This window comes from Pantoea rwandensis, from assembly GCF_000759475.1.
Lineage (GTDB): Bacteria > Pseudomonadota > Gammaproteobacteria > Enterobacterales > Enterobacteriaceae > Pantoea > Pantoea rwandensis_B.
In genome coordinates, this window is record NZ_CP009454.1 from 461,371 (window position 1) to 517,987 (window position 56,617).

Sequence of the window (56,617 nt, forward strand, 5' to 3'; positions counted from 1 at the left end):
TTCATAAAGTGCAGGCATCTGGTTGCGGTTGAGATCGCAGGCGCTGAGCATGACATCGCTCCAGTCGCGCTTTGCCACGTCGAGCCACATTGTGCCCGCTGCATCGGACATGTCGCTGGCGAAGTCGCCGCTCATACACCAGCGCAGGTAATCCTTGGGCAGCAGGACTTTCGCCACCTTCCCGAACACCTCCGGTTCGTGTTGCTGCACCCATAGCAGCTTGGGTGCGGTAAAGCCCGGCATCATCAGGTTGCCGGTGATTTGACGAGAGTCCGGTACGCGCTGTTCCAGCTCATGACACTGCTCGCTGCTGCGCCCGTCGTTCCACAGGATGGCGGGACGCAACACCTGATTTTTGGCATCCAGCAAGGTGGCGCCGTGCATCTGGCCGCTCAGGCCAATCGCGTTCACCTCGCTGAGATCGTGCTGCTGTGCCAGTGCCTGCATCGCCCTATCCGTAGCCTTCCACCAGCTCTCGGGATCCTGCTCGCTCCACAACGGCTGCGGGCGCGACACCTGCAACGGCGACGTCTCCACCGCGATGACCTGACCTTGCGCATCCAGCAAAACCACTTTGACACCAGAGGTGCCTAAATCAATCCCGATAACCATGTTCAGCTCCTGATGCAGTGAGAAATCATAACTGTAGCTTTAGGTGAAGGATTACATCACCTCTGCACGGCGACGCGTCATACCAGAGCGTGAGAACGTGCTGTAGCGCACGAGTAAGATCAAGATTTTGCGATGGGTTGTGGCTATAATTGCGCGGCATCTTTAAAGGAAGATCGTCGTCTCCGGTGAGGCGGCCGGATTTCAAATCCGGTTGGGGCCGCCAGCGGTCCCGGGCAGGTTCGACTCCTGTGATCTTCCGCCACTAGTTCCCCCATCTCACACCAATGCATAAAAAGTGACTTAGGCAACCTGTAAGTCTTCATTACAAGTTGGAAAGATTAAGCCAAAAGCGGCACAGCAAGGCTGGCACTTTACTTCTGCACGGTTCTCCGCCACTTTGCACTAAGATAAATTTTCGGAACCCCCCATGCTCATCCATCCCACCGACAACCTCACCTTCTCCGGCGATCCGCGTGCAGATGAGCTGCGCAAAAAACTGCTGCAACCCAATGCCCCCAAAGTGATCGCGGCGGCGTTGTCCAAGCAGTTGGATCGCGAAAGCCGCACTCACAGCCATGCCGCCGGGCAACTTTATTGCCTGAAGCAGGGCATGATGACGGTCAACACGCCGTCGGGCATCTTCGCCAATCCACCGCGCCTGGTGGGTTGGATTCCGCCACACTTCGAACACGCGATTATCGGGCCAGGCCGTGTACTTGGCTGGACGGTGTTAGTGGATGAAGCACTCAGCGCCCCCTTGCCTAAACATCCCGTACTGCTCTCCTGCCCTTCGGTGCTGGAACCGCTGGCTGAGCGGCTGGCAAGTTTGTCGCCGGATAGCTGGGGCAGCGATCGCTACAACCGATTATGCGATGTTTTTCTTGATGAGTTATATGAGTCGACCGAGCATGCCCTGACATTGCCGCTCCCCGAAGAGCCGCGTCTGCGGCAGATTGCGCGCCTGCTGATGGACAATCCGGCGGACACGCGCACCGCACCCGAACTGGCACAGTGGGCGGGACTCAGTCCACGCAGTCTAAGCCGTCATTGGGCCAGCGCAGTGGGCATGAGCTTGTCGCGCTATCGCCAGGTCTCGCGACTGTTGAAATCACTGGAAGGACTGGCCGACGGCAAAAGTGTGCAGCAGGTGGCGTGGCAGGTCGGCTTTGATAGCGTGAGCAGTTACATCAGCGCGTTTCGCAGCGCCTTTGGTTCCACGCCCGGCAAATATTTTACGCCGCCTGACGCGTCTGCGGTTGCAGTATCAGAAGGCTCGTAGGCCCATCGATCGCTGGCAGGCTGTGATGATATTTGCGACGAAACGCCCCGGGCGGCAGATCGTACATGCGACGGAAGGTGCGGCACCATGTCTGTTGAGACTCAAAGCCATACTTAATCGCGATCTCCATCAGCGGCATATGGCCGTTCATCAAGGCAATCGCCGACGCCGTGAGTTTTCGTTCACGAATATAACTGCCCAGCGCAATACCAGTATGGTGGCGGAACATACGTTGCAGATGCCACTGCGAGTAACCAGCCCGACGCGCCACGGTCTCCAGCGTCAGTCGCTGTTCTATGTTGTCTTCGATCCAGAGCATCAGTTGATGCATACAGGCTGCCTGAATATCCATCTTTCCTCCTGATGGCGGATTAAAAATCATCAGCATTATAAAAAAGCCTCAGCTGGCCATGTTTAGCGTTAAAGCCAATAAATAACGATATCTCGCCAAACTTGCGCACGTATCATTCGAGCTCAGCGCTTGCAGCTGGAACTATCATGTAATATTGTAAGTTACATGATAAATGCCTGACAGGAGAATGTATGAATAGTTGGATCACTTCAGACGTGGGAACTTGTGTCGCGATAGCCCTGGCAGCGGCCAGTATCGCGATGACCCTCACCCAAACCGAGTTGTTTGCCGGCCTGCGCGCATGGACCGCCAAAAAGCACGCGCTACTCGGCCATCTGTTCCACTGCTTTTACTGCATGAGCCATTGGACGGTGCTCGCGGGCATGGTGATTTATCGCCCTGCGCTATTGCACAGCGATATGGCACTCGTTGATTGGGTGATGACGGCGTTCATTACCTTAACCCTGACCACCTTTATCAACGGTCTGATGTTCAAGGTGTTCCAGGCAGCAGTCACCACGCATGTGATGAAGCACAATGCGCAGATCACTTTGCAGAAGCAGGATTGAGGTTATTCACTGCACAGCGGATGGGGCTCAGATTCCAGCCCCAGTTTTGCCATTTTCTTGAGGTAATCATCGGCAATATCAGCCACGGTGATGTGGCTAAAACGTTGAAGCAGCAGCACTTCCGCTTCATTGAGCGCCTGATCCAGACGCTCATCGACCGCATGTTCAACTAAACACGGCGAAGGATCGGCAGCAGGCCCGATGCTGAACAGCGCAGGCGACCCAATCGCCTGATACACATCCAGTAGCGTAATCGCGCTGAGTTCCACCCGCAGCTCCCAACCGCCGCCGTGCCCCTTCTCCGACACCACATAGCCTTTTTCGCGCAGGCCGGACATCATGCGGCGTACCACCACCGGATTGGTGCCCAACATCTTCGCCATCGCTTCCGAGGTGGCGCGTTTAACGTGCCGATCAAGATGAATTAAAGCGTGCAGTGAGCGGGACATTCGGTTGTCGCGGGGCATGGATCATTCCTCTAAAGTTCACGACACTTTAGCAAAGCCACCCGGTAGCAACAATTTATCCTGTCTGAATGATCCCTTAGATAGTCGCTCCCATCGAGAGTCGATAATGCAGATTGACCTGTTCGATAGTCGGCTGCTGGTTAATCTTCTTCAGCACAATCTCGGTGGCGACTTTACCCATCTCAAAACGTGGCGTGATCACGCTGGCTAAACGCGGCGTGGTGGCCTGACCAATCTCCAGCCCGTGAAAACCGGCAATCGCCATCGTCTGTGGCACGGCAATCCCGGCGGCCTGACACTCCTGCAATACGCCGACAGCTAAATCATCATTGGTGCAGAGAATCGCGTCCATTTCCGGATAGAGCTGGCGTGCCAGCGTCATCATGCCCGTACCAATCGAGACTGAAGAGACCTTGTTCGGCACAATTCTTCCCGCCGGGAAGCCCGCCGCTTCCACCGCATCACGATAACCCGCAAAGCGCTGCTCATCGCGGCGATCGGACATCGAACCAAAATAGATCACGCGCTGTTTGCCGCTGGCCAGCAGCATCGAGGTCATATCGTAACCGGCGCGATAGTTGTCAAAACCGACGTTGATCCGCCCGCTGGCCTCCGTCAGCCCCATCACTTCCGCCACCGGAATATTGGCGGCATTGAGGTATTTCTCGGCGCGCACCGTGTGCACCGATTCGGTGAGGATCAGCCCTTTGATGTTAAACGCCAGCACCGTGGCGATCTGCTCCTCTTCACGCTGGGCATTGTAGTCGTAGTTGACCACCAGCGTCTGATAGCCGTGTGCGCTGGTGACTGACTCAATGCCCGCCAGCAGATCGGCAAAAATTTGGTTATTAAACGAGGGCACCAGCACGCCGATGCGCGGCGGGTTTTGTTTGGTTGAGCTGGAGTTGTCGCTATCGGGGACGTAGCCGATTTCAGCCATGACGCTGGCGATTTTCTCCGCCGTTTCCGTTTTAACCTTTTCCGGAGTACGTAAATAACGGCTCACCGTCATTTTGGTGACGCCCGCCAGGGTAGCAATATCGTCCAGAGTGATGCGCTGCGTTTTCATTGCGACGTCCGCAAAGATGGCCTGTCAATCAACGTATTATGCCCGTTGCCCGACAAAAAATGAAACCCACGCTTAACCGCTCTCAGAAAGAGAAATCAGGGTTGCATTACAGAATAAAAATTTCACACCGTTGCAAGAAAAAACAAGAAACGTCATGTGGCGCCAATCATGCCTGATAAAAAACCTATCATTTCAGCCAAATATGGCCCTGCCGTGAATATTGCCATCAGCAATTTTCGCAACACCCTTCACACTTCCTGGAAAAAATGATCCAAAAACCATCATTTAGAACATATATTCCAAAGCGATGACCTTGAGTGAACAACGCTGAACATCGATAACCTACACCACTCCTCTTTCTGAACACGTAACGTTCAGGCCGTAGAGACAAGGGGCTATAACAATGGATACCAGGCAAAAACGCTACAACATGAAGTATGTCATTCTCTGCTGTACCGTCGCGGCATTTGGCGGACTGCTGATGGGCTATGACTCTTCTATTATCTCCGGTGCAATCGAACCTTTAAGTGAATATTTCCAGTTAACCCCGGCTGAAACCGGCTGGGCCGTTTCCAACATTCTGCTGGGTAGCTTAGTGGGATGCTTTATCGCCCCCCGCCTGAGCGACAAACTCGGACGCAAAAAATCGCTCGCCATTACCGCGCTGCTGTTCACCGTTTCGGTGATCGGAACGGCGATCGCCCACAACTTCACGGTATTTGTGCTGTTCCGTATCATTGGTGGACTGGCGATTGGCCTTGCCTCGGTGATTTCGCCGATTTACCTCGCGGAACTGTCGCCGTCGAAGTTTCGCGGCCGTACCACTGCACTCTATGCGGTATGCTGTGTCGGTGGACAATCGGTGGTGTTACTGACCAACTACTTCATCACCAAATCGACGCTGCCCGAGGTGATGATCAACATGGGCTGGCGTTACATTCTGGCTACGGCACTGGTGCCCTGTGCGCTGTTCATCTTCTTCATCGCCTTTATCCCGGAATCTCCGCGCTGGAACGTGCTCAAGGGCAAATACGATGAAGCGCTGGATACGCTGACCAAAATTTCCAATCGCGAGCATGCCGAGAGCGTGTTCAATGAAATCAAACACTCGTTCTCAGACAAAACTGCACACCAACATAAATCGCGCCTGCGTCTGGATAAAACCACCATTCCGCTGCTGGTGATCGGTATCGGTCTGGCGGTCGGTAACCAAATCAGCGGCATTAACGTGATTCAATACTTCGGCCCGACATTGCTGAAGAACGTGGCGGGCAGCACCGATTCAGCATTGCTACAGACCTTCTGGCTGTCGATTTGTCAGTTTATTGGCGTGCTGGCGGGCATGATGGTGATTGATAAAATTGGCCGTCGTAAGCTGCTGCTGCTGGGGGCCATCACCTCCTGCATCTGCCTCGCTTACTCGTTCATCGCCTTCTATTATCACCTGCCGGGTATGCTGGCGGTGGTGGGTCTGTTTGCCTATATGATTTTCTTCGGCATGACCTGGGGCCAGATCGTCTGGACCGTGCTGGGCGAAATCTTCCCTACCGAAATTCGTTCGATTTGCGTCGGGATTTCCATCTGTGCCATGTCGCTGGCGAACTTTGTGATCAGCAGTACCTTCCCGATCATGAACAGCAGCCCGATGCTGCTGGATCTGTTCCACGGTGGCTTCCCTCTGCTGCTGTTCGCGATTTTCTCTCTGGGAATGTACTTCTTTACCTTCCGCTACCTGCCAGAGACCGCGGGCGTGTCGCTGGAGAAAATTCATGGGCTGGTGCTGGAGAAGTTTAACGTCGAAGCGGAACTGCCGCAGAGCACCTCGTCGGCCAAGTCCAGCGAGTCGTTTGATATTTCACGGCATTAAGAGGGTGTGATGAGCGCGCGCCTAAGAGATGGCGCGCTCATATTGCTCAATCACCGCCAGCGCCAAACCGTTGGCAGGATCAATACGCTGCGGCAGGAAATGCAGCTGCGTGTGGGAGAAGGTAAAGGCCAGCGTGCTGGCCTGCGCCGTTTCTTCAACCGCCTGGATAAAGGCAGGATGCGTATTCCACGGCCCATCAATAATGATGCTCGCCGGGTTCACCAGCTGCATCACATGGCTCAGGGCGTGGCCCAAATGTTGACCGGTTAACGCCATCACCTCACTCGCGATCTGCGGTTCACTGGCGGCGTTCTGCCAGCGCAGACCTGTTTTTCGCTGCCCCAACTGCTGTTGAATCGCGGGCTGACTGATCAGCGTTTCCAGGCAGCCTGAACGTCCACAGCTACAACGCAACCCTTTGGGTTGCACCTGCAAATGACCAATCTCCCCGGCGGTCCAGCTGCTGCCGACAAACACTTCGCCCTGCTCTACCAGCGAGCCGCCAACCCCTTCACCGATACGCAGATAAAAATGGCTCTGTGCTCTATCCAGATCGAGTTGCTCCACCGAGAGCAGCGCAGCGGCTTTGACGTTATGCATAATGCGCAGCGGCAAACGGCAGGCGCTGACCAGCGGCGCCAAAACATCGACATCCTGCCAGCCAAGATGGGCGGAAAAGTGCACCCGGCCACGCTGTGGATCGATGATACCGGGAAAGCCCACGGCGATGCCCAGCAGTTCAGGATGCGCGGCGTGCAAGGTCTGGCACACTTCCTCCAGCTCATGCAGCAGCTGCTCAGGATCGGAGGTCGCCGTTTGCCAGGTTTGTTCCGCAATCACCTGCGAGAAATAATCACAGACGCGCCAGTGAATGGCATTGCGCTCCACCATGATGCCGGCGCTTTTTAGCTTTTCCGCGCGTAGCGAAATTTCGATTTTTGGGCGTCCGGCCGCTGCCACGCTCACCGGGCCGAGTTCGTGAATCAGGCCCTGCGCCAGCAGATCATCCACAATCAGGGAAACGGTGTTTTTACTCAGCTGCAGCGCCAGCGCGATATCCTGGCGGGAAGTAATACGCGTGCTACGCAGTTGCGTCATCACGCGCTTAAGGTTGTTTAATCGAAGTAATGCGGGGCCTTTACCGGCTACTTTCATCGCGCGCCCACCTGACTCAATACTCATCACCGCGTACACGGCTGCGATAGCTTTCCCAATCGAAGCGCACCCATAAACTGGTGCCGAGACGCATACGATCCATCACGCGCTCACCTAATAAGCCGTTCATTCCCGCCGGGTCCAGATTCGACAACATGCCGGTTGGGCGTTTTGACGATGAGCGACGATCGACAATCTGGTTGATGATCACTTTTTCGTAGCGGGATTCGCTCTGCATGCCGATCTCATCGATCACCAGCAGATCCACATGGCTGAGATCCTGCAGCAAGCGCTCTTCAGTGATGTCGCTACCACCGCTGAAGGTGCCTTTCATGCTCGACATCAAATCGGCCACGGTGACAATCAATACGCTTTTGCCACGCAGAATGAGGTCGTTACCAATGGCGGCGGCCAGATGGTTTTTTCCGGTGCCAGGGCGGCCAGAAAACACGAAGCTGGCGATGCTGTTGTCGAACCCGGCGGCATACTCCCGCGCCAGCGCGAGTGCTTTGCGCTGACCATCATTCTCGACACGATAGTTATCAAACGAGCAGTTCATGTGCAGCTCACGGATACCAGAACGCCCCATGATGCGCTGCATTTTCATGGCGCGGTTTTCGCGCACGATGGCTTCAGAGCGCAGACGGCCCTGCTCCTGATTCCACGCCAGCAGCTCTTCACCGTTTTTAAATTTCGGCTGCACATCCGCAGGCATAAATTTTTTCAGGCGACTGAAAAGATCGTTCGGCGTTTTCATCACTCACCTCGGAATCCATCGGGAATATCATATTGAGTATTGCTGATCTGGGTGATATCGCGCTTGGGCTGACCACCGTTGGCAGCGCGGTTCATTTGTACGCTGCGCGCCAGTTTCTGCTGCCACTGCACATGATGGAACAGTCGGCCTTCGGCCTGCCAGTAAGCCACAAAGGTGGCCAATTCGGCCGCCGTTACCGGTTCACTCAGCGCCACACCCCAGATGGCGGCCTGTCGCTGAAAATCATGATCCGGCTGCCAGCCCGCGTACATGGCAAACTTGCCCACCGGTGTGGCAATCGGTGCCGCATCGGTATGGAACAGGCTGTCATCCAGCGTGACATCATTTGGCTGCTGCGCTGCGGCTTCCAGCGCCAGCAACTGTGCCAGACGCTGCGGTGTCAGCGCATAAAAAGCGGGCGCATTGTTGTACAGCACCGCCAGCACGCCGTTATCGGCCTGCTGCAACACGGCAAGCGGATCCTTGCAAAAGCCATCCAGCCCCACCAGCGTTGAAGATAAGATTTTAACTGACATGAAGAAACCTGACGTTGACCAACCCGGAGCGCCTATAGGTTTAGCGCTAAGCGGTCAGTGTACCTGTTTTAACGCGATGGATCGCGCAGGATTTAGAAGCTGGCGCTGACGCCAAGGCTGTAAATAAACTGTTCACCGCTGATCACCGCACCGGTTTGCGAGAAGGAGGCGAAAGCCGCCATATTTTGCCCAAACGGCACATTGGCCCCCACGCTGACATCGACCCAGTTGCTTTCATGGCCGATCTCCTCGGGGCGATCGCGCAGCGATGACGCATTTTCATCACTCAATTGATGGCTGTAGCTAACCTGTGCCCAGGGTGAAATCCAGTCAAGGGTGGAATCAACGCGCCAGCCCAGTGAGGCAATATGCCCGGCGTGATCACCATCGACAAATTCACACTTCGGGCAGCTCACTCGCGAATCATCCACCGCGAATTGCGCCACCGGACCGGTGCGCAGCGTCGCACTCATCGGCATCTGCCAGCCTGCCGAATAGCGGTTAGCAAATGGGGCATTCCCCACGCTGGCTTTTTCACTGTGCAACACCATGGCGCTCTCATCCGGTGAATTCAGCGCGGCATCCATCAGGCTGATGTCACGATCTTCTGTCAACATCAGGTGATTACTGGAAATCTTTTCAGCAAGTATCGCATTGTAATCCGGCACATAATCCGCGCCCGATTCATCCCAGGCGTAAGCCGGCACCGCCGTAAATAACAGCCACACACTGCCAAAAGCCAGCATGAGATTGTGCTGGCCTGTCCGCTGACTTTTCTGCAACATGAAAGACTCCTGACGAGCCAGAAAGGAAACGGGCGTTAAGATTCAGGTTTATTGATTATCGGCACCCATTGATTAACTATTAATCGATTCTGTAATACGTCAAGGGATTAACTGTATTTTCCTCATGCTTAGGGAGAGTAATATGCAACGTTGTGGCTGGGTAACACAGGATCCGCTCTATCTGGCGTACCACGATAATGAGTGGGGCGTGCCGCAAACTGATAAGCGAGCCTTATTTGAAATGATCTGCCTTGAGGGGCAACAGGCGGGTTTATCGTGGATCACCGTGCTCAAAAAACGTGAGAACTATCGTCGCGCGTTCCACGAATTTGATCCTCAGGCCGTGGCGTTGATGGATGAGGCAGACATGCTGCGCTTGCTGCAGGACAGCGGATTAATCCGTCATCGCGGCAAGCTGGAGGCGATCATCAATAACGCCAAAGCCATGCTGGCGCTGGAAGCGGAAGGCGAAGACTTTTCACGCTTTGTCTGGTCATTTGTCGATAATCAGCCGATTTTGCACCGTTTCGCCGATTACAAGCTGGCGCCCACCACCTCCGAGCCTGCCATTGCGCTCTCTAAAGCGTTAAAGAAGCGTGGTTTTAAATTTGTCGGTCCGACAACCTGCCATTCATTTTTGCAGGCGTGCGGGCTGATTAACGATCATCAAACCAGCTGTTTCTGCCATCCCGATAATCTTTAAAGCAAATCTTTACACTTTAAGACTGACCCTCACGCATTTCCCCATTATTGAACGGCATAATAGTGCCGTTTTGGGGCATTTTCCCCGTGTGACTTTGTGAGGGATTTTCAATGAAAAAGCGTAGTTTGACGCTGGCCTTGTTACTTAGCGGCAGCGTTGTGCTGTCAGGTTGTACCACCAATCCTTATACCGGCGAATCGCAGGCAGGGAAATCCGGCATCGGCGCGGGCTTAGGTGCCGTGCTGGGTGCAGGCGTTGGCGTGTTGTCATCATCGAAGAAAGATCGCGGCAAAGGTGCGTTGATTGGTGCCGCGTCAGGGGCTGCCGTTGGCGGTGGCGTCGGGTATTACATGGATGTGCAGGAAGCGAAGCTGCGCGATAAAATGCGCGGTACCGGCGTTAGCGTGACGCGTCAGGGCGATAACATCGTGCTGAATATGCCGAATAACGTCACCTTTGACTCCAACAGCAGCAACCTGAAACCGGCAGGCGCCAATACGTTAACAGGTGTCGCGATGGTGCTGAAAGAGTATCCTAAAACTGCTGTCAATGTGGTGGGCTTCACCGACAGCACCGGTACACGCGCGCTGAATATGCGTCTGTCGCAACAACGTGCGGATAGCGTGGCCAGCGGCCTGATTCTGCAAGGCGTAGCCCAGAACCGTCTGCGCACGCAGGGCATGGGCCCGGATAATCCAGTGGCCAGCAACAGCACCGAAGCGGGTAAAGCACAAAACCGCCGCGTCGAGATCACGCTGAGTCCACAGGGTTAATCCCGCTCGCCGATCTGTTTCTGCAGATCGGCTTTTCCGCACGTTTTTACACCGCAATTGACGCTTTTTGTATCAGATAACGCTCTATAATCGTCAACCAATAGAGGCGTGAAATACTTTATGCTAGCGTGATCAAAATTTGATCAGTGGAAAACGTCATCATGTCGCTCAAAGCCATTGCCGCTGCCCTCGGCCTCTCTGTTACCACCGTGAGTCGTGCGCTAAATGGCTATGACGATGTTGCGGCCGCCACGCGTAAACGAATTGAAGAAGAAGCCACTTCACGCGGCTATCGTCCGAATGATGCCGCACGCCGTCTGAAAACCGGCCGCGCCAATGCCGTCGGGCTGGTTTTCCCGGTCAGCACCGCCTCTTTGAATGATAGTTACTACAGTGAAATGCTGTTGACGCTGGATCAGCGCCTTGCTCAGCATGACATTGATCTGATGATTCTGCCGGATAAACCGCAGGATAAGCACCGCACGCTGATGCGCTTGCTGCGCAGTGGCGCGCTGGATGCGCTGATTCTCACCCATACCCAACCGCATGATATCCGTCTGCAGCGTTTGCAGCAGAAAGGCTATCGCTTTCTCACGCTGGGCCGCAGCCAGCTGCCGCAACCTTATGCCTGGTTTGATTACGATAATCATGCAGGTACCTTGCTGGCCGCTGAACACTGCCTGCAACAAGGGCTGACGCGGCTTGCCTATCTTGGCGGCAACGAGCCCTGCACGTATATCCTCGATCGTCGCCACGGCTTTATCGATGCCCTCACACAGCATCAACCGCCTATCGCGCCGACGATGCTGGCCGCGCTACCGATGACGCGTCGTGCCGGTTATCAGCAAACGCAGCGCTGGCTGGCGCAGGATATCGCGCCTCAAGCCATCATCACGGATTGTGCGCCGCTGGGTGAAGGCGCGGCCATCGCGCTGCAGCAGGCCGACCGTTTAAGCGGTGCGCGGGCGATCCCACTGTACGTCTATGATGGCTTGCCGCATGACTCCATTATCGATCAGCCGGTGAACGCGATTCTGCAACTATCGCAGCAGCGCATTGGCGAACGCGTGGCCGAGATGGTGCTGCAACTGCTGGAAGGTGCACCGCTCGAGGAACTCCAGACGCTGTGGCAACCGATGTTGCGCCTCACTTCTGATGCACAATGATTGCGTGTGCGCCGTGCTGTGGTAGTCTTCGCCTGATTTTATTATTCAGGTGTACGCAATGAAAACCAGGCCGCCACGAGCCACAATCAGTGACGTTGCCCGTACGGCAAAAACCGGTAAAACCAGCGTTTCCCGCTATCTCAATGGCGAAGTGAATCTGCTTTCGCCCGATCTCAAAGCCCGTATTGAACAGGCGATTGCCGATCTTGATTATCGTCCCAGCCAGATGGCGCGCGGACTGAAGCGTGGCCGCACGCGGCTGATTGGCCTGATTATCGCGGATATTACCAATCCCTATTCAGTGGATGTTCTGAGCGGCATTGAAGCGGCCTGTCGCGCGCAGGGTTTTACGCTGCTGATGTGTAACACCAATAACGAAGTCGATCGTGAACAGTATTATCTGCAATTGCTCAGCAGTTATCAGGTCGAGGGGATCGTGGTCAATGCGGTGGGGATGCACGAAGAGGTGTTGAAACGCCTGCAGCAGTCGATGTTGCCGATGGTGTTGATCGACCGCAAAATTCCTGACTTCGCCTGCGATGTGGTTGGCCTGAATAATCCCGAAGCCGCGCAAATTGCCACCCAGCACCTGCTGGATAATGGTTACGATGCGCTGCTGTTCCTCAGCGAACCGTTGGGCAGCGTCAACACCCGCCGTGAACGCCTTGGCGCCTTCTATGACACCAGCAAAGCCCATGCCGGGGTGATGGCGGAAAACGCCGAAGTGCCCTTGCACCAGCCAGAGCAGCTGGAGCAGGTACTGCGGGCATTCCAGCAACGCCACAGTGACAAACGCTGCGCGGTGATGGCCGCCAACGGTGCCCTGACCTTGCAGGTGGCGCGCGCCTTGCAGCGGCTCGAACAGCGCTGGGGGGAAACCATCGGCCTGCTCGGTTTTGATGAGCTGGAGTGGGCCGCACTGGCAGGCGTGGGCATCACCACCCTGAAACAGCCCACCTGGCAAATTGGTTATGCGGCGCTGGAACAGGTGATCGCGCGCATTGACGGCAACGAACAGCCGATTAGCGAGCAGGTTTTCCCCGGCGAGTTGATTGTGCGCGGCTCAAGCCAGCCGCTGCGCTAATTCCCCTTTCTCTGGCTCACTTCGTGAGCAGGATCATAATTCCACACTCTCTTCCTTTCATTTGGAACCGGTTCCATTTAGGTTTTTTTTAAGACATCGATTTTAAGACAACGGGCGGCTCTGACCGCATCCTTCCCAGTTCAATGGAGAGACAACATGGCACATCCCGAAATCATCGTGGTCACCGCCGCCTACGGCACGCACAAAGTCGCTGAGTTAGGTGGCCAGACTGCGCTGCTGCCGCTGATCAAAGCCGCTGGCGCGGATGGTGTGGAAATCCGTCGTGAGCTATTCAGTGAAGACGACCTGCTGCAGTTGCATTCGCTGAATAAAGCCATTGCTCAACAGCAACTCAGCGCCAGCTATTCGGTACCAGAAGCCCTGTGGCTAGAGGACGGCTCGCTCAACCCTCGTTTGGGACAGTTCCTGCTGGAAGCGGAGCAGATGGGCGCTAAGCGCTTGAAAATCGCCCTCGGTCACTTTGTCGATCTCAGCGACGCTTCGCTGGTTGAGGTATTGGCCGCATCGCCAGTGACCGTGGTGGTGGAAAATGATCAAACGCCAGACAGCAAACTGGCCCCGATGCAAACCTTCTTCCATCGTACCTGTGATGCCGCCTTGCCGCTGGATATGACCTTCGACATGGGTAACTGGCAGTGGACCGGTGAAGACGCCATGCAGGCCGCAGCTCAGCTCAGTCGTTACGTCAGCTACATTCACGTTAAAGCCGCAGTGCCGCATGGCGAGAGCTTCCGTGCAGTAGCACTGGACGAAACCGACGGCAGCTGGCGCGTATTGCTTCAAGCACTGCCTGCTGATGCGCCGCGCGGCATCGAGTTCCCGCTCGAAGGTGAAGACCTGCTGGCCGTGACACGCCATTACGTTGATCTGCTGCGTGCAGTATAAGGAGCCGATGATGAAGCAACTGGATGTGGTCACGATTGGCGAAGCGATGGCGATGTTTATCGCTCAGCAAAGTGGGGATCTCGCCGCCGCAGAGGGCTTCGTCAAACGTATTGCCGGTGCCGAACTGAATGTGGCCATCGGACTGGCGCGTCTCGGTTTGCAGGTCGGTTGGGTCAGCCGTGTCGGCGATGACAGTTTCGGCCGTTTTACCCTGCAACAGCTGGAGAAAGAGAAGGTCGATCACCACTGTGTGACCACGGATAGCCGCTATCGCACCGGTTTTCAGCTCAAGTCGCGCGTTGATGACGGTTCCGATCCTGAAGTGGAATATTTCCGCGCAGGCTCCGCTGCCAGCCATCTCTCGCCGCAGGATTTTGATGCGGATTACTTCGGCGGCGCGCGTCACCTGCACCTGAGCGGCGTGGCCGCCGCTATCTCCGACAGCTCGCTTGAGTTGACCAAACATGCGGCCAAAGAGATGCGTTCGCGCGGCAAAACCATCTCCTTCGATCCGAATTTGCGCCCGGTGTTATGGCGCAGCGAGGAGGAGATGCGTAAGCAGCTGAATCTGCTGGCAGAGTACGCAGACTGGGTGCTGCCGGGTGAGAAAGAGGGGTTCATTCTGACCGGCTATCGTCAGCCAGAAGCCATCGCCGATTTCTATCTGGATAAAGGTGCACGGGCGGTGGTGATCAAAACCGGCTGCGACGGCGCCTGGTACAAAACCGCCGACGGTGAAAAGGGCAATGTCGCTCCGATTCTCGTCGATAACGTGGTGGATACCGTGGGCGCGGGCGATGGTTTTGCCGTGGGCCTGATCAGCGCACTGCTGGAAGGCAAATCGCTGCCGCAGGCGATTCTGCGCGGTAACAAGATTGGTTCGCTGGCGATTCAGGTCGCGGGCGACAGTGAAGGGCTGCCGACGCGCGCAGCGCTGGGCGATTTTTAATCAAGCGGTTGCCTTCATTGGCAACCCAGCAGTTAGGGTACGCATTGATGTGTACCTGGTGAAACAGTCTGTCTCTACACAACCCGAATATTTCGAGGCGCATCCATTGAATGTGCCCGCCTCAAAACAGAGGAGTCACCCATGAAATCGCAGACAATCGCGCCAAAACGCTGGTGGTTTATCATGCCCATCGTGTTTATCACCTACAGTCTGGCGTATCTGGACCGGGCGAACTTTAGCTTCGCCTCTGCCGCAGGGATTAATGACGATCTCGGCATCACCAAAGGCATGTCATCGCTGCTGGGTGCCCTGTTCTTCCTTGGCTATTTCTTCTTCCAGATCCCCGGCGCGGTGTATGCCGAACGCCGCAGCGTGAAGAAGCTGATTTTCTGGTGCCTGATTTTGTGGGGCGGCTGTGCCTCGTTAACCGGCGTGGTGAGCAACATTCCAATGCTGGCCGCGATTCGTTTTGTGCTCGGCGTGGTGGAAGCAGCGGTGATGCCGGCAATGCTGATTTACATCAGCAACTGGTTCACCAAATCGGAACGCTCGCGCGCCAACACCTTCTTGATCCTCGGCAATCCGGTCACGGTACTGTGGATGTCGGTGGTTTCCGGCTATCTGATTAATGCCTTCGGCTGGCGTGAAATGTTTATCTTCGAAGGTATCCCGGCGGTGATCTGGGCCGTGGCCTGGTGGTTCCTGGTGCAGGACAAGCCAGCACAGGCCAAATGGATGAGCGACGAAGAGAAATCTGCCCTGCAGGCGCAGTTGCAGAAAGAGCAGGAAGGCATCAAAGCGGTGCGCAACTATGGCGAAGCCTTCCGTAATCGCAACGTGATCATTCTGTGCATGCAATATTTTGCCTGGAGCATTGGCGTGTACGGTTTCGTACTGTGGCTGCCTTCGATTCTGCGCAACGGCACGCAGATGGGCATGGTAGAAGCGGGCTGGCTGTCGGCGGTGCCTTATCTGGTGGCGACCATTGCGATGGTCGTGGTGTCGTGGGCATCTGACAAAATGCAGAACCGTAAGCGGTTTGTCTGGCCACTGCTGCTGATTGGGGCGCTGGCGTTCCTTGGCTCCTATCTGGTCGGCTCCAGCCACTTCTGGCTGTCGTATGCCTTGCTGGTGATTGCCGGTGGTGCCATGTATGCCCCTTACGGCCCGTTCTTCGCCCTGATTACTGAAATGCTGCCACGCAATGTTGCCGGCGGTGCCATGGCACTGATTAACAGCATGGGCGCACTCGGTTCCTTCATCGGATCGTGGATTGTAGGCTATCTTAATGGCGCGACCGGCAGTCCTGCCGCCTCTTACATCTTTATGGGTGCCGCGCTGCTGGTGTCGGTGTGGCTGACGTTAATCGTCAAACCCGCCGAGAACAAGACAGCACCGATTCATGGGGCGAAGCACGCCTGAAAGCGTAAGAAATGACTTTTCCGGGCGACTCAGGTCGCCCGTCACACGTTCTACAGGGAGCAAATGATGAAACCTGCTGTGATTCTTTATAAGAGCCTGCCAGACGATCTGCGCGCTAAACTGGATGCCCATTTTACCGTCACCGAAGTGCATGACGTTTCCCCCGAAACCGTGCAACAGCATGCCGCACAGTTTGCGCAAGCCGAGGGTTTGCTCGGCTCAGGCGGTAAAGTCAATGGTGATCTGCTGGCAAAGATGCCCGCATTGCGCGCCTGCTCTACCGTTTCCGTGGGCTATGACAATTTCGATGTTGAAGCACTGAACCAGTGCAATGTACTGCTGATGCACACGCCAACGGTTCTGACCGAAACCGTGGCCGATACCATGATGGCACTGGTGCTGAGCACCGCCCGTCGCGTCACCGAATTGGATCAATGGGTTAAAGGGGGTGAGTGGAAGAAAAGCATCGGGCCAGAGCATTTTGGTATCGATGTGCATCACAAAACGCTGGGTATTCTCGGCATGGGACGTATCGGCCTGGCGCTGGCGCAGCGTGCGCACTTCGGCTTCGGCATGAATATTCTTTACAACGCACGACGTCAGCATGAAGAGGCGGAAACCCGCTTCGGTGCACGCGCCTGCGATCTTGAAACGCTGCTGAAAGAGAGTGATTTTGTTTGCATCAGCCTGCCGCTGACTGAGCAGACACATCATATGATTGGCGCTGCGCAGCTCAAGATGATGAAATCCAGCGCCATCCTGATTAATGCCGGTCGTGGTCCCGTGGTAGATCAAGAGGCGCTGACCGCCGCACTGAAAGACGGCACGATTCACGCTGCCGGTCTGGATGTGTTTGAAGTGGAGCCGGTGCCCGCTGATGCGGAGATCCTCAAGCTGCCGAACGTTGTGGCGCTGCCGCACATCGGTTCAGCCACTCATGAAACGCGTTACGGCATGGCGCGTGATGCGGTGGACAATCTGATTGCTGCGCTGAGCGGCAAAGTCGAGAAAAACTGCGTTAACCCGCAAATCCAGGCCTAAGCTTGCTGCTTTAGCCATTGCGCCTGCCCGTGGCGGGCGCTATGGTGGTTGCCCATTCCCGATTACAATGTTTTAACTTCCTATGTCCTTTTCTCAGTTCGGCGACAAATTTACTCAACATTCCGGCATCTCACGTCTGATGGAAGACATGGGTGAAGGCCTGCGCACGCCTGGCACCATTATGCTCGGCGGCGGCAACCCGGCGCAGATCCCGGCCATCAATGACTACTTCAATCAGTTACTGCTACAGATGCATCAGGATGGCAAACTGAGCGAAGCACTGTGCAACTACGATGGTCCGCGCGGCAAAACGCTGCTGCTGGATGCGCTGGCGAACATGCTGCGTGAAGAGCTGGGCTGGCCGATCACCGCGCAAAATATTGCGCTGACGAATGGCAGCCAGAGCGCGTTCTTCTATCTGTTCAACCTGTTTGCTGGCCGTCGCGCTGACGGCAGTAAAAAGCGCGTGCTGTTCCCGCTGGCGCCGGAATATCTCGGTTACGCCGATGCCGGACTGGAAGAAGATCTGTTTGTTTCCGCCAGGCCAAACATTGAGCTGCTGCCCGAGGGCCAGTTCAAGTATCACGTTGATTTCGACCATCTGCCGCTGAATGAGGACGTGGGCCTGATTTGCGTGTCGCGCCCGACCAACCCAACCGGCAACGTGATCACCGATGACGAGCTGATGCAGTTGGATGCGCTGGCACAGCAGCATGGCGTGCCTCTCCTGATCGATAACGCCTACGGAGTGCCCTTCCCCGGCATTATCTTCAGCGAAGCCCGTCCGCTGTGGAACCCAAATACCATTCTGTGTATGAGCCTGTCGAAACTTGGCCTGCCGGGTGCACGTTGCGGCATTATCGTTGCCGATGAAAGCACGATTAGCGCGATTGGTAACATGAACGGCATCATCAGCTTAGCGCCAGGCAGCATCGGCCCGGCGATTGCCACTGAAATGATTGTGCGCGGTGATTTGCTGCGTCTGTCGGAAGAGGTGATCAAGCCGTTTTATCAGGCCAAGGTAAGCGAGACGATTGCCATTCTGCGCCGCTATCTGCCGGAAGATCGCTGCCTGATCCACAAACCCGAAGGCGCGATTTTCCTTTGGTTGTGGTTCCGCGATCTGCCGATCAGCACCGAAGCGTTGTATCAGCGCCTGAAAGCGCGCGGCGTGCTGATGGTGCCGGGCCACTTCTTCTTCCCCGGTCTGGAACAGGAATGGCCGCATACGCATCAGTGCATGCGCATGAACTATGTGCCGGACGCGGAGAAAATTGAACGCGCGGTGCAGATTCTGGCGGAAGAGCTGGAAATGATAGCTAACGAGGCTTAATCCGCCGTTAATGACAGCTGGCACCACTCTGCCAGCTGTTTGATCGCCTGCTCCACTTCCGCATTCCAGCCAAAACCGGCATTCAGCCGGAAACAGTGATCGTAGCGATGATCGGTGGCAAAGATGTGCCCTGGCGCGATGCCGATGCCCGCGTTACGCGCCTTCAGAAACAGTGCGCGCACGTTTAACGACTGAATTGGCATTTCCACCCACAACACATAGCCGCCTTCCGGATCCGATACACGCGTACCCGCAGGGAAATAACGCAACACTGCCTGGCGCATATGGTGGATTTGATTCTTCAGCTCACGACGCAATTTGCGCAGATGCGCATCGTAGCCGCCGCTGCGCAGCAGTTCGGCAATCGCCGCTTGTGACAGCACCGAGGTGCCCATGCTGGTGGTGTATTTCAGCGAGGCGATTTTGCGCATGTAATTACTGCTGTGCACCCAGCCAATGCGGATACCGGGCGCCACCGTTTTCGAGAAGCCGCTGCACAGAATGGCATTCGGGCTGAAGGCGCGCATCGGGAACGGACGGCGATCGCCAAAGGCCGTATCACCAAAGATATCGTCCTCAATAATCACCACATCATTCTCATCGGCCTGACGCGCAATATAAGCCTTCTGCTCGTTGGGAATGCTTTTCCCCAGCGGATTATTGATGTTGTTGATGGTGAGATAGGCCTGCACCGCTTTACGCTGAAACAGCGCGGTGAGCTTGCTGACGTTAACATAACCTTCCGGCCCGGCTTCCACTTCAATCACGCGCAGATTGAGGTTATGCAGCATCTGCAACAGCACGAAGTAGCACGGCGATTCCACTGCCACGATATCACCGGGGCGGGTCGTGGCGCGCAGAGCCAGTGAGATAGCTTCGATGCAGCCGTTGGTGATCAGGATGTCATCAGCGCTGATATTGCAGCCATAATCCACCGCGCGGCGTGCAATCTCGGCTTTGAGCGGCGCATAGCCGGTGCCTTTCACCGTGTTTCCGAGCAGCGCCGGTTTGCTGTAGCCCATCTGGCGCATCAGCAATCCAATTTTCTTGACCGGATAGAGCGAGATATCGCCATTGGCCAGATCCAGCCGCACACGACAATCGGAGCCCAGCATCGCCAGATGCAGCTCGGTTTGCTCATCCAGCGGGGCGACTTCACGCGGCTGTTCGCTGTGGATGGCTGCGGGTAACGCCCTGGGAACCTGACGGGGTGCAACAAAAAAGCCGGACTTGGGACGCGCCACCGCATAGTGTTCATCCTCCAGCGTCCGTAATGTTTTCAGGGCGGTGGTCATGCTGACGCTGTACTGTGTCGCTAGTGTACGTACCGACGGTAAACGGCTATCGGGCGGCAACGATCCGCTGTGAATCGCCTGCTTTATCTGCTCTGCAATCTGACGGTAACGACTACTCTGACTCTCCTGTTCACCCGTTCCATCCGCCATCTGTTCCACCCTATATCGTGCTGATCTGTGCGTATCCATCAGATTACATTCAAAGTACTTTAGGCTGCATCTGTTTATTCAGCCTCAGACATTCATTCCGTTGCAACTTCGTGGCCCCTTTTCCTGCACGTTGCCGCCAGCACGGTAACGGCGATTTTATTAGCCAAAGGATGAAGTGAAAAATGAATAATCTGTCCACCATGATGAGAGAAATTGAAGGTTATCTCACGCCCGCGATCATCGATTCTGCTCAACGCTGTTCTCAACGCTTACTTGCCGCCCTGCCCGATAGCAAAAATCCCGCGAACAATCGCGTGCTGCTCGCCTATGGCGGCGGGAAAGACAGCAGCTATATGGTGGCGTATGTGCGCTACATTCAGGGGTTGATCTGGCAGCAGCAGGGCAGCACCTTCCAGCTGCGCATCAGCACCAATCGTCACGCGGCGATGAACGACAGCGTGATGGAGAATATCGACCGGGTATATCGTGCACTGCACATTCCGGGGGATGACTTTACCGAATGCCTGGTGACCGATGGCCTGCAAATCCGCCACTTCGAACGCCATTTGCCAATGCCCGATAGCGTGCGTCAGCAGAATCGCAACGATGTGCTGATGAATGGCCATCGCTTCCGTGCCGATGCGCGTTCCACTTTCTGTAACGCCTGCAACCTCAGCATGGTGAACTCGTTTGGCCTTGCCGCGCATTACGAGGGCGGCGTGGATGTGATCATCACCGGTGATTCGCCGCAGGAGCAAACCGCTTACCTCGCCTGGGCTCGTCATCTTTCACGCCTGTTTGATGCGCCCGTTGCCGACAAATCACGCGGCTTTAGCGGCTTCCTGCAAACCCTCGATGGCGTGGCAGAACGCTATTTCGCCGACATTTACGGCGCCGATCAGGTTACCCCGGCCCATCGCATCACCTGGCAGCTGGCGCGCGATCCGCTGTTCTTCAACATCTATCAGGACACCGCCTATGAAGCCGGTGCGCACTGGTCACTGCTCACTGAATTTATGCACTTCCGCTTTGATGAGCTGATGTTCAGCTTCTCTGAATCGGACTGCGGCAACCCGACGTTAATGGCACATATTCGCGGTCTGCGAGCGGAGACGCTGATGCAGCGTAGCTACGCCGAAGGCATTCGCGAATATGTGCGCTTTGCGCTCGGCCTGATGGAGAAGAAAGATTTCCCGCCGCAACTGATTGCGGAAATGGCGGCGCGTTATCAGGACGATGCGGCGATTGAACGTGCTCGCCAGCGTGCAGCACAGTTTGCCGAACAGGCCTTTGGCCTCAACGAAACCCAGCTGGTGTGCATGATCTATTCGCCGTTTATCGCGCAGGGCCACCAGCTCAACGTCTGGCTGCAACAGCTCAACCAGGCACCCAATGAGCAGGCGGTGCGGGCGCTGCTGTGTGGCGATAGCGATGACCTGCTGCTGACTCAGCAGCTTGAGCACCTCTCCGGCCTGACCATTGCGCAGATGCGCCAGTGCTGGCGCAGTGCGCAGGTTAATACATTGCTGGATGGTACGCGCGGCGATGCGCTCTCACGCGTGCTGCGTTTCGATCCGCACAAAGCAGTGATTCAGGTCAACAACGGTGCCTTGCAAGACATCGTTACTGAAGTGATCTCCGGGCGATAACCCGGTAAGGCGACGCGATGAGAAAGATTTTCCTGCAGATTGGTGCCACGCGTGACGGGCAAAATCCGTACTGTGCGGTGGCAAAACGCGAGGGCTATTTTACCGTGCTGGCGGAGATGGGCGACTTTGTCGACTATCAAAGCTTAAGCATTCAGCTGCCGTTCGATCTGATTGTGCGTCTCGATCGCCCGGAAAATCCGTGGGATGTGTTACAAGCCTGCCTGCGAGCGGGCTTACTGGAACATCCTCAGGTGGTACTGGCGGGCTTTGAAGCCTACAACACCAGCGCCGGTCGCGTGCGTGAACTGCTGGCCGGGCCGGATGCCGGCCCGAGCTTTATTCCGCCGGATAAGTACGCGCAGCGCATGGCTCTGCGTAAAGCCTGGCCGCGCTTCCCACAGCCGGAGTTTCGCTTCTTTGCCTCACCACTGAGCATTCGTGACGCGCGTGATGCGCTGCTGTTTCCCTGCGTGATCAAACCGGTGGATGGCGGCGGCGGATTAGGGATCTGGCTGGTGGAAGAGGCCAGCCAGCTCGATGCGGTAATCGGCAAGCTGGTGGAGACCATGAACTACGGCGGACGCGGCTTCAGCGGTTTTATCGTCGAAAGCTGGCTACCGGGCGACGAATATTCACTACAAGGTGTGGTGGATAACGGACACGCGGTGGCGCTGACCTGCTGCCAGAAGGTGATCGAGCACCACATAGATGCCGAAGGCTGTATCAGCTTTTACGAATCCGGCCATGTGGCGATGGCCGCGCAACAGCTGCCTGCGGCCTTTGCCAGTTTGATGAGCTTTTGCTGTGAGACCTTTGGCTATCGCCAGGGTGCCTTCCACATCGATTTCATTATGGTGAACGGTGAACCGCACTTCCTGGAAATGGGTTTCCGTTTGTCGGGCATGGGCGTGGTGAATCTGGTCGAGGAAGTCACCGGTATCAACTGGGCAGAGGTGGCGTTTCAGATTGAAGCCGGGCGCGGTTTGCCTGTGCTGCACTTCCCGGAGCAACCCCAGGCTATTGGCCGCCTGCGCCTGCGTCAGCGCCTGCAATTCGACGCTGCGGAGCGCTGGATCGCTGAACATCAGCGCGGTCAGCTACTGCCACCGCTCAATCTGCCCGCGCTTGCCGTCTCGCCGCGATCCTCGTTGTATGCCGATCTCACTCGCCATGCCGGTATTCTCGCCACCTTCCGTCTCGCGGCAGACAGCCGGGACGATGTGCTGGCCGTTTTCCAGCAGATTCTCGACGTTCCGTCTTTAGCCACCCGGAGAGATCTTCTATGTGCAGAATGATTCTGGCATATGGCCAGTTTGATGCAGCCGCGGTACTGGACGCCGCTCGCGCGATGAGCTGCGGCGAAACCGCGACCCATGAGGGCCCGATTAAACAGCACCCGAATGGCTGGGGCTGTTTGTGGCTGGATCAGGGAAAGATGCGCACCCTGCATGGCACAGGCACTTTTGCGGATGCGCTGCCCGGCATTGATGTGGATGCTCTGCGTCATAGCCGTTTTCTGGCGGTGCATGTGCGCCACGCCACGCTGAGCAAAAATCATGGCATCGAGTTTTCTCATCCGCTGTGGCGTACCAGCGGTGCTACACAGTGGTACATGATGCACAACGGCTTTTTACCCACGGTTTATGCGCAACTGGGCATGGCGGAATCGCGCTTTGACTCCGCCGAATACCTGGAATACATCGTCGATCAGGTGACGCCTGCCGATTTTACCCGTGACTACCTGCGCAGCAAGATGGCGCGCGTGGCACCGGGCGGCAGTGCGGCTAATGCGATTTTTGTCACCCGGGATAAAGCCTGGGCGTGGCAGTGGCATCCCGATGACACCCCTTATCCTGACTATTTCACGTTGCACCATTATCAAAACAACAGCACCACTTTTATCTCTTCTGAACCTATTGCTGCACTGGGCACGGCGTCTGACTGGCGTCGCATGAACAACCATGAACTTCATGAATTTCCACTTGGGGAGTGATCAGCATGGCCATTTTCAATCAGATACGCGTTATCCATCCAAAAATGTTCGTCGAAAGCACCTGGCTGGATGACATCGTGACCGCGCGCGTGCCGCTGTTGGTGCTGCGCAATTTCCTGACGCCTGAAGTGCGTGAAGCGGTGGTGGACGATCTGCAACAGTGCCGCGATCACGTGCGCGTCTCGCGCTATCCGAATGGCGCACTGACCACGCTCGGCCCCTATCTGGCTAAACACACTCGCGCACCAGAAAATTACTTCACCGAGCTGCGCGACATCCAGCCTGCTCTGCCACCGTCACTGCACTGCCTGCGCGATCAGGTTTACAACTGGGTGAAGCACTCATTGCGTCTGGAGAGTCTGCACACTGCCCGCGAGCCGGAGTTGGGCGATTATGCGGGTTCGATTGTGCGCTTTCATGCCAACGGCGTCGCCAATCCACTGCATAACGACAACATCGTACGCGATGCCGCGGGCAGTGGTTTGGCCGTCACCAACATCCTGCACCAACTGAGCTGTGTGGTCTGTTTGCAGGAGTGTCACGCGGGCGGGGAACTGCGGATATTCAACAAGAAGTGGCATCCGGTGGATGAGCGCTTCAAAACGCCAGGTGAACTCGGCTATCAGACTGGCGTCATTGAGCAAAGCGAGGCGTGTGAGTTCTCCCCACGCAGCGGCGATATCTATCTGTTTAATCCTGCGTTTTATCACGAGATTGATCGCGTGGAAGGCGACACGCGCATCACCATGGGCTTTTTCTTTGGCCTGACCGACAAAAAAATGAAGCACGCCATTGCCTGGAGTTAATGCCGGGCCTTCGACGAGGAGAGGAAGATGAATACCTTTGAAAAAATCACCGCCCTGCTTGATCAACACCACGCGGACTATCGCGTGGTGGAGCATGAGGCCATCGGCCAGACCGATGTGATCAGCAGCATTCGCGGCAACGATCTCAATCAGGCGGCCAAAGCGATGGTGCTGGAAGTCACGATGCCGGACGGCGCCGATGCGCGCTACCTGCTGGCGATTGTACCAGGTGATTGCAAGATCAACTTCAAAAGTGCCGCGCGCGCCATTGGCGGCAAGAAGTCGAGCTTTGCCGCGCCAGAGAAAGCGCAGGATCTGACGCAGTGTGTGATGGGCGCGGTGCCGCCCTTTAGTTTTGATGACCGACTGGCGTTGCGCGTCGATACGCGCCTGCGTGATGTCGGCACGCTGTGGTTTAACGCCGGTGCGCTGGAACGTTCCGTGGCGCTGAATGTGGATGATTTTTTTCGTGTTGTCGGCGATGACTGTTGTGCAGACATTGCCACTCCGATGACGGCGACTGCCTGAAACGGCTGCAGTAAGGAACGAGTATGTCAGTAAAAGATATGATGTTAGCCCTGTGCGTGGTGGTGGTGTGGGGCGTGAATTTCGTGGTGATCAAACTGGGCCTGCACGATATGCCGCCGTTTCTGCTGGCGGGATTGCGTTTTGCGTTAGTGGCGTTTCCGGCGATCTTCTTTGTGAAGCGGCCGCAGATCCCTTTGCGCTGGCTGATTGTGTACGGCATGACCATCAGCTTTGGTCAGTTCGCTTTCTTGTTTCTGGCGATCAAACTCGGCATGCCAGCAGGACTGGCCTCTCTGGTGTTACAGGCGCAGGCGTTCTTTACGCTGCTGCTGGGGGCTTTATTGCTGGCGGAAAAACTGCGCTGGAACCACATCGCCGGGATTTTGGTGGCGACACTTGGCATGTTTATGCTGGCAACAGCGGGCATGGAGGGGCAAACCACTGCTGGGATTACGCTGACCACCATGATGCTGACGCTGGCGGCGGCGCTGTCGTGGGGACTGGGCAATATCACCAACAAGATCATATTGCGTAACCGTAAGGTGCCGGTAATGTCGCTGGTGGTGTGGAGTGCACTGGTGCCGATCGTGCCCTTTTTCGCCTGCTCATGGTGGTTCGATGGCGAGGCAGCGATCGTCACCAGTCTGCTGCATATCTCGTTGCAGACTCTACTGGCGCTGATTTATCTCGCGTTTATTGCCACCATTGTCGGCTATGCGATCTGGGGCAATCTGCTCGGTCGCTATGAGACCTGGCGTGTTGCGCCGCTGTCACTGCTGGTGCCAGTGGTGGGCATCCTCAGTGCCGCGCTGGTGCTCGACGAGACCTTGTCAGCGCAGGAGATTCTCGGCGCATCGGTGATTATACTCGGCCTGCTGGTAAACGTGTTTGGCGGGATGGTAAGCCAGCGATTATGGGTGCGCACCTGATCGACAGAAACAAAAACGCCGCATTTCTGCGTAATGCTTGTCAGTTAAGATCTTAATGGAGGCCGCAACGGATAACGTTGCGGCTTCTTTTTTACCGCCCTTGGGTAATGCCGCACTCTTCTTTCTGGCAGCACCAGCCCTGGCGCCATCGCCATTACCTCTTCCATTATCCGCGGTATTTTTCCCGGTGAGATGCCCGGTAGCAGGCTCAGATGACTTCTCAGATACAGTGCGGACTGCTTAAAACTCATCTGATAAGGTTCCACGCCTTTCAGGCTGTACGCCATCTGCGCCATCATGAACCTCAGAAGGTTATAGGCTAGGACCACGCCCCACAGCTCCTGACGCACAAGTTCTGGCTTTTTGCTTCTCAGCGTCAGCTCATTATTCAGCAGGTGTTGTTTCATCTCGCGGAACCCATGCTCTATTTCCCAGCGATGGCCGTATAAATCCACGACATCTGCTTTGGGATACCTCAGGGGATCGCACATGGATGTCAGGATTTGAACCGTTTTTCCGTTGAGTTCTTTGCTGATAAGCCTTGCCGTCAGCGTGTCCGCAGCTCCCTGCCATTTTTTCTTCGCCTGCGGCGACAGCTTTAATTCCACCAACGCCTGCCCGGCCCCTAAGCTACGGACTATACGGTACTGTGCTCCTTTGCGCAGCGGCAGCATCCAGTGTCTTTCCGTTCCCGCTGACTGCCAGGCGTGCAGCAGACCCAGCGCGTAAAAACCTTTATCAAAGAGGGTCAGAGAGTGGTCGGGGGTCTGTGGGATAAGCTGAGCGGCAAGATCGGCTTCGCCGGCAGCTGAGACGCTGTCGAACGCTGCTGCTGACAGCAGGTGACTGGTGACTTCCATCTGACAGACCATTCGCACCTGCGGCCACTCAGAGCACTTATTAATATTGGCCGTTCGCCCGAAGGCGGCATCATTCTCTGGTGTGTCAGGGGTACGCCATACGGTGCCATCCACCGCCATCAGAGTCAGTCCGTTCCAGTGCGACAGCGGTGTCTTTTCAAACCACAGGCGCTGCGTTTTCTCAAACATTAACCGGATAACATCTTCTCCAAATCGCTGCCGGGCCTGCACAACCGCGCTGGGCGCAACAAAGGGCCTTTTCCCCGGCAGAAGGATATCCAGGTGTGAGACGAGCTGAGTCATCGAATGGGAGCGAAAAAGTGCCATGCCCGTCACTGCCCAGACCATCATTTCCATCGACAACCTGCGCTTACGTAACGTTACTGTCCCGGTATCCGCGAGACACTCGTCAATAAGTTCAGGAGAAAGGAGATCAGAAAGCGTCGAGAACTCCTGAGGAGTAAAGTTATGAACAATATCGAGAGCCTGACTGAGAAGCATAAAAAAATCCGTAATCCCTGAGAGATTACGGATTCTTGCAGAACTGTTGGATCGTTCAACCGATCATTTTTGTCTTAACTGATCGGCATTACGCATTTCTGCGGCGTTTTCTTCTCAACACAATATCCTTAATTCAGGATTTCAATGCGACGCGGTTTCGCCTCTTCTGGAACGATGCGCTCCAGATCGATGCTCAGCAGGCCCAGTTCGAGACGCGCATCACGCACCACGATGTGATCGGCCAGTTGGAATTTGCGCTCAAAGTTACGTTCGGCGATACCCTGATACAGGTATTTGCGCTCCGGTTGCTCTTCGGGGTGCGCACCGCGAATAATCAGCACATTGTCGTGTGAGGTGATATCTAACTCGCTCTGGGCAAAGCCCGCAACGGCAATGGTGATGCGATAGTGGTTTTCATCCACCAGCTCAACATTGTAAGGAGGATAGCCACCATTGGCCTGGTTCTGATTGGACTCAAGCAGACTAAACAGACGGTCGAAACCAATAGCAGAACGATAAAGCGGAGTAAGATCAAAGTTACGCATAAAAAGACTCCTGAAAATCAGCAAGTTTTGGCAACCTTCCACCATGGACAGGTTGTGCGGCCCGCTGCTGTCCCTGTCGGCGACAGCAAGGCGACCCTGTAGTAAAAATGGGTGCACTTTGATCGCTTTCAAGGGCATTCCGCATTTTCTTGCGGCAATTTTGACGAAATAGCATACACTCAGAAATTCTTCGCCTGCATCGCATGACATCGCCACAGAGCTTTGCTGCAGCAGGAGACACACTCCAGCCAGAAGTGATGGCTGTAGGGATGATGAAATGAAAATGATGAAAAGCTTTCCGCTCACCGGCCTGCTGGTCTGTAGCGTCTTGACTACTTCGGGTTGCTCCAGCGTCATGTCTCACACTGGCGCCAGCCAGGGCTATTATCCCGGCACACGCGCCAGCGCAGATATGATTGCCGATGAAAATACCAGCTGGGCGATTAAGCCGCTGGCGGTGATCGATCTGCCCTTCTCCGCCGTACTGGATACGATTCTGTTGCCGTGGGATTACTTCCGCACTGACAAAGATTCGGCGCATGACCGTGTGCTGCAAAGCGAAAAATTGGCTGGCACTGACGCCAGCCTGGCAACCGCAGCGGCTATGCCACCGACGTCGCATTGACGCGGAACAGCTGACGCCAGCCATCCACATCTCGCATATAGGCTACCTGCTTGCCGTCCGGTGACCATACCACCGCATCACCGGAAGGCGGCTGCTCGCTGCGTTTTGTTAAGCGTGTACAGTGCCCGGTCGCTACCTCACAACGCATCACGCTGTTATCGCAAATAAAGGCGATCGCCTCGCCTGAGGGTTGCCAGCTGAATGCCGACTGAATACTGCTGCTGAGCTGCGTAATCTGGCGCGCTTCGCCCCCGTTGGGCGACACACTCCACAGCTGCACAACACCCTGTTGATCCGCCATCAGGAAGGCGATGGCGCTACCATCCGGCGATGCGCGCAACCAGTGGCGGGGCTGCAATGCTAATCCTTTACTGTGAGTGATGCGGCGCTGCTGCACGCCGGCAGGCGGTGCAGGCAGTTTTTCCGTCGTGCCCTGCAAGGGTATTGCGCCGGGTTTAGCGTAATCACTCAGCGCCTCGGGCAAATCCACCACAAACACTTCCGGCACTTTCTCGCCGTTGGCAGCACGTGTATCGCCGATAAATGCTAGCGACCAGCGCTGCCAGCTGCCATCGGTTTTCTGATAGCCACGATCGCCGATCCAGCCCTCTTCATAAGCGCGGTCAATCTGATCGCTGCCCGGCTGCGGATCGCGCGTGGTCTGGCTCACCAGCACGCAGTAATGGCTGCCATCGTATTCACGCGGATGCTGTTTAGGCGGACACACCGGATGCAGCGGTACGGCCACGCCGACATTACGCAAATCCTCACGCGCATCTTTCTCATGCATCACATGGTCGTTATAGGTAAAGCTGAGACGCGATCCGTCTGGACTGAATACATGGACATGCGAGCCGCCACGCAATGCGCCGGGCGTATAAGGTGCGGTGATGTCGCAGGCATCGAGATTTTCCGCATTACCCTGCTGCACGATGACGCCGCGACGATGATGGAAATCGTAATGCCAGTGCGCATCGGGATGCTCCGGGCCATGAATACACACATAGCGCGGCGGCAGATCCGGGCTGACGGTGACCACGCCGACATGCGCGCCGTCGCGTGCCTGATAGAGCACCTCCACCACACCGCTTTCGACGTTGACACGTTCGATGGTCAGACTGGTAAAGGACGCGCCCGACGGACGGACATCAAACGCCAGCCACTGGCTGTCAGCGGTCCAGACGTTGATATTGGTGAGCTGATGATGACGCTGTGCAAAGGTGAGTTGTTTTTCTGACATGAGGCAACCTTACATCCAACAGTTGCCGAACAAAGTACGCGATTATCGGGTGAGGTGCAGCAGGCGTGGCGCAATAATTTGCGAGCGGTTGGCGCGATGCAATACGCATCGATGCGTTAGAAATGAGTGACAGATTGCAGAATAAAGCACTAACGGATTGCGCGACTAAACGCGGGCAGACGCGCCATAAATGATGCCGCTACGCATCATGTATGTCCGTAGCGGCAGGTTTTATCGCGCGTTATCGATCACCCTACGCGCTTCACATCCCCGACCAGCAGGATGTACGACAGCGCACCGACCAACGCCACGGCAGAGATATACACAAGCGCCGGGGCAAAGCCGTAGTCCTGCGCCAGGTAGCCCACTACCAGCGGCACCGTGATGCCACCTAATCCACCGATAAAGTTGAACATCCCACCGGTCAAACCAATCAGGCGAACCGGCGCCAGCGACGACACCAGCGACCAGGTAATAGAGGCGAAGCCGTTGCCGAAGAACGCGATGGCCATCAGCGTCATGATCCACACCGGATCGTTGGTGTAGTTAGCCCCCATGATGCAGGTAGAGATCAGCAATCCGCAGATAATCGGCGTTTTACGCGCAAAACCAAGGGAACGCCCGCTGCGCACCAGACGATCGGCCACGATGCCAGAAAGAATCACACCAAAGAAGGCGGCCAGGAACGGCACGGTCGTCATAAAACCGGCCGTGAGCGCAGAGATGTGTTTTTCCTGCGTCAGATAGTTCGGGAACCAGGTCAGGAAGAACCACAGCGTAGATGTCACCGCGAACTGGCCAAGATACACGCCGCACAGTTTGCGATGGAACACCAGCTTCCAGTCGGCAGCGGTGAGTTTGGTGCGCGTTTTTTTCGCCGCGGGTGCATCGCCGTCCACCATCGCCCCCCCTTCACGGATATAGTCCAGTTCCGCCTGGTTGATGCCTTTGCTCTGGCTTGGGGCTTGATAGAACTTGATCCACACCAGCGACCAGATGATGCCGATAGCGCCTGTGATGATGAACACCCAGTGCCAGCTCAACAGTTCCTGAATCCAGATCAGCAACGGTGTAAGAAAGGCGAGACCGACAAACTGACCGGAGGTATAAAAGCCCACGGCAGAGGCGCGCTCCTGCTCCGGGAACCAGCTGGTGACCAGGCGATTGTTGGTCGGGAACGCGGGCGCTTCAAAGATGCCGGTAATGGCACGCAAGCCAATCAGCGATAATAATCCGCTGGCAAAACCCTGGAATAACGTGGCGACCGACCAGCCGAAGATGGCAATAAAATAGGTCAGGCGGGAACCGACGCGATCGAGGAACCAGCCGCCGGGGATCTGGCACAGCGTATATAACCAGGCAAAGGCAGAGAAGACATATCCCATCTCCGCTTTACTGATGCCGAACTCTTCCTGAATATGCGCAGAGGCCACCGCTAAATTAGCGCGGTCGACATAGCAAATCACCACCGTAATAAAAATCATCAGCAGCGTAATATAACGGCGCCGGGTTGGTTTGGCCTGAACAGCAGAGAGATCCATGGTGTGTCTCCGTAATCATATTTGTAGTTCAGGCGTGACGATGCCCGCCGCTACAAATGCAGGGTAAGGATAGTGAAGGTAAAACCGCACAGGCGGTAAATGTCATCTGCCGGGATAAGGCTGAGCGAGGCCCTATGCCTTATTTCACCGGCATATCTTTATCTAAAAGATGTTATAAATTCTTATACCCTAAATAATTCGACGTGCAGAAAGGTGGCAAGGGAATATATTCCCAGCAGCTTACTTAAGGTGAGTAAGCACAGCCAACGCATCTGTAGCTTAAATTATGACGGGTATTACCACTCAGCGACCGATCCGTCTGGGAAACGCCATAATGGATTGCGCCAGTCCGGTGCATTTTTACTTCTTTCAATCACCAGCTCTTCGTTAATTTCCACACCGAGACCCGGTTTATTCAGTGGATAGAAGTGACCATCATCCATTTTGAAATCATCTTTATTGATGACGTAATCCAGCAGTTCAGCACCCTGATTATAGTGAATGCCCATGCTCTGCTCCTGGAACACCGCGTTGCGTGACACGAAATCGACGTGCAGGCAGGCAGCCAGCGCGATGGGGCCGAGCGGGCAGTGTGGTGCCAGCGCCACATCGTAAGACTCTGCCATCGCGGCAATTTTGTAGCATTCGGTGATACCGCCCGCATGCGACAGATCCGGTTGCAGAATCGCCAGGCCACCCGCTTCCAGCACACGCTTGAACTCGAAGCGCGAGAACATACGTTCGCCTGCGGCAATCGGAATATGGGTTTGCGCCGCCAGGCGCGGATAATATTCCGCCTGTTCCGCCAGCACCGGTTCTTCAATAAACAGCGGACGATACGGCTCCAGCTCTTTGATCAGCACTTTCGCCATTGGCGCACTGACGCGGCCGTGGAAATCGAGACCGAACTCAATCTCTTTGCCAAAGGCTTCGCGAATCTGTGCCACGGTATTCACCGCTGCATCCACTTTGCGCGAGTTGTCGATAATGCCCATCTCTTCGCAGCCATTCAGCTTGAAGGTGTCGAAGCCAATCTTGCGCAGTTTCTTGATGCCATCGACGACTTCTTCCGGGCGATCGCCGCCTACCCAGCTATACGCCTTGATGCTGTCACGCACCAGACCACCAAGCAACTGATACACTGGCACACCCAGCGCTTTGCCTTTGATATCCCACAATGCCTGGTCGATACCGGCGATGGCGCTCATCAAAATCGGACCGCCGCGATAGAATCCACCGCGATACATCACCTGCCACAAATCGTTGATGCGTGCCGGGTCCTGACCAATCAGATATTCCGACAGCTCATGCACGGCCGCTTCGACGCTGCGTGCGCGCCCTTCAATCACCGGTTCGCCCCAGCCAACGATGCCTTCATCGGTTTCGATTTTCAGGAACATCCAGCGCGGCGGCAGGCGATAAGTGGTCAGTTTGGTAATTTTCATCGTACAGCATCCTTATAAGCAGCAATAAATGCGCGAGCTTTTTCCACAGTGCGCGACAGCGGCTGGCCGGCGCGATAGAGATCGCTGCCCAAACCTGCGCCAATGCAGCCTGCGGCCAAAAATTCATGCAGGTTTTCTGGCGTCACGCCGCCCACCGCAAACACCGGCACTTCCGGCGGCAGCACCGCTTTCAAAGCCTTGATGTAGCCCGGACCAAACGCCGACGATGGGAAGATTTTCAGCGCCTGGGCACCCGCCTGCAGTGCGGTGAAGGCTTCGGTAGCAGTGGCGCAACCTGCAGCAACAATCATCCCTTGCGCCACGGCCTGACGGATCACGGCCGCATCGGTATTCGGCGTCACTACCAGCTTACTGTTAAGCGTGGCCAGCTCATCGACCTGCGCCGGATGCAACACGGTGCCCGCACCGATCAACGCTTTATCGCCGAAAGTCTGCACCATCGCGCCGATGCTTTTGGCCCATTCCGGTGAATTCAGCGGGATCTCGATGGCATCGAAACCCGCTTCAATCAGGGCACCCACGTGCGCTTCGGCCTCGTCTGGCGTGATGCCACGCAGGATGGCGATCAATGGCAATTTAGTGTGCCAGGTCATATGCAATACTCCTTATTCCATGCTGGAACGCGCGGTCGCCTTCCAGGGTAACTGAATCCATGCCGATAAATTGCAGCGCCTGCTGATAACGCTGCGCCAGCGCATTTCCAGCAATAATGATGATCGGTTGGCTGCGATCCGCGTGTTGCGCCATCAACGCCACTTCATGACCAATCAGCAGGCCGGATAGGAAATCGCTGATATGGCGGCGATCGCGTGCGCCCAATACATGAGAAGCACGCACTTCGAACAGCCGGGAAAGGATCGATGCGTCGTGGCTGCCGACCGCTAAGCCCTCACGGAAAGCGGCCGGATTCTCTTCCTGCTCGGGTAAACCCGCACCAATCAGCGACTGTTTCAGCAGCAGATGATGCAGTTCACCCGTCATCACCGTGCGAAAGTCCTGCACACACTGCTGCTCCACCTGCACCCATTTGGCATGCGTGCCAGGCATCACATACTGCGTGGCGGGTTGCAGCGCTAAGGCGCCTAGCAATTGCGTTTCTTCACCGCGCATCACGTTGTAGTTGTCAGCACGTTCGACACTCAATCCCGGCACGACCCATGCTTTGTCTTCAACGCGGGTCAGGCGGCTGCTGAGTTGGTCCAACGCCACCGGACAGGCCAGATAAGGCACTGCAAGCCAGCCTGCATTGCTACCGACCATGCCCGCCATCACCACCGGCACGTCATTCACTGGCCAGCCATCTGTCACACTGGCAAATACCTCCGCGGGCGTGCGTCCGCCAAGACGCGTGACGCCCGCTTCTGACCGGCGCTCATCAACGCAGTTGCCCTGCTGATAATGCCAGGCACGCAGATTAGTTGAGCCCCAATCAATCGCGATATAGCTGGTCACATAATCTCCTTGAGTCGGGCAGTGGAGCTGGCGATCATCGCTTTCGCCGCCTGCTCCGCCGCATCGCCATCCTGGTGTCGGATAGCATCAAATAGCGCTTTGTGTTCGGCTAAGGTGCGCGGCATGTTGCCGGAATCCGCCATGTAGGTTTTCGCAAACACCGCTTTCTGTAACTGGCTGATCGCCACGTTAAGCTGCTGCAATACCGGATTGTGCACCGAAGCTAGCACCGCTTCGTGGTAGCGGATATCCGCCTCATTGAATGCTTCCCGATCGAGATGATGAGCAACCATGTCGTTATAAGCCTGCTCAATCGCCGCCAAATCGTTGGAGGTCGCGCGTTCCGCCGACCAGCGCGCAATCTGCGGCTCCACCAGCACGCGCACTTCACTCATGGCGGCAATCAGTCTGGGATCTTGATCGTGCGCCAGTGCCCATTGCAGGACATCGCTGTCGAGGTAATTCCACTGATTGCGCGGCGTCACAAAGGCGCCACGGTAACGCTTCATCTCCATCAACCGCTTTGCCATCAGCGAGCGAAATACTTCGCGGATGATGTTGCGCGAGGTGCCAAACCGTTCACACAACTCGGCTTCGGCTGGCAACGCAGCGCCCGGCACATACTTCCCTGCTACAATTTCTTCACCCAGCGTCAGGATGATGCGCTCGGTTTTGCTTAATTGTTCTTGCGTCATGATGTTCCATTCAGTGAAAGACGGTAGCCCATCAGATTACTGCTTTCGTGTGGTGAAACCCAACTGACACCTTAATCTGCGATGCCGATTGTAGTACTAAAAATATTGGTTGTACTACAATCTGGATCACATAATAGACAATCCATGGGCGCATAATTGAGCTCCGACGCAATCGAGCTGCGCATGGGTTGGGGCCTTGCCTATAAAGGATCAGTGCGTACTCGGCAGAAACTGAGAAGCTCGCTCGTTGGGTGATCATTCATGGTGTAGCAATGCGTACTGTGCGGAAACTGGACTGACCGTTCGCTGGTTCATCATTTGTGGAGTATGCATACACGTAAACCGGAACGATCATTCGTTGTGTCGGCATTGATGGTGACCGATGGGCATTTGCAGGATGAGTTCAGAGAGGCGGACAGCTGCGCGCTGCCCGCAAAAGAATGGATTACAGCACCAGCTCTTCAATGGCATGCGCGACGCCATCTTCCATATTGGTTTTGGTCACGAATTGCGCAATGTTTTTGACTGAATCAATGGCATTACCCATCGCGACGCCAGTTCCCGCGTACTCAATCATCGCCAGGTCGTTTTCCTGATCGCCAATCGCCATCACTTCCGACTGATGCAGGCCGAGTTTGTCCGCCAGCATTTTCACGCCGTAGCCTTTATTGACCAGTGGATTGAGAATTTCGAGGTAGTACGGTGCACTTTTCAGGATGGTGTAGCTGTCACGCGCACGCGCAGGCAGGCCAGCAATCGCTTTATCCAGCAAATGTGGCTTGTCGATCATCATCAGTTTCGGGAAGCGTGTGGCCGGGTCCATCTCTTCCACCGCGCGGTAGCGTACCGGAATGCCGGTCAGGCTGGCTTCATGGATGGTGTATTCGCTGATGTCTTTATTTGGCGTGTAGAGGAAAGATTTGTCGAACGCCTGGAAATGCACACCGAGGTCGCGCGCCAGCTGCTCAAGGTAGAGATAGTCATCAAAACTGAGCGTCTGTTCAGCCACCACGTCGCCGCTGTCCGCGCTGTGCACCAGCGCACCATTGTTACTGATGCAATACTGGCCGGGCTGCTGCATATCCAGTTCCATCAGGTAGCGCTCGACACCCACAAATGGACGGCCAGTCGCCAGCACGATAGAGACACCTTTATCGCGTGCACGACCAATGGCCGATTTCACCGCCGCCGTCACTTCGTGCTGCGGGTTAAGCAGCGTGCCGTCCATATCGATCGCAATCAATTTTATCGCCATAACATCCTCGGTTAAGTCAGAGTTTGTTTAATGCTAGCGCGATTCAGCTCACATTGACCAGTTAATCGGCAACGGAGGGGGAGGTTAGTTTGTGTTGTCGCTTCCACGTCAGCACTTAGACCTTTTACAATCGGGAGGCGACTTGACTATATAAGCTATTGCTTATAAATTTGTATAAGCAATCACTTATATGGAGATTGCGTAATGTGGCAGGTCCAATTAACCGAACCGTTTGAGGAGTGGTTGCTCCAGCAAGATAGCGGCTTAAGAAAACGCGTCGCGGCAGCATTATTAAACCTTCAGCATTATGGCCCATTGCTCCCCCGCCCCTACGCTGACACGGTGAGCGGATCGCGCTTTCACAATATGAAAGAGCTCAGGGTGCAATATGCGGGTCACCCTATTCGCGCGTTTTATGCGTTCGATATTCAGCGTAAAGCTATCGTGTTGTGTGCTGGAGATAAAACGGGTGATAAGCATTTTTATCAGCGCATGATTGAATCTGCCGATGAAATTTTTTCCTGCCACCTGGCTGATCTGGAGGGTAAAGCAAATGACTGACCTTAAAGACTTTTTGAATGACGCCTTTTCTGCCTCTGAACGTGCTGACATTCAGCAAATGGCTGATGAGCTGATCCTGGAAACCGGATTGCAGCTATTGCGCGAGGAGTTGGAGCTGTCACAAAAAACAGTGGCTGAAGCGATGGGGGTGAAGCAACCTCGTATCACACAGATTGAACAAGCGGGAGCCGATCAGCGCCTGATTACTATTAAACGTTATATTGAGGCGATGGGTGGAAAACTCAGCTTGTTGATTGAAATGCCGGACGGATCCGTAGGCAGGACGATTCGGGTTTAAACAGCTAAAAAAAACCCTTCCAGGTATGGAAGGGTTTTTTTGTTCACATCAGATATCGATGTTAGCGGCTTTCAGCGCGTTCTCTTCGATGAAGGCGCGGCGCGGTTCAACCGCATCGCCCATCAGCGTGGTGAACAGCTGGTCAGCCGCGATGGCGTCTTTGATGGTGACGCGCAGCATGCGGCGGCTATCTGGATCCATGGTGGTTTCCCACAGCTGCTCTGGGTTCATTTCGCCCAGACCTTTATAGCGCTGGACTGACAGACCACGGCGTGACTCTTTCACCAGCCACTCAATTGCCTGCTCAAAGCTGGTCACTGGCTGACGGCGATCGCCACGTTCGATAAACGCATCTTCTTCAATCAGACCGCGCAGTTGCTCGCCCAGACCACAGATTTTACGGTATTCCGGTCCATCAATGAACTCGCTGTCCATCGGATAGTCGGTATCAACGCCGTGCGTACGCACACGCAATACCGGTTCGAACACGTTCAGTTCGCTGTTGGTGCGTACGTGCGCCATATAGCTGCTGCCGTGCGCTTCGCGCTCGGTCAGGTATGCGACTAAACCTTCAATCCAGCCTTTAACTGCGGCTTCATTGCTGAGATCGCTGAGGGTTGGATGGTAGATCAGGCCACGCAGCATTGCCGTTGGGAAGCGACGTTCCATACGCTTGATCATGCGCTGGGTGCTGTTGAAATCGCCCACCAGATTTTCCAGCGGCTGGCCGCCGAGCGCCGGAGCACTGGCGTTGGTGTGCAGCGTTGCACCATCAAGCGCGATAGCGATCTGGTACTGATCCATCGCTTCGTCATCTTTAATGTACTGTTCTTGTTTGCCTTTCTTCACTTTGTACAGTGGCGGCTGTGCAATATAAACATGACCACGCTCGACGATTTCCGGCATCTGACGATAGAAGAAGGTCAACAGCAGCGTACGGATGTGCGAGCCGTCGACGTCGGCATCGGTCATGATGATGATGCTGTGATAACGCAGTTTGTCCGGGTTGTATTCGTCGCGTCCGATACCACAACCAAGTGCGGTGATCAGTGTCGCCACTTCCTGAGAAGAGAGCATCTTGTCGAAACGCGCTTTCTCTACGTTGAGGATTTTACCTTTCAACGGCAGGATCGCCTGGTTCTTACGGTTACGTCCCTGCTTGGCAGAGCCGCCCGCTGAGTCCCCTTCCACTAAGTAGATTTCAGACAGTGCAGGGTCACGTTCCTGGCAATCCGCCAGCTTGCCCGGCAGACCGGCCAAATCCAGCGCGCCTTTACGGCGAGTCATTTCACGGGCGCGGCGTGCCGCTTCACGTGCACGCGCGGCATCGATGATTTTGCCAACCACGATTTTCGCGTCTGACGGGTTTTCCAGCAGGTATTCGCTCAGCAGTTCGTTCATCTGCTGCTCAACCGCAGATTTCACCTCAGAAGAGACCAGCTTGTCTTTGGTCTGTGAGGAGAACTTCGGATCCGGTACTTTCACCGAGACGACAGCAATCAGGCCTTCACGCGCATCATCACCGGTGGCGCTGACTTTGGCTTTTTTGCTGTAGCCTTCTTTGTCCATGTAAGCGTTCAGCGTACGCGTCATTGCCGCACGGAAGCCCGCAAGGTGCGTACCGCCATCACGCTGTGGAATGTTGTTGGTGAAGCAGTAGATGTTTTCCTGGAAACCATCGTTCCACTGCAGCGCCACTTCCACACCAATGCCGTCTTTCTCGTTAGAGAAATAGAACACGGTTGGGTGAATCGGGGTTTTGTTCTTGTTGAGGTACTCAACAAACGCCTTGATACCGCCTTCGTAGTGGAAGTGGTCGCTCTTGCCGTCACGCTTGTCTTCCAGACGGATAGAGACGCCTGAGTTCAGGAACGACAATTCACGCAGGCGTTTTGCCAGGATGTCGTATTCGAATTCGATCACGTTGGTGAAGGTTTCGTAGCTCGGCCAGAAACGGACGCGCGTACCGGTGGCTTCGGTTTCACCGGATACCGCCAGCGGTGCCTGCGGCACGCCGTGCTGATAAATCTGCTGGTGGACTTTGCCTTCGCGACGAATAGTCAGCTCCAGCTTCTGCGACAGGGCGTTAACCACTGACACGCCCACGCCGTGCAGACCACCGGACACTTTATACGAGTTATCGTCGAATTTACCGCCGGCGTGCAGCACGGTCATGATCACTTCTGCCGCAGACACACCCTCTTCCGGGTGAATGCCGGTCGGAATACCACGGCCATCATCCTGAACAGACACAGAATTGTCCGCATGGATGGTGACGACGATGTCACTACAGTGACCCGCGAGCGCTTCGTCGATTGCGTTATCCACGACCTCGAATACCATGTGATGCAGACCGGTGCCGTCATCGGTATCACCGATATACATACCCGGGCGTTTGCGTACCGCATCAAGCCCTTTAAGGACTTTGATACTTGAGGAGTCATAAGAATTCGACATCAACGTTTCTCGCTCATTTAATCTTCAGGTTGAACCGCTATTTTACCCTGTTCCACGCGGAACATCTTGCCCTTTTCGTCACTCATGTCGATTACATGTTCGACACCAATGGCGCTGACAAATACCTGAGCCTGCGTGGCTTTCAGGCGCTCGGCAAGCAACCGACGACGCGAATCGTCCAGCTCCGAGGCAAAGTCATCAATCAGGTACAAACAGCGACGTCCGCTGCTGCGCGTCAGATATTCACCCTGCGCTAAACGCAGTGCACACATCAGCAGCTTTAATTGACCGCGTGAGAGTAAATCTTCCACCGGCGTGCCTTCCGCACGAATGCGAAAATCCGCTTTGTGCGGGCCGCTGGCGGTATAGGTGAGCGCGCGATCGCGCTCGAAATTACGTTCCAGCAGTTCGGCAAAGTCGCTCTCTTTATCCCAGCCGCGCTGAAACGAAAACGACAACTCAAACTCTGGTAAAAACTGACTGCAGGTAGCGATGATCTCTTTCGAGATCGCCGCACTGTACTCGGCGCGCCACTGGCTAATCTGTTCGGCCAGCGGCACCAGTTCCTGATCCCACGGGCGAATTTGGCTGTAACGCGAAACTTGTCTCAGCGCGGCGTTACGCTGTTTCATCAGACGCCGTAGATTATTCCAGGCATTGAAGAAACCGGGTGCGGAGTGGAAACAGCCCCAATCAATATAAGCTCTACGATATTTGGGGCCGCCATTGAGCAAAGTAAACCCTTCCGGCGTGATCAACTGCATCGGCAGCAACTGCGCCAACTCCGCCACTTTATGACCGTCACTGCCGTCGATGCGCACTTTGCTATCACCGGCGCGATTTTTGGTCAGCCCCACGGCCAATTCGCGCTCACTGCCTTCAATTCGTCCGTGCAGGACAAACGCATCCTGATCGTGACGAATGACGCGTCCAGCCTGCAAACTGCGAAATGCGCGGCCATGTCCGAGGGTGTAGATAGCCTCCAGCACGCTGGTTTTACCGCTGCCGTTAGCACCGACGAGGAAATTAAAGCCTGGTGCCAGCGTGAGATCGGCCTGCTCGATGTTGCGGAAATCTTTAATCAGGAGGCGGGTTAAAGCCATGAACGAATCCAGCTGCGCATTAAGAAGTGGTTTTCACCTAACCCTGCAATTGAGGGCGTTAACGGCGAAGCTAGTTTGCTCACGGCCAGCGCGCAGGCCCTGGGAGCATACTGAAGTATGTGACCAGGGACGAGCACTGCCCGGGGGCAAAATAGCGAGTAAGTTAGCCCGCTATAAGATCACAAGCGCATGGGCATGACGACGTATGCCGCCGCTGGGCTGGCAACGTCTTCAATCTGCACACTCGAAACCGAATCGGTCAGCAGCAACCGCACGTTTTCGCACTTCAGCGCATTCAGCACATCCAGCACGTAACTCACGTTAAAGCCAATCTCCAGTTCAGTGCCGCTGTACGACACATCCAGCATCTCTTCCGCCTCTTCCTGTTCAGGGTTATTGGCGGTGATCTTGAGCTGATTCTCGGTGATATAGATGCGAACACCGCGGAATTTCTCATTGGAGAGAATCGCTGCACGGGCAAACGCCTGTTTCAGCAGATCGCATCCCGCTTCCAGCGCTTTGTCCGGGTTTTTCGGCAATACACGGCGATAATCCGGGAAACGGCCATCAACCAGCTTAGAGGTAAAGATAAAGTCACCAACGTGGGCGCGAATGTTGCTGCTGCCGATCTGTACCTGCAGCGGAGTCTCGCCGCCATCAAGCAAACGGACTAATTCAATCACACCTTTACGTGGCACGATCACCGAATGGTTAGGCAACGCCTGGCCAATCGGCATGGAGCATACCGCCAGACGGTGACCATCGGTGGCGACGGTGCGCAACTCTTCACCTTCGGTCTCAAACAGCATGCCGTTGAGGTAGTAACGCACATCCTGATGCGCCATCGAGAACTGGGTCGCTTCAATCAGACGTTTCAGCGTGGCCTGTGGCAAGGTGAACTCCACCTCGCTCTGCCAGTCATCCAGATTAGGGAAGTCAGTGGCGGGCAGCGTCGATAAGGAAAAACGGCTGCGGCCAGAACGCACCAGCATTCTGTCACCTTCCAGCGTCAGGCTAATTTCCGCGCCCTCTGGCAAACCGCGACAGATATCGAGGAATTTACGCGCGGGCACGGTGGTCGCACCGGGCTCGTGGGGCTGCGTTAATGCAACGCGGGCCACCATCTCCATTTCCAAATCGGTGCCGGTCAGACGCAGTACGCCTTCACTCACCTGCAACAGTAAATTTCCGAGGATCGGTAAGGTCGGACGTCCACCAAGCGGGCCGCTAACCTGTTGCAGTGGTTTCAGCAACTGCTCACGTTCTACAATAAATTTCATATGCGTCAGGAAGATAATGTTCGAATGAGGTTAGAGAAATCTTCTTTGATGTCGTGGCTCTCTTCACGCAACTGCTCAATTTTACGGCAGGCATGGAGCACGGTGGTATGATCGCGGCCACCAAACGCATCGCCAATTTCCGGCAGGCTATGGTTGGTCAACTCTTTCGCCATTGCCATTGCCATCTGACGCGGACGTGCCACCGAGCGCGAACGGCGCTTCGACAGTAAATCCGCGACTTTGATCTTGTAGTATTCGGCCACCGTTTTCTGGATGTTATCGATGGTGACCAGCTTTTCCTGCAGCGCCAGCAAATCGCGCAGCGCTTCGCGCACGAAATCGATGGTGATCGCGCGGCCGGTAAAGTTGGCATTGGCGATGACGCGGTTCAGCGCCCCTTCCAGCTCACGCACATTGGAGCGCAGACGCTTGGCAATAAAGAAGGCGACTTCGCCCGGCAGACGAATATCGTTCTCATCCGCTTTCTTCATCAGGATCGCCACACGCGTTTCCAGCTCAGGCGGCTCGATCGCGACGGTTAATCCCCAGCCAAAGCGCGACTTCAGGCGATCTTCAACACCATTGATCTCTTTTGGATAGCGATCCGAGGTCAAAATGATCTGCTGATTGCCTTCCAGCAGGGCGTTAAAGGTATGGAAAAACTCTTCCTGCGAGCGCTCTTTATTGGCAAAGAACTGAATGTCATCGATCAACAGTGCATCGACGGAGCGGTAATAACGCTTAAATTCTTCAATGGCGTTGTTCTGCAGCGCTTTTACCATGTCCTGCACAAAACGTTCGGAGTGCATGTAAACCACTTTGGCATTCGGCTTGCGCGCAATAATGCCATTTCCCACCGCATGTAACAGGTGAGTTTTACCTAAACCGGTTCCGCCATAAAGGAAGAGCGGGTTGTAAGCACCACCAGGATTATCCGCCACCTGACGTGCCGCCGCGCGCGCCAGCTGGTTAGATTTACCTTCAACGAAGTTATCGAAGTTATGGCGGTTATTCACATTTGAGCGGTAGGTGACATCCGCCGGAGCGGGCACTGAGTCCCAGCTTGGACGCAAGATTTGTGCCGGAGCAGGACGGTTTTCAACAGGAGCAGGGGTGCTGTAAGCCGCCATGGCAGGCTGGCTGGCTGCAACCTGCGCAGCCGGGCGCGTGCCTACTTCAAAACGCAGCAAAGGCACATTCGGACCGCAGAATTCATTCAGCAGCCCATTAATACTATTGAGATATTTATCCCGAACCCAGTCGAGTACAAACCGATTTGGTGCATACAAGGTCAGCGTATTGTCGTTTAATTCAGCTTGCAGCGGACGAATCCACATGCTGAATTCGGTGGCAGGAAGCTCATCCTGCAAACGGGCAAGACACTGTTGCCAAAGCGTAAGTGACACGGCGGACTCCACTCGTACAAAATCGATAAGAATTTCAGGCGCTAATAATAGAAACTGTCTTTTTTGACACAGGCGATCAGAAAGCGCCTGCGACCGCTATCCGCGGTAGTCATCCCCGGCGATCGCAGTGAGGATCGTCAGCGGAAGGGCGGATCATAGCGCAAAGCGGCACAGAGATCTTCCCTTTCTACACAGTTTTGATCCAATTTATCCACAGGCTAGTGAAGCGCTAATGAGTTTACGCTTTCTGTGGAAAAAGCGAGCGGGGATCTTGCTGAAATAGGTAATTTTTCTGGTCGCCTCTCGTTTCCGCGCAATAAATCTGCAAATTGATCGCAAGAAGATCCTGCGCGATCCTTGCGCTTTACCCTATAGCCCGTATAATTCCCCACCCGGCATTATTGCGTGAAGCCTTGATGCCCGGAATCAGCGGGCTGTATCTGGTTTCCAGGTGCCGCGAACTGCGAAGTAAATTGACTCTGGACTGTACAATTATTACAATCCCGCCTCTTTATTAAAGACACATTGAGGCGTAGGTCGATTTACTGGCCCGAAAACGCGTCACCCAGTGAAAATTTTCAAGTTTAGGTAGAAATCGCCATGAAACGCACTTTTCAACCGTCCGTACTGAAGCGCAACCGTTCACACGGTTTCCGTGCTCGTATGGCAACAAAAAATGGTCGTCAGGTTCTGGCACGTCGTCGTGCTAAAGGCCGTGCTCGTTTGACCGTTTCTAAGTAATAAAGCTAACCCTCGTGGTTAAGCTCGCATTTCCCAGGGAGTTACGTTTGTTAACTCCCACTCATTTCACTTTCGTCTTCCAGCAGCCACAAAGAGCCGGTACGCCGCAAATCACCATCCTCGGCCGCCTTAACTCGCTGGGGCATCCCCGCATCGGTCTTACCGTCGCCAAAAAGCATGTGAAACGCGCCCATGAACGCAACCGGATCAAGCGATTGACCCGCGAAAGCTTTCGTCTGCGCCAACACGAGCTGCCTGCGATGGATTTTGTCATCGTGGCGAAAAAGGGGATTGCTGACCTCGATAACCGTGCGTTAACGGAAGCGTTGGAGAAATTATGGCGTCGTCACTGTCGCCTGGCTCGCGGCTCCTGATCGCCCTGATACGCGTTTATCAACGCGCCATCAGCCCACTACTTGGACCTCATTGTCGGTTCCATCCCACCTGCTCGCAGTATGGGATTGAGGCATTACGTCGTTTCGGCGTCGTAAAAGGTAGTTGGTTGACGATAAAACGCGTATTAAAATGCCACCCTTTGAACCCGGGTGGTGACGATCCTGTGCCGCCAAAAACCTTTGATACCAGAGAACATTAACGATGGATTCGCAACGCAATCTCTTTCTCATCGCTTTTCTGTTCGTGTCTTTTATGATCTGGCAAGCCTGGCAGACGGACCACGCTCCGCAGCCACAGCAGACTCAGACCACGCAGAACACAAGCAGCGCAGCGGGTGATGCCGCCTCTTCCGGCGTGCCGGCTAGCGGTCAGGGCCAAACGATCACCGTTAAGACTGATGTCCTGTCACTCAGCATCAATACTCGCGGTGGCGATATTGAGCAGGCACAGCTGCTGACTTACCCAGACAAACTGGGTTCAGACGCACCGTTCCAGTTGCTGGAAACCACCCCTGCCTTCGTTTATCAGGCGCAGAGTGGCTTAACCGGTCGTAATGGCCCGGATAACCCGAACAATGGCGCTCGTCCGCTGTTCACCACCACTCAGGATCACTTCGAGATGGCCGATGGCCAGACCGAGCTGCGTGTACCACTGACCTGGACCGATGAAAAAGGTGTGGTTTATACCAAAACCTTCGTGTTCAAGCGTGGCGACTTCGCGGTTAACGTTGACTACAACATCAATAACGCCTCGCAGCAGCCGCTGGAAGTGTCGATGTTCGGTCAGCTGAAGCAGACCATTGATCTGCCGAAGCACCGTGATACCGGCAGCAATAACTTTGCCCTGCACACCTTCCGTGGCGCAGCGTACTCGACCAGCGAAGCGAAATACGAAAAATACAAATTCGATACCATCGCGGATAACGAGAACCTGAACGCGACCACCAGCAATGGTTGGGTGGCGATGCTGCAGCAGTACTTCGCTACCGCCTGGGTGCCGCGTACTCAGGGTAACAACACCCTGTACACCAGCAACCTTGGTAACGGCGTTGCGGCAATCGGTTATAAATCTTCACCGGTGACCGTGGCAGCCGGCGCACAGCAAGACCTGGGCGCAACCCTGTGGTTGGGGCCGGAAATCCAGGACAAAATGGCGGCTATCGCGCCTCACCTGGATCTGACCGTAGATTACGGTTGGTTGTGGTTCATCTCTCAGCCACTGTTTAAGCTGCTGAAGTTCCTGCACAGCTTTATCGGTAACTGGGGCTTCTCGATTATCGTTATCACCTTCATCGTTCGTGGCATCATGTACCCGCTGACCAAAGCGCAGTACACCTCCATGGCGAAGATGCGCATGCTGCAGCCGAAGATTCAGGCCATGCGTGAGCGTCTGGGCGATGACAAGCAGAAGCAGAGCCAGGAAATGATGGCGCTGTACAAGGCAGAGAAAGTGAACCCGCTGGGCGGCTGCTTACCTCTGGTTATCCAGATGCCAATCTTCCTGGCCTTGTACTACATGCTGTCAGGTTCGATTGAACTGCGTCATGCACCGTTCATTCTGTGGATTCATGACCTGTCCGCGCAGGATCCGTACTACATTCTGCCGGTTATCATGGGTATCACCATGTTCTTCATTCAGAAGATGTCACCGACCACCGTGACCGATCCGATGCAGCAGAAGATCATGACTTATATGCCGGTTATCTTTACCGTGTTCTTCCTGTGGTTCCCTGCGGGTCTGGTGCTGTACTACATCGTCAGTAACCTGGTGACCATCCTCCAGCAGCAGCTGATTTATCGCGGGCTGGAAAAACGTGGTCTGCACAGCCGCGACAAGAAGAAAGCGTAACGTCTGACTGCAACAGCAGCAGCGTATACTCAAGGGGCGGCATTTATGTCGCCCTGTTTTTTTTCAAAATTTGTACCCTAAATAATTCGAGCTGCAGCACAAAAGCGTCGTGAGGCGCTTTTGAACAGCGCTTGCGCTGGCCCGCAGGGTGAGGCCAATGGCCCAATCCCGTGGCAAGCGAAAGAATCCTCAGGAGCTTACTCAAGTCAGTGACTGAGTTGAATGAGCGCAGCCAACGCCGCTGCGGCTTGAAGTATGACGGGTAAGAGAGAGAATCATGAGCCACAGCGATACCATCGTTGCCCAGGCGACACCTCCCGGCCGTGGCGGCGTCGGCATTCTGCGTATTTCCGGCGCCAAAGCCGCTGACGTCGCGCAAGCCGTGCTCGGCAAATTGCCGAAACCGCGCTATGCCGACTATTTGCCGTTCAACGATGCGGATGGCAGCGTGCTGGATCAGGGGATTGCGCTGTGGTTTCCTGGCCCCAACTCTTTCACTGGCGAAGATGTACTGGAGCTGCAGGGTCACGGCGGCCCGGTAATTCTGGATCTGCTGCTGAAACGCATCGTGGCGCTGTCGGGTGTACGCATCGCTCAGCCGGGTGAATTCTCCGAACGTGCGTTCCTTAACGACAAACTCGATCTGGCGCAGGCGGAAGCGATCGCCGACCTGATAGACGCCAGTTCAGAGCAGGCCGCGCGTTCCGCCGTGAACTCACTGCAGGGCGCGTTTTCACTGCGCATCAATACCCTTGTGGAAGCACTCACTCACCTGCGCATCTACGTGGAGGCCGCTATCGACTTCCCGGATGAGGAGATCGATTTTCTGTCTGACGGCAAAATCGAAGGTCAGCTAAATGCGGTGATCGGCGACCTTGATAACGTGCGTGCCGAAGCGCGTCAGGGCAGCCTGCTGCGTGAAGGAATGAAAGTGGTGATTGCTGGTCGTCCTAATGCCGGTAAATCCAGCTTGCTGAATGCCCTCGCCGGTCGTGAAGCCGCGATTGTCACCGATATCGCTGGCACCACGCGTGACGTGCTGCGTGAGCATATTCATATCGACGGCATGCCGCTGCACATCATCGATACTGCGGGGCTGCGTGAAGCCAGTGATGAAGTTGAGCGCATTGGAATTGAACGCGCCTGGCAGGAAATCGAGCAAGCCGATCGCGTGCTGTTTATGGTGGATGGCACCACCACCGACGCCACAGAAGCGGCCGCAATCTGGCCTGATTTTGTCGCACGTTTACCGGCACAACTGCCGATTACCGTGGTGCGTAACAAAGCCGATATGACCGGCGAAGTGCTGGGTCTGACAGAAGTGAATGACCACTCACTGATTCGCCTCTCTGCGCGGACGGGGGAAGGCGTGGATGCACTGCGCGACCATCTGAAACAGAGCATGGGCTTCTCTGGCAATATGGAAGGTGGCTTCCTGGCACGCCGCCGCCATCTGCAGGCATTGGAGTTAGCAGCCACTCACTTACAGCAGGGTAAAGACCAGCTGCTGGGTGCATGGGCGGGTGAACTGCTGGCGGAAGAGCTGCGTCTGGCGCAGCAGGCACTTAGCGAGATCACCGGTGAGTTCACCTCCGACGATCTGCTCGGCAGGATTTTCTCCAGCTTCTGTATTGGTAAATAAACCCATCTACATTTTTTCTCTTCACACGCTATAGCAGGTAAAAACAACCTTACCTGTTATAGCGGGTAAGACTGACTTTATCTGCTATAAAGCCTAGATGAGGTTATTGCGCGCGTGACGTCTCAATTGCCTGACGATTTTCCGACAGAAATTCAAACGACTATTCTTGATGGACTCAAAGCACGCTCTGCTCGCTTAACCCCATAGCCTAACAGATGTAAAACATGCATCTTTGTTATTTGGCACCCCCTCTCCTTTGCAGTATAACGATCGCTGGCCCGTGCTAAAGCGTACCGGCCTCACCCACGATTCATGCTAAACATTAGGCGCAAGTTGCTGCCTGAACAGGAGAGAAACATGAGTACACCGCTCGACAGCGTGGCGCTGAACGCGCTGTTCAATGACGCTCGCACCCACAGCTACTGGCAGGACAAACCGATTTCTCATGATGTGCTGCAGCAACTCTATAGCCTGACCGCGCTCGGCCCGACTTCAGCCAACTGTTCACCGGGACGGTTCGTGTTTGTCACTTCGCAGGAAGGCAAAGAGAAGCTGAAACCTGCACTCTCCTCCGGCAACGTGGACAAAACCATGGCAGCACCGGCAACGGTGATCGTGGCGTGGGATCCTGAGTTCTATGAAGCGCTGCCCAAACTCTTCCCGCACGGTGATGCACGCAGCTGGTTCACCAGCAGCCCGGATCTGGCGAAAGAGACGGCCTTCCGCAATAGCAGCCTGCAGGCAGGATATTTAATTCTGGCGGCCCGTTCGCTGGGGCTGGATGCCGGCCCGATGTCCGGTTTTGACCCATCAAAAGTCAATGAAGCCTTCTTTAGCGAAAGCAAATGGCAGGTGAATTTACTGATTAACCTTGGCTACGGTGAAGCCAGCAAACTGCATGCGCGTTTACCGCGCCTTGGCTTTGATGAAGCCAGCAAATTTGCCTGATTGATTCCAGGCGTCGGGCATTGCGCGACGCCTGTCACTCACATTAACCCAGCGAGTGAAAACCGCTATTGAAGTACACCATCGGCTCCGCCGCTTCACCTGGCAGTGAAATGCCAACGATGCGCGCCAGCAGCACGCTGTGCGTATTCCACTCCACCACTTTCTCCAGCTGGCAGTCAAAACTCACCAATGCATCAGCCAGCACCGGTGCACCGGTGTTCAGCGTTTGCCACTCACCGCTCTGGAAGCGTTCTGCGCGACGTGCAGACTGACTGAACTGCGCGCATAAATCGTCATGCTGTTCACGCAAGACGTTCACAGCGAAATGGCCAGCATTCACAAATGCGTCGTGGCTGGATGCACTACGGTTAACACACACCAGCAGGCTTGGCGGCTCGGCAGCCAGTGAGCTAACGGAGGTCGCAATCAGACCCAGCTTTTCGCCCTGAAACTCGGTGGTCACTAAAGAAACGCCTGCGGTCAGGCGGCGCATACCATGACGAAATTCATCAAGTGAGATTGATTCCTGGCGAGTAAGTGAAGTTACTGACATAAAAAAACTCCGACGTGCATGCTGCTGCGATGGGCACGATTATCTTGAGGTGGATTGTTCACGCACTTCGATGTGCTTTTGGTTGCCCAAATCCTACACTACCTCAGACTTTACGGCACCCTATCCGCGCAAAATCAGCAAAAGCGTTATATGCAAATTCATCGGATGGGATTAGCCGCCGCTTCGGTCTTATCTGATTTTTGGTCATTCCATGTTATGCCGGATGCAAACCTCTGAGAAAATTCCTACAATAGCCCTGATGATTATCTGACCATTTTCACGGAGCGACAGATGGCTAGTCATTTTGTACGTTGGATGGGTAACTCGCCGCTCTCTTCAGAGCAGTTGCGGGTTCCACAGGATGTGATTAACAGCGCCGAGCGCTTCCCTGACAAGCGCCGTAGCCGTTTTCTTGCCGCACGCGAATTGCTGGCTCAGCTCATGCTGCGTGTTTATGGCATTCGTGAACTCCCGCCGCTTGTGACCACCAGCAGCGGACGTCCTTGCTTTGCCGATCCAAACCTCCCTGACTTTAGTATTGCTTACGCCGGTAATATGGTTGGTGTGCTGCTGGCGGAAGAAGGCGGGCGGGCGGGATTGGATATGGAGATTGTCCGCGCCCACAGCCGTCAGACGCAGGACACGCTCACGCAGGATCTCTCATCCGGTGAAAAGGCGTGGATCAACGCGCAGCAGGATTTCATGGAAGCGGTGACGCAAATCTGGACGCTGCGCCAGAGCATCCTCAAATTAACGGGTGAAAGTGAGAACGGTGCCGGTTCGCTGCAGTTGCACCCTGCTGCCGGCCGTCTGCGCTCCAGCGTGTTTCCGGATATTCAGGCGGTATGTGATGCCGAGCCGATTCTGGTGTGGTCGTGCGCGCTCTCTCCGGGCACTGAGCGCTTATGCCTGTGGGAGATTGATGCACAGCAGCAATGGCAGCCATTGCGCGACGTTGAAATGAGCAAACCGAATATTGGCCCGCGCTCGCTGCGTCTGACCAGCCTCACTCCCACACCGCAAGAAATCGGACATCTCTAACAAAACAGGCCGCAATCGCGGCCTGTTATTTTTAGTGCGCGTCGATAAACGCGATTTTTAGCACAAACAACAGGGCAACAATCACCACGCACGGGCTGATTTCACGCCAGCGTCCTGTGCCAAGCTTCATCACACAGTACGAGATGAAGCCCAGCGCGATACCTTCGGTGATCGAGAAGCTGAAAGGCATCATCGCCGCCGTGACAAACGCCGGGACCGCTTCGGTAAGATCGTCCCAGCGCACGCGTGACAGTGATGCCGTCATCAATACGCCAACGTAAATCAGCGCTCCAGCGGCCGCATAGGCCGGCACCATCGCAGCCAGCGGCGACAGGAACATCACCAGCAGGAACAGAATGCCGGTGATCACCGCCATCAAACCGGTGCGGCCACCAATCGCCACACCTGAAGAGCTTTCGATATACGCCGTCACCGAAGAAGTGCCGATTAGCGAACCGGTCACCGAGCTGATGCTATCGACATACAGCGCCTGCTTCATGCGCGGGAAAGTGCCCTTTTCATCGGTCAGTCCGGCCTTATCGGTGACACCGATCAGCGTGCCGGAAGAGTCGAACAGGTTGACCAGCATAAAGGAGAAGATCACTCCCGCCATACCGATGTTGAACGCCCCTTTAATATCGACCTGACCCACCACCGATGTCACTGCCGGCGGCGCGGCAAATACACCGCTGAATTTCACATCGCCAATGGCTAAGCCAATCGCCGTAGTGACCACAATTGATACCAGCACCGCCGCGTGGATATTGCGTGAGGCCAGAATCGCGATAATGAAGAAGCCCAGCGCCCCCAGCAGTACGCTATGCGAGGTCAGATTCCCGACCGTCACAATGGTGTCGGCATTCGGCACGATGATACCGGCGTTTTTCAGCCCCATCATAGCGATAAACAGGCCGATACCGGCGGTGATGCCGACGCGCAGGCTCATTGGGATGTTGGCAATCATCCAGTAACGTACGCGCAGCAGCGTGAGGATCAGCAGACCGAGCGCCCCCCAGAAGATCGCCCCCATGCCAACCTGCCATGAGTAACCCATGGCGCCAACCACCACAAACGCGAAGAAAGCGTTCAGCCCCATCGCCGGTGCCAGTGCCACCGGCAAGTTCGCCACCAGCCCCATCAGGATGCTGCCAAAGGCCGCTATCAAACAGGTGGTGACAAACACCGCCTGGGTATCCATGCCTGCCGCGCCCAAAATTTGCGGGTTTACAAAGACGATGTACACCATCGTCAGGAAAGTCGTGAAACCGGCGATCACTTCGGTGCGCGCGGTTGTGCCGTGTTCCTGCAGCTTAAAGATGCGCTGCAACAAGCCCTGATTGTTCATTCAACTGTCCCGGAAAAAAATTTATCGCCGCGTATCCTATAGATTTTAGCCGGGCAAAACACTGATTATTCGCAAACGGTTGCCGGAGTCGCTTTCTGCGCTGAGTGCGCTAGAGTGTCAGCTGGTTGTTTAATAAAAGGATGATGTGCGATGTCAGTTGAATGTGTGTTTTTCGATTGCGACGGTACGCTGGTCGACAGTGAAGTGATCTGTACGCAATCTTACGTCAACACCTTTGCCCAATACGGTATTGAGCTCTCTTTGCAGCAGATGTTTGAGCAGTACAAAGGGGTTAAGCTCTATGACATCGTGCGGGATGTACTGGCGAAGCATCAAATCGACGTTCCCATCGAAGAATTCGAAACCGCCTATCGCGCTGATGTCGCCCGCCTGTTTGACCTCGACCTGAAGCCGATTACCGGTGCCAAAGCGCTGGTGGAAAGCGTGAAAGTGCCGATGTGCGTGGTCTCGAACGGGACAGTGAAGAAGATGCAGCACTCGCTGGGTTTAACCGGCATGCTGCCACACCTCGAAGGTCGGCTGTACAGCGGTTATGACATTAATCACTGGAAGCCCGATCCCGAGTTGATGTATCACGCGGCGGAGCAAATGCAGGTGCCGATTGAGAAGTGCATTCTGGTGGACGATTCAGAGGCTGGTGCGCGTGCGGGGATCGCGGCGGGCATTCCGGTATTTTACTACTGCGCTGATGCGCACAATCCGGAGTTGGATCATCCGCTGGTGACGCGCTTTGACGATATGGCGCAATTGCCAGCGCTGTGGCGCGCAAGGGGTTGGGATTTGGTGTAAACCCAGGGCGGCATGAATGTCGCCCCTGCAGAAACCGGCGCAGGATGTCCGGGCAATGCATGATTCAAATCGACTGACCACAAAAGTGTTACCTCTGTGGTCGGTCTGATCTGTTCCCTGTGTGCCCGGTGGAACCTGGTGCTGCCCCTACAGAGGCCGGTGTGCGATTTTGAACAGTTCGCAGGTAAGATCTAATCGGGTGCGCATTTATGCGCACCAGGTAACCTAAACGCCTTAGCCAATCGCGCCCAGCGAATCCTCGTTACTCTGCTTCTTCGGCAGCAGGAACAACGTCGCCACGATATCCAGCAGGTAAATCAGCGCCAGCAGCGTGATCGCCGCGGTAAACGAGATTTGCGCCGCCAGCAGACCAATCACCAGTGGACCAAAGCCGCCGACACCGCGTCCAAGGTTGAACAACACGTTCTGCGCGGTTGCGCGCGCCTGAGGTGGGAAGGTGTCCGAGATCAGCGCGCCGTAACCGCCGATCATGCCGTTCACAAACATCCCCATGATCGCGCCGGTAAACAGCATGACGGTAGGATCGCGCAACTGCGCATACACCACCACCATGGCGACCGCGCCAAACTGGTACAGCAGAAAGATTTTCCAGCGCGCGAAGCGATCGGCCAATACGCCAAACAGCCAGATACCAAAGGTCATGCCCACCACGGTCACCGCCGTCCACAAGCCGGATTTGGTCAGGCTAAAACCAAAGCTGGATGAGAGGTAACTTGGCATCCAGATCATCAGACCGTAGTAGCCGAAATTCTGCACCGAGCAGAGAATAAAGATGCCCAGACTGGCTTTGCTGGTGGCGCGATCGGCAAACAGCAGTTTGATACGTGCGGCGAACGACAGCTGCGGTGTTTTTTCCACGTGACGCGTGAAGCCTTCCGGCTCGCCCATACTGCGGCGAATCACAAACGACACCAGCGCAGGCAGTAAGCCCACCAGGAACATGCCGCGCCAGCCAATCACGCTCAGCAATGGCGGCGTAATAAAGGCGGCCAGCAGTACACCGAGCTGCCAGCCGATGCCGACCCATGCCGAGGCGCGATTACGCTTCTCTTTCGGCCAGGCTTCCGCAATCAGCGCCATGCCAATACCAAATTCACCGCCCAGCCCTACGCCTGCCAGCGTGCGGTAGGCCAGCAAATCCCTGTACCCCTGCGCCACCGCGCACAGCCCGGTAAAGATGGAGAACATCAGAATGGTCACGGTGAGAATACGGATACGACCATAACGATCGCTGAGATGGCCAAACACAATACCGCCAATCACCGCGCCGATCAGCGTCCAGGTGACCAGCGAACCGGCCTGAGAGGGATCGAGCGCCAGCGAGACGCTGATTGCCGGTAACATAAAGCCCAGAATTAACAGATCGAAGCCGTCCATCGCATAGCCACTAATGGCAGCAACCATCGCTTTTGCCGGCGTCACGGCGTTTTTTTTCGTTATTGGGGAAGACATTTAACAGCACCTGGCAGAAAAAAGTGCGCCAAGTATAAAGAGAGGGAATCGCGGAGACCAATCAGAAATGAAGATGGCTGCCTGTTTGCCACAGTCGCAACAGGCAGCCGAAACGGCAATTAAGAGGGTTTATTGCTGCCGTCATCACCTGACAGCAGTTCATCCAGCTTGTCGCCGCCAACGTGACGGAAATCCTGACCTTTAACGAAATAGAAGATAATTTCGCAGATGTTCTGGCAACGGTCACCGATACGCTCGATAGCGCGGGCACAGAACAGCGCCGTCAGTACACTTGGGATGGTGCGTGGATCTTCCATCATGTAGGTCATCAGCTGACGCACAATGCCTTCGTACTCTTTGTCGACCTTCTTATCTTCACGATAGATCTTAATGGCTTCATTCAGATCCATACGCGCGAAGGCATCCAGCACGTCGTGCAGCATCTGCACGGTGTGGCGACCCAGAGATTCCAGACTCACCAGCAGCGGCAGGTGCTGCTGGCTGAACTTCTCCAGCGCCGTGCGGCTGATTTTCTCAGCGACGTCACCGATACGTTCCAGCTCAGAGATGGTCTTGATGATTGCCATCACCAGGCGCAAGTCGCTGGCGGTAGGCTGACGTTTGGCGATGATGCGTACGCAGGCTTCATCAATCTCCACTTCCATCATGTTGACCTTCTGGTCACCGTCGATCACACGACGTGCCAGCTCGCCATCCTGGTTGTGCATCGCGGTAATGGCATCGGTAAGCTGCTGCTCCACCATGCCACCCATGATCATCACCTGAGTGCGAATGTGTTCCAGCTCCGCGTTGAACTGACCGGAGATGTGTTTGTTCAGATTCAAATTGTCCATGTGCGTCTCCTGAATCAGCCGTAACGACCGGTGATGTAATCTTCGGTCTGCTTCTGCGCGGGCTTGGTAAACAGTGTATCGGTGTCGCTGAATTCGATCAGCTCGCCCAGATACATGAAAGCGGTATGGTCAGAACAACGCGCGGCCTGCTGCATGTTGTGCGTCACGATCACCACGGTGTAATCCTGCTTCAGCTCGGTGATCAGCTCTTCAATACGACCGGTAGAGATCGGATCGAGTGCCGAGCATGGCTCATCCAGCAACAGCACTTCCGGGCGAATCGCGATGCCGCGTGCGATGCACAGACGCTGCTGCTGACCGCCGGAGAGACTGTAACCGCTCTGATGCAGCTTGTCTTTGGTTTCATTCCACAGCGCTGCTTTGGTCAGCGCCCACTGCACACGCTCGTCCATATCGGCACGTGACAGCTTTTCAAACAGACGTACGCCAAACGCGATGTTGTCATAAATCGACATCGGGAACGGCGTTGGCTTCTGGAACACCATGCCCACGCGTGCGCGCAGCAGGGCGATATCCTGATGGGAAGCCAGAATATTGTCGCCATCCAGCAGAATGTCACCTTCAGCACGCTGCTCAGGGTAGAGCGAGTACATTTTGTTGAAGGTGCGCAGCAGGGTGGATTTACCACAGCCTGATGGTCCGATGAAGGCGGTGACCTGGTTCTTCGCGATATCCAGGTTAATGTTCTTCAGAGCGTGAAACTTTCCGTAATAGAAGTTCAGATTGCGAACCTGAATTTTACCGGCAGAAGTCGTTGCCATACTCATTGCTCATCTCTCATGTGCAGCGCCGCCGAAGCCGCGCCGGGAAATTAATGTTTGCCCTTGGCGAAAACCACTCGCGCGACAATGTTCAGCAGCAGCACGCACAGGGTAATGATCAACACACCCGCCCATGCCAGGCTTTGCCACTCGGCAAACGGGCTCATGGCGAATTTGAAAATCGTCACCGGCAGGTTGGCGATCGGCTGCATCATGTCGGTGCTCCAGAACTGGTTCGACAGCGCAGTAAACAGCAGCGGTGCGGTTTCGCCCGCGATACGTGCCACGGCCAGCAGCACACCGGTGATAATCCCGGATACTGAGGCTTTCAACGTGATGGCAGAAATCATCTTCCACTTCGGCGTACCCAGTGCATAAGCCGCTTCACGCATGCTGTCTGGTACCAGACGCAGCATGTTTTCCGAGGTACGAATCACGATAGGAATCTGCAACAGCGCCAGCGCCACCACACCCGCCCAGCCAGAGAAGTGCTGCATCTGTGCCACCACGATGGTGTAGACGAACAGGCCCACCACAATCGACGGTGCTGACAACAGGATGTCATTGATGAAGCGAATCACTTCCGCCAGCCAATGCTTACGGCCATATTCGGCAAGATAAATACCGGCCATGATGCCCAGCGGCGTACCGATCACCGTTGACCACAGAATCAGTAATCCACTGCCCGCCAGGGCGTTAGCTAAACCACCGCCTGCGGTGTTCG

The 56,617-nt window shown here is 55.4% G+C and carries 57 protein-coding genes and 1 tRNA gene (2 of these 58 running past the window's edge); 30 read left to right on the forward strand and 28 right to left on the reverse strand.

The window, feature by feature from the left end; genetic code table 11:
* A protein-coding gene (xylB, locus tag LH22_RS02000) for a xylulokinase (protein WP_038643910.1) crosses the window boundary here: on the reverse strand, window positions 1-612 show its 5' portion. It extends 831 nt beyond the left edge of the window; 612 of the gene's 1,443 nt are visible here — the first part of the coding sequence; the start codon lies at window positions 610-612; its stop codon lies off the left edge, out of view.
* A gap of 167 nt (window positions 613-779) precedes the next feature.
* Here xylB and LH22_RS02005 point away from each other — a divergent pair.
* Window positions 780-874, forward strand: a tRNA-Sec gene (locus LH22_RS02005).
* A gap of 165 nt (window positions 875-1,039) precedes the next feature.
* Entirely contained in the window at window positions 1,040-1,891 is an 852-nt protein-coding gene (locus LH22_RS02010) for an AraC family transcriptional regulator (RefSeq protein ID WP_052059336.1), read from the forward strand.
* Here the strand turns inward: LH22_RS02010 and LH22_RS02015 are convergent.
* Window positions 1,845-2,243, reverse strand: coding sequence for a helix-turn-helix domain-containing protein (locus LH22_RS02015; protein ID WP_038643912.1), 399 nt, complete (start codon window positions 2,241-2,243; stop codon window positions 1,845-1,847). The genes LH22_RS02010 and LH22_RS02015 overlap by 47 nt on opposite strands.
* 191 nt (window positions 2,244-2,434) lie before the next feature.
* Between LH22_RS02015 and LH22_RS02020 the strand changes: the two genes are divergently transcribed.
* Window positions 2,435-2,812, forward strand: a complete 378-nt coding sequence (locus tag LH22_RS02020) for a DUF1360 domain-containing protein (protein ID WP_200538338.1) — start codon at window positions 2,435-2,437, stop codon at window positions 2,810-2,812.
* Window positions 2,813-2,814: 2 nt separating this feature from the next.
* Here LH22_RS02020 and LH22_RS02025 read toward each other — a convergent pair whose 3' ends face one another.
* Entirely contained in the window at window positions 2,815-3,279 is a 465-nt protein-coding gene (locus tag LH22_RS02025; protein ID WP_038643913.1) for an Rrf2 family transcriptional regulator, read from the reverse strand.
* A gap of 76 nt (window positions 3,280-3,355) precedes the next feature.
* The gene (locus LH22_RS02030; protein ID WP_038643914.1) at window positions 3,356-4,348 is read right to left on the reverse strand and encodes a LacI family DNA-binding transcriptional regulator; all 993 of its coding nucleotides are present in this window, start codon (window positions 4,346-4,348) and stop codon (window positions 3,356-3,358) included.
* Window positions 4,349-4,751: 403 nt separating this feature from the next.
* Between LH22_RS02030 and LH22_RS02035 the strand changes: the two genes are divergently transcribed.
* Window positions 4,752-6,215, forward strand: coding sequence for a sugar porter family MFS transporter (locus tag LH22_RS02035; protein ID WP_038643915.1), 1,464 nt, complete (start codon window positions 4,752-4,754; stop codon window positions 6,213-6,215).
* A 21-nt stretch (window positions 6,216-6,236) separates the two neighbouring features.
* Here the strand turns inward: LH22_RS02035 and LH22_RS02040 are convergent, their stop codons facing one another.
* The 4 genes from LH22_RS02040 to LH22_RS02055 all read right to left on the reverse strand — a co-directional run bounded on the left by LH22_RS02040 (window position 6,237) and on the right by LH22_RS02055 (window position 9,448).
* Entirely contained in the window at window positions 6,237-7,370 is a 1,134-nt protein-coding gene (locus LH22_RS02040; RefSeq protein ID WP_038643916.1) for an ROK family protein, read from the reverse strand.
* 16 nt (window positions 7,371-7,386) lie between these two features.
* Window positions 7,387-8,127: a DNA replication protein DnaC gene (gene dnaC, locus LH22_RS02045; RefSeq protein WP_034829969.1), complete on the reverse strand. Its 741-nt coding sequence runs from the start codon at window positions 8,125-8,127 to the stop codon at window positions 7,387-7,389.
* The gene (dnaT, locus tag LH22_RS02050) at window positions 8,127-8,663 is read right to left on the reverse strand and encodes a primosomal protein DnaT (RefSeq protein ID WP_038643917.1); all 537 of its coding nucleotides are present in this window, start codon (window positions 8,661-8,663) and stop codon (window positions 8,127-8,129) included. Before dnaT ends, dnaC begins: the two co-directional genes overlap by 1 nt.
* 92 nt (window positions 8,664-8,755) lie before the next feature.
* Window positions 8,756-9,448, reverse strand: a complete 693-nt coding sequence (locus LH22_RS02055) for an autotransporter domain-containing protein (RefSeq protein ID WP_038643919.1) — start codon at window positions 9,446-9,448, stop codon at window positions 8,756-8,758.
* A gap of 142 nt (window positions 9,449-9,590) precedes the next feature.
* On the opposite strand from LH22_RS02055, the gene LH22_RS02060 reads away from it, so the two are divergent.
* The 9 genes from LH22_RS02060 to LH22_RS02100 all read left to right on the forward strand — a co-directional run bounded on the left by LH22_RS02060 (window position 9,591) and on the right by LH22_RS02100 (window position 18,825).
* Window positions 9,591-10,151 (forward strand): DNA-3-methyladenine glycosylase I, encoded by a 561-nt coding sequence (locus tag LH22_RS02060; protein ID WP_034829972.1) that lies wholly within the window; start codon window positions 9,591-9,593, stop codon window positions 10,149-10,151.
* 110 nt (window positions 10,152-10,261) lie between these two features.
* On the forward strand, window positions 10,262-10,924 hold the full coding sequence (locus tag LH22_RS02065) for an OmpA family lipoprotein (RefSeq protein WP_038643920.1): 663 nt from the start codon (window positions 10,262-10,264) through the stop codon (window positions 10,922-10,924).
* 161 nt (window positions 10,925-11,085) lie between these two features.
* Window positions 11,086-12,090, forward strand: a complete 1,005-nt coding sequence (locus LH22_RS02070; protein WP_038643921.1) for a LacI family DNA-binding transcriptional regulator — start codon at window positions 11,086-11,088, stop codon at window positions 12,088-12,090.
* Window positions 12,091-12,148: 58 nt separating this feature from the next.
* Window positions 12,149-13,174, forward strand: coding sequence for a LacI family DNA-binding transcriptional regulator (locus tag LH22_RS02075; RefSeq protein ID WP_038643922.1), 1,026 nt, complete (start codon window positions 12,149-12,151; stop codon window positions 13,172-13,174).
* A 156-nt stretch (window positions 13,175-13,330) separates the two neighbouring features.
* Window positions 13,331-14,080 (forward strand): sugar phosphate isomerase/epimerase family protein, encoded by a 750-nt coding sequence (locus tag LH22_RS02080; RefSeq protein ID WP_038643923.1) that lies wholly within the window; start codon window positions 13,331-13,333, stop codon window positions 14,078-14,080.
* Window positions 14,081-14,087: 7 nt separating this feature from the next.
* Window positions 14,088-15,029 (forward strand): sugar kinase, encoded by a 942-nt coding sequence (locus LH22_RS02085; protein ID WP_038643924.1) that lies wholly within the window; start codon window positions 14,088-14,090, stop codon window positions 15,027-15,029.
* 141 nt (window positions 15,030-15,170) lie between these two features.
* Entirely contained in the window at window positions 15,171-16,451 is a 1,281-nt protein-coding gene (locus LH22_RS02090; protein ID WP_038643925.1) for an MFS transporter, read from the forward strand.
* Window positions 16,452-16,517: 66 nt separating this feature from the next.
* Window positions 16,518-17,492 (forward strand): glyoxylate/hydroxypyruvate reductase GhrB, encoded by a 975-nt coding sequence (gene ghrB / locus LH22_RS02095; RefSeq protein WP_038643927.1) that lies wholly within the window; start codon window positions 16,518-16,520, stop codon window positions 17,490-17,492.
* Between the two features lie 82 nt (window positions 17,493-17,574).
* Window positions 17,575-18,825 carry a valine--pyruvate transaminase gene (locus tag LH22_RS02100; protein WP_038643928.1) on the forward strand — a complete coding sequence of 417 codons (1,251 nt, stop codon included), beginning with the start codon at window positions 17,575-17,577 and terminating at the stop codon, window positions 18,823-18,825.
* Here LH22_RS02100 and LH22_RS02105 read toward each other — a convergent pair.
* The gene (locus LH22_RS02105; protein WP_038643930.1) at window positions 18,822-20,270 is read right to left on the reverse strand and encodes a PLP-dependent aminotransferase family protein; all 1,449 of its coding nucleotides are present in this window, start codon (window positions 20,268-20,270) and stop codon (window positions 18,822-18,824) included. The genes LH22_RS02100 and LH22_RS02105 overlap by 4 nt on opposite strands.
* Window positions 20,271-20,452: 182 nt before the next feature.
* Here LH22_RS02105 and LH22_RS02110 point away from each other — a divergent pair, with 182 nt between their 5' ends.
* Genes LH22_RS02110 through LH22_RS02135 form a run of 6 tightly spaced genes read left to right on the forward strand, consistent with a single transcriptional unit; the run spans window position 20,453 to window position 26,175 of the window.
* Entirely contained in the window at window positions 20,453-21,919 is a 1,467-nt protein-coding gene (locus LH22_RS02110) for a hypothetical protein (RefSeq protein ID WP_038643931.1), read from the forward strand.
* 17 nt (window positions 21,920-21,936) lie between these two features.
* The gene (locus LH22_RS02115; RefSeq protein WP_038643932.1) at window positions 21,937-23,214 is read left to right on the forward strand and encodes an ATP-grasp domain-containing protein; all 1,278 of its coding nucleotides are present in this window, start codon (window positions 21,937-21,939) and stop codon (window positions 23,212-23,214) included.
* Window positions 23,202-23,912 carry a class II glutamine amidotransferase gene (locus LH22_RS02120; protein WP_038643933.1) on the forward strand — a complete coding sequence of 237 codons (711 nt, stop codon included), beginning with the start codon at window positions 23,202-23,204 and terminating at the stop codon, window positions 23,910-23,912. The genes LH22_RS02115 and LH22_RS02120 overlap by 13 nt, the downstream gene beginning before the upstream one ends.
* A 5-nt stretch (window positions 23,913-23,917) precedes the next feature.
* Window positions 23,918-24,718: a 2OG-Fe(II) oxygenase gene (locus tag LH22_RS02125; RefSeq protein WP_038649770.1), complete on the forward strand. Its 801-nt coding sequence runs from the start codon at window positions 23,918-23,920 to the stop codon at window positions 24,716-24,718.
* 27 nt (window positions 24,719-24,745) lie between these two features.
* Window positions 24,746-25,246, forward strand: a complete 501-nt coding sequence (locus LH22_RS02130; RefSeq protein WP_038643934.1) for a YbaK/EbsC family protein — start codon at window positions 24,746-24,748, stop codon at window positions 25,244-25,246.
* 23 nt (window positions 25,247-25,269) lie between these two features.
* The gene (locus LH22_RS02135; protein WP_038643936.1) at window positions 25,270-26,175 is read left to right on the forward strand and encodes an EamA family transporter; all 906 of its coding nucleotides are present in this window, start codon (window positions 25,270-25,272) and stop codon (window positions 26,173-26,175) included.
* A gap of 44 nt (window positions 26,176-26,219) precedes the next feature.
* Here the strand turns inward: LH22_RS02135 and LH22_RS02140 are convergent, their stop codons facing one another.
* Both LH22_RS02140 and ibpA read right to left on the reverse strand, forming a co-directional pair.
* Complete coding sequence (locus LH22_RS02140; RefSeq protein ID WP_038643937.1) at window positions 26,220-27,536, reverse strand: IS4 family transposase; 1,317 nt, start codon at window positions 27,534-27,536, stop codon at window positions 26,220-26,222.
* Between the two features lie 128 nt (window positions 27,537-27,664).
* Window positions 27,665-28,081 carry a small heat shock chaperone IbpA gene (ibpA, locus tag LH22_RS02145; RefSeq protein ID WP_034830093.1) on the reverse strand — a complete coding sequence of 139 codons (417 nt, stop codon included), beginning with the start codon at window positions 28,079-28,081 and terminating at the stop codon, window positions 27,665-27,667.
* A 277-nt stretch (window positions 28,082-28,358) separates the two neighbouring features.
* Between ibpA and LH22_RS02150 the strand changes: the two genes are divergently transcribed.
* On the forward strand, window positions 28,359-28,706 hold the full coding sequence (locus LH22_RS02150) for a YceK/YidQ family lipoprotein (protein ID WP_038643939.1): 348 nt from the start codon (window positions 28,359-28,361) through the stop codon (window positions 28,704-28,706).
* Here LH22_RS02150 and LH22_RS02155 read toward each other — a convergent pair.
* From LH22_RS02155 to yidA, 7 genes are all read right to left on the reverse strand, one after another.
* Window positions 28,684-29,946 (reverse strand): DUF3748 domain-containing protein, encoded by a 1,263-nt coding sequence (locus LH22_RS02155; RefSeq protein WP_038643940.1) that lies wholly within the window; start codon window positions 29,944-29,946, stop codon window positions 28,684-28,686. The two genes, LH22_RS02150 and LH22_RS02155, sit on opposite strands and share 23 nt — an antisense overlap.
* A 248-nt stretch (window positions 29,947-30,194) precedes the next feature.
* Complete coding sequence (locus LH22_RS02160; RefSeq protein WP_038643942.1) at window positions 30,195-31,487, reverse strand: MFS transporter; 1,293 nt, start codon at window positions 31,485-31,487, stop codon at window positions 30,195-30,197.
* A 296-nt stretch (window positions 31,488-31,783) separates the two neighbouring features.
* On the reverse strand, window positions 31,784-32,932 hold the full coding sequence (gene dgoD, locus LH22_RS02165; protein ID WP_038643943.1) for a galactonate dehydratase: 1,149 nt from the start codon (window positions 32,930-32,932) through the stop codon (window positions 31,784-31,786).
* Window positions 32,929-33,546, reverse strand: coding sequence for a 2-dehydro-3-deoxy-6-phosphogalactonate aldolase (locus LH22_RS02170; protein ID WP_038643945.1), 618 nt, complete (start codon window positions 33,544-33,546; stop codon window positions 32,929-32,931). Before LH22_RS02170 ends, dgoD begins: the two co-directional genes overlap by 4 nt.
* Window positions 33,530-34,405 (reverse strand): 2-dehydro-3-deoxygalactonokinase, encoded by an 876-nt coding sequence (locus LH22_RS02175; RefSeq protein WP_038643946.1) that lies wholly within the window; start codon window positions 34,403-34,405, stop codon window positions 33,530-33,532. Before LH22_RS02175 ends, LH22_RS02170 begins: the two co-directional genes overlap by 17 nt.
* Window positions 34,402-35,100, reverse strand: coding sequence for a FadR/GntR family transcriptional regulator (locus LH22_RS02180; RefSeq protein WP_034829999.1), 699 nt, complete (start codon window positions 35,098-35,100; stop codon window positions 34,402-34,404). The genes LH22_RS02175 and LH22_RS02180 overlap by 4 nt, the downstream gene beginning before the upstream one ends.
* Window positions 35,101-35,545: 445 nt before the next feature.
* Window positions 35,546-36,355: a sugar-phosphatase gene (yidA, locus tag LH22_RS02185; RefSeq protein WP_038643948.1), complete on the reverse strand. Its 810-nt coding sequence runs from the start codon at window positions 36,353-36,355 to the stop codon at window positions 35,546-35,548.
* 204 nt (window positions 36,356-36,559) lie between these two features.
* Between yidA and LH22_RS02190 the strand changes: the two genes are divergently transcribed.
* Together LH22_RS02190 and LH22_RS02195 are read left to right on the forward strand one after the other, a co-directional pair.
* Window positions 36,560-36,916 (forward strand): type II toxin-antitoxin system RelE/ParE family toxin, encoded by a 357-nt coding sequence (locus LH22_RS02190; protein WP_038643949.1) that lies wholly within the window; start codon window positions 36,560-36,562, stop codon window positions 36,914-36,916.
* Window positions 36,909-37,214 carry a helix-turn-helix domain-containing protein gene (locus LH22_RS02195; protein WP_038643950.1) on the forward strand — a complete coding sequence of 102 codons (306 nt, stop codon included), beginning with the start codon at window positions 36,909-36,911 and terminating at the stop codon, window positions 37,212-37,214. Before LH22_RS02190 ends, LH22_RS02195 begins: the two co-directional genes overlap by 8 nt.
* A 48-nt stretch (window positions 37,215-37,262) precedes the next feature.
* Here the strand turns inward: LH22_RS02195 and gyrB are convergent, their stop codons facing one another.
* The 4 genes from gyrB to dnaA all read right to left on the reverse strand — a co-directional run bounded on the left by gyrB (window position 37,263) and on the right by dnaA (window position 43,460).
* Window positions 37,263-39,671, reverse strand: a complete 2,409-nt coding sequence (gene gyrB / locus LH22_RS02200; protein WP_038643951.1) for a DNA topoisomerase (ATP-hydrolyzing) subunit B — start codon at window positions 39,669-39,671, stop codon at window positions 37,263-37,265.
* 17 nt (window positions 39,672-39,688) lie between these two features.
* Window positions 39,689-40,774, reverse strand: coding sequence for a DNA replication/repair protein RecF (gene recF / locus LH22_RS02205; RefSeq protein WP_034830004.1), 1,086 nt, complete (start codon window positions 40,772-40,774; stop codon window positions 39,689-39,691).
* A 179-nt stretch (window positions 40,775-40,953) separates the two neighbouring features.
* On the reverse strand, window positions 40,954-42,054 hold the full coding sequence (gene dnaN / locus LH22_RS02210) for a DNA polymerase III subunit beta (protein ID WP_034830010.1): 1,101 nt from the start codon (window positions 42,052-42,054) through the stop codon (window positions 40,954-40,956).
* 5 nt (window positions 42,055-42,059) lie between these two features.
* A complete protein-coding gene (dnaA, locus tag LH22_RS02215; protein ID WP_034830012.1) occupies window positions 42,060-43,460 on the reverse strand; it encodes a chromosomal replication initiator protein DnaA in 1,401 nt (466 codons plus the stop codon).
* Between the two features lie 600 nt (window positions 43,461-44,060).
* Here dnaA and rpmH point away from each other — a divergent pair.
* From rpmH to LH22_RS02235, 6 genes are all read left to right on the forward strand, one after another.
* Window positions 44,061-44,201, forward strand: a complete 141-nt coding sequence (gene rpmH, locus LH22_RS19985) for a 50S ribosomal protein L34 (RefSeq protein WP_000831330.1) — start codon at window positions 44,061-44,063, stop codon at window positions 44,199-44,201.
* Between the two features lie 14 nt (window positions 44,202-44,215).
* Window positions 44,216-44,575: a ribonuclease P protein component gene (rnpA, locus tag LH22_RS02220; RefSeq protein ID WP_034830013.1), complete on the forward strand. Its 360-nt coding sequence runs from the start codon at window positions 44,216-44,218 to the stop codon at window positions 44,573-44,575.
* Complete coding sequence (yidD, locus tag LH22_RS19990) at window positions 44,539-44,796, forward strand: membrane protein insertion efficiency factor YidD (protein WP_007893564.1); 258 nt, start codon at window positions 44,539-44,541, stop codon at window positions 44,794-44,796. The genes rnpA and yidD overlap by 37 nt, the downstream gene beginning before the upstream one ends.
* Before the next feature lie 2 nt (window positions 44,797-44,798).
* The gene (gene yidC / locus LH22_RS02225; RefSeq protein ID WP_038643953.1) at window positions 44,799-46,445 is read left to right on the forward strand and encodes a membrane protein insertase YidC; all 1,647 of its coding nucleotides are present in this window, start codon (window positions 44,799-44,801) and stop codon (window positions 46,443-46,445) included.
* Window positions 46,446-46,722: 277 nt separating this feature from the next.
* Complete coding sequence (gene mnmE, locus LH22_RS02230; RefSeq protein ID WP_038643954.1) at window positions 46,723-48,087, forward strand: tRNA uridine-5-carboxymethylaminomethyl(34) synthesis GTPase MnmE; 1,365 nt, start codon at window positions 46,723-46,725, stop codon at window positions 48,085-48,087.
* Window positions 48,088-48,444: 357 nt separating this feature from the next.
* Window positions 48,445-49,035, forward strand: coding sequence for a malonic semialdehyde reductase (locus LH22_RS02235; RefSeq protein ID WP_038643955.1), 591 nt, complete (start codon window positions 48,445-48,447; stop codon window positions 49,033-49,035).
* Window positions 49,036-49,078: 43 nt separating this feature from the next.
* Here LH22_RS02235 and LH22_RS02240 read toward each other — a convergent pair whose 3' ends face one another.
* Complete coding sequence (locus LH22_RS02240; protein WP_034830017.1) at window positions 49,079-49,588, reverse strand: flavin reductase family protein; 510 nt, start codon at window positions 49,586-49,588, stop codon at window positions 49,079-49,081.
* Between the two features lie 291 nt (window positions 49,589-49,879).
* Here LH22_RS02240 and LH22_RS02245 point away from each other — a divergent pair, with 291 nt between their 5' ends.
* Window positions 49,880-50,629, forward strand: coding sequence for a 4'-phosphopantetheinyl transferase family protein (locus LH22_RS02245; protein ID WP_038643957.1), 750 nt, complete (start codon window positions 49,880-49,882; stop codon window positions 50,627-50,629).
* Window positions 50,630-50,660: 31 nt separating this feature from the next.
* Here the strand turns inward: LH22_RS02245 and LH22_RS02250 are convergent, their stop codons facing one another.
* Window positions 50,661-51,974, reverse strand: a complete 1,314-nt coding sequence (locus LH22_RS02250) for an NCS2 family permease (RefSeq protein WP_038643959.1) — start codon at window positions 51,972-51,974, stop codon at window positions 50,661-50,663.
* Window positions 51,975-52,124: 150 nt separating this feature from the next.
* Between LH22_RS02250 and yieH the strand changes: the two genes are divergently transcribed.
* Entirely contained in the window at window positions 52,125-52,784 is a 660-nt protein-coding gene (yieH, locus tag LH22_RS02255; protein ID WP_038643960.1) for a 6-phosphogluconate phosphatase, read from the forward strand.
* A 234-nt stretch (window positions 52,785-53,018) separates the two neighbouring features.
* Here yieH and LH22_RS02260 read toward each other — a convergent pair whose 3' ends face one another.
* The 4 genes from LH22_RS02260 to pstA all read right to left on the reverse strand — a co-directional run.
* The gene (locus LH22_RS02260; RefSeq protein WP_038643961.1) at window positions 53,019-54,257 is read right to left on the reverse strand and encodes an MFS transporter; all 1,239 of its coding nucleotides are present in this window, start codon (window positions 54,255-54,257) and stop codon (window positions 53,019-53,021) included.
* Window positions 54,258-54,376: 119 nt separating this feature from the next.
* Window positions 54,377-55,111 (reverse strand): phosphate signaling complex protein PhoU, encoded by a 735-nt coding sequence (phoU, locus tag LH22_RS02265; protein ID WP_038643963.1) that lies wholly within the window; start codon window positions 55,109-55,111, stop codon window positions 54,377-54,379.
* 14 nt (window positions 55,112-55,125) lie between these two features.
* Entirely contained in the window at window positions 55,126-55,899 is a 774-nt protein-coding gene (gene pstB / locus LH22_RS02270; protein WP_034830029.1) for a phosphate ABC transporter ATP-binding protein PstB, read from the reverse strand.
* A gap of 44 nt (window positions 55,900-55,943) precedes the next feature.
* A protein-coding gene (gene pstA / locus LH22_RS02275; RefSeq protein WP_038643964.1) for a phosphate ABC transporter permease PstA crosses the window boundary here: on the reverse strand, window positions 55,944-56,617 show its 3' portion. 214 nt of this gene lie beyond the right edge of the window; the window shows 674 of its 888 coding nt (coding positions 215-888); its start codon lies off the right edge, out of view — the gene reads right to left on this strand; the stop codon is at window positions 55,944-55,946.

Bases quoted from the DNA above. Each gene is read 5' to 3' on its own strand.
- LH22_RS02040 (WP_038643916.1), bottom strand. From the start codon at position 7,370: ATGAAAGTAGCCGGTAAAGGCCCCGCATTACTTCGATTAAACAACCTT.
- LH22_RS02245 (WP_038643957.1), top strand. From the start codon at position 49,880: ATGGCTAGTCATTTTGTACGTTGGATGGGTAACTCGCCGCTCTCTTCA.
- dnaC (WP_034829969.1), bottom strand. From the start codon at position 8,127: ATGAAAACGCCGAACGATCTTTTCAGTCGCCTGAAAAAATTTATGCCT.
- dgoD (WP_038643943.1), bottom strand. From the start codon at position 32,932: ATGAAAATTACCAAACTGACCACTTATCGCCTGCCGCCGCGCTGGATG.
- yieH (WP_038643960.1), top strand. From the start codon at position 52,125: ATGTCAGTTGAATGTGTGTTTTTCGATTGCGACGGTACGCTGGTCGAC.
- LH22_RS02125 (WP_038649770.1), top strand. From the start codon at position 23,918: ATGGCCATTTTCAATCAGATACGCGTTATCCATCCAAAAATGTTCGTC.
- LH22_RS02120 (WP_038643933.1), top strand. From the start codon at position 23,202: ATGTGCAGAATGATTCTGGCATATGGCCAGTTTGATGCAGCCGCGGTA.
- LH22_RS02110 (WP_038643931.1), top strand. From the start codon at position 20,453: ATGAATAATCTGTCCACCATGATGAGAGAAATTGAAGGTTATCTCACG.
- dnaT (WP_038643917.1), bottom strand. From the start codon at position 8,663: ATGTCAGTTAAAATCTTATCTTCAACGCTGGTGGGGCTGGATGGCTTT.
- LH22_RS02060 (WP_034829972.1), top strand. From the start codon at position 9,591: ATGCAACGTTGTGGCTGGGTAACACAGGATCCGCTCTATCTGGCGTAC.
- LH22_RS02100 (WP_038643928.1), top strand. From the start codon at position 17,575: ATGTCCTTTTCTCAGTTCGGCGACAAATTTACTCAACATTCCGGCATC.
- LH22_RS02010 (WP_052059336.1), top strand. From the start codon at position 1,040: ATGCTCATCCATCCCACCGACAACCTCACCTTCTCCGGCGATCCGCGT.
- LH22_RS02090 (WP_038643925.1), top strand. From the start codon at position 15,171: ATGAAATCGCAGACAATCGCGCCAAAACGCTGGTGGTTTATCATGCCC.
- LH22_RS02085 (WP_038643924.1), top strand. From the start codon at position 14,088: ATGATGAAGCAACTGGATGTGGTCACGATTGGCGAAGCGATGGCGATG.
- recF (WP_034830004.1), bottom strand. From the start codon at position 40,774: ATGGCTTTAACCCGCCTCCTGATTAAAGATTTCCGCAACATCGAGCAG.
- ibpA (WP_034830093.1), bottom strand. From the start codon at position 28,081: ATGCGTAACTTTGATCTTACTCCGCTTTATCGTTCTGCTATTGGTTTC.
- LH22_RS02025 (WP_038643913.1), bottom strand. From the start codon at position 3,279: ATGCCCCGCGACAACCGAATGTCCCGCTCACTGCACGCTTTAATTCAT.
- LH22_RS02115 (WP_038643932.1), top strand. From the start codon at position 21,937: ATGAGAAAGATTTTCCTGCAGATTGGTGCCACGCGTGACGGGCAAAAT.
- LH22_RS02015 (WP_038643912.1), bottom strand. From the start codon at position 2,243: ATGGATATTCAGGCAGCCTGTATGCATCAACTGATGCTCTGGATCGAA.
- LH22_RS02160 (WP_038643942.1), bottom strand. From the start codon at position 31,487: ATGGATCTCTCTGCTGTTCAGGCCAAACCAACCCGGCGCCGTTATATT.
- LH22_RS02155 (WP_038643940.1), bottom strand. From the start codon at position 29,946: ATGTCAGAAAAACAACTCACCTTTGCACAGCGTCATCATCAGCTCACC.
- LH22_RS02105 (WP_038643930.1), bottom strand. From the start codon at position 20,270: ATGGCGGATGGAACGGGTGAACAGGAGAGTCAGAGTAGTCGTTACCGT.
- LH22_RS02065 (WP_038643920.1), top strand. From the start codon at position 10,262: ATGAAAAAGCGTAGTTTGACGCTGGCCTTGTTACTTAGCGGCAGCGTT.
- rpmH (WP_000831330.1), top strand. From the start codon at position 44,061: ATGAAACGCACTTTTCAACCGTCCGTACTGAAGCGCAACCGTTCACAC.
- pstB (WP_034830029.1), bottom strand. From the start codon at position 55,899: ATGAGTATGGCAACGACTTCTGCCGGTAAAATTCAGGTTCGCAATCTG.
- LH22_RS02075 (WP_038643922.1), top strand. From the start codon at position 12,149: ATGAAAACCAGGCCGCCACGAGCCACAATCAGTGACGTTGCCCGTACG.
- LH22_RS02170 (WP_038643945.1), bottom strand. From the start codon at position 33,546: ATGACCTGGCACACTAAATTGCCATTGATCGCCATCCTGCGTGGCATC.
- LH22_RS02240 (WP_034830017.1), bottom strand. From the start codon at position 49,588: ATGTCAGTAACTTCACTTACTCGCCAGGAATCAATCTCACTTGATGAA.
- LH22_RS02030 (WP_038643914.1), bottom strand. From the start codon at position 4,348: ATGAAAACGCAGCGCATCACTCTGGACGATATTGCTACCCTGGCGGGC.
- LH22_RS02070 (WP_038643921.1), top strand. From the start codon at position 11,086: ATGTCGCTCAAAGCCATTGCCGCTGCCCTCGGCCTCTCTGTTACCACC.
- LH22_RS02080 (WP_038643923.1), top strand. From the start codon at position 13,331: ATGGCACATCCCGAAATCATCGTGGTCACCGCCGCCTACGGCACGCAC.
- dnaN (WP_034830010.1), bottom strand. From the start codon at position 42,054: ATGAAATTTATTGTAGAACGTGAGCAGTTGCTGAAACCACTGCAACAG.
- LH22_RS02250 (WP_038643959.1), bottom strand. From the start codon at position 51,974: ATGAACAATCAGGGCTTGTTGCAGCGCATCTTTAAGCTGCAGGAACAC.
- LH22_RS02180 (WP_034829999.1), bottom strand. From the start codon at position 35,100: ATGACGCAAGAACAATTAAGCAAAACCGAGCGCATCATCCTGACGCTG.
- LH22_RS02035 (WP_038643915.1), top strand. From the start codon at position 4,752: ATGGATACCAGGCAAAAACGCTACAACATGAAGTATGTCATTCTCTGC.
- LH22_RS02055 (WP_038643919.1), bottom strand. From the start codon at position 9,448: ATGTTGCAGAAAAGTCAGCGGACAGGCCAGCACAATCTCATGCTGGCT.
- gyrB (WP_038643951.1), bottom strand. From the start codon at position 39,671: ATGTCGAATTCTTATGACTCCTCAAGTATCAAAGTCCTTAAAGGGCTT.
- LH22_RS02140 (WP_038643937.1), bottom strand. From the start codon at position 27,536: ATGCTTCTCAGTCAGGCTCTCGATATTGTTCATAACTTTACTCCTCAG.
- LH22_RS02150 (WP_038643939.1), top strand. From the start codon at position 28,359: ATGAAAATGATGAAAAGCTTTCCGCTCACCGGCCTGCTGGTCTGTAGC.
- LH22_RS02130 (WP_038643934.1), top strand. From the start codon at position 24,746: ATGAATACCTTTGAAAAAATCACCGCCCTGCTTGATCAACACCACGCG.
- mnmE (WP_038643954.1), top strand. From the start codon at position 46,723: ATGAGCCACAGCGATACCATCGTTGCCCAGGCGACACCTCCCGGCCGT.
- LH22_RS02260 (WP_038643961.1), bottom strand. From the start codon at position 54,257: ATGTCTTCCCCAATAACGAAAAAAAACGCCGTGACGCCGGCAAAAGCG.
- LH22_RS02195 (WP_038643950.1), top strand. From the start codon at position 36,909: ATGACTGACCTTAAAGACTTTTTGAATGACGCCTTTTCTGCCTCTGAA.
- LH22_RS02135 (WP_038643936.1), top strand. From the start codon at position 25,270: ATGTCAGTAAAAGATATGATGTTAGCCCTGTGCGTGGTGGTGGTGTGG.
- LH22_RS02235 (WP_038643955.1), top strand. From the start codon at position 48,445: ATGAGTACACCGCTCGACAGCGTGGCGCTGAACGCGCTGTTCAATGAC.
- phoU (WP_038643963.1), bottom strand. From the start codon at position 55,111: ATGGACAATTTGAATCTGAACAAACACATCTCCGGTCAGTTCAACGCG.
- LH22_RS02020 (WP_200538338.1), top strand. From the start codon at position 2,435: ATGAATAGTTGGATCACTTCAGACGTGGGAACTTGTGTCGCGATAGCC.
- yidD (WP_007893564.1), top strand. From the start codon at position 44,539: ATGGCGTCGTCACTGTCGCCTGGCTCGCGGCTCCTGATCGCCCTGATA.
- ghrB (WP_038643927.1), top strand. From the start codon at position 16,518: ATGAAACCTGCTGTGATTCTTTATAAGAGCCTGCCAGACGATCTGCGC.
- yidC (WP_038643953.1), top strand. From the start codon at position 44,799: ATGGATTCGCAACGCAATCTCTTTCTCATCGCTTTTCTGTTCGTGTCT.
- LH22_RS02190 (WP_038643949.1), top strand. From the start codon at position 36,560: ATGTGGCAGGTCCAATTAACCGAACCGTTTGAGGAGTGGTTGCTCCAG.
- yidA (WP_038643948.1), bottom strand. From the start codon at position 36,355: ATGGCGATAAAATTGATTGCGATCGATATGGACGGCACGCTGCTTAAC.